The sequence below is a fragment of the Pseudonocardia sp. WMMC193 genome (assembly GCF_021728735.1).
In the GTDB taxonomy this organism is placed as follows: domain Bacteria; phylum Actinomycetota; class Actinomycetes; order Mycobacteriales; family Pseudonocardiaceae; genus Pseudonocardia; species Pseudonocardia oroxyli.
Genome location: NZ_JAKKDO010000003.1, coordinates 1 through 56,802, shown reverse-complemented (window position 1 = coordinate 56,802; position 56,802 = coordinate 1). Strand labels below are relative to the sequence as shown.

The 56,802-nt window shown below is 72.2% G+C and carries 52 protein-coding genes, 2 tRNA genes and 1 pseudogene (1 of these 55 only partly in view); 25 read left to right on the top strand and 30 right to left on the bottom strand.

All coding sequences use genetic code 11. From position 1 onward, the window contains the following. The 3 genes from L3X23_RS01555 to L3X23_RS01545 all read right to left on the bottom strand — a co-directional run. A protein-coding gene (locus L3X23_RS01555) for a class I SAM-dependent methyltransferase (RefSeq protein ID WP_237190185.1) crosses the window boundary here: on the bottom strand, positions 1-274 show its start. Its footprint begins 824 nt before the window's first position; the window shows 274 of its 1,098 coding nt (coding positions 1-274); the start codon lies at positions 272-274; the stop codon falls past the left edge of the window. Between the two features lie 729 nt (positions 275-1,003). Beyond that, the gene (locus L3X23_RS01550) at positions 1,004-1,630 is read right to left on the bottom strand and encodes a DUF305 domain-containing protein (protein WP_308116854.1); all 627 of its coding nucleotides are present in this window, start codon (positions 1,628-1,630) and stop codon (positions 1,004-1,006) included. 90 nt (positions 1,631-1,720) lie between these two features. Next, positions 1,721-2,287: a hypothetical protein gene (locus tag L3X23_RS01545; protein ID WP_237190183.1), complete on the bottom strand. Its 567-nt coding sequence runs from the start codon at positions 2,285-2,287 to the stop codon at positions 1,721-1,723. A gap of 197 nt (positions 2,288-2,484) precedes the next feature. Here L3X23_RS01545 and L3X23_RS01540 point away from each other — a divergent pair, with 197 nt between their 5' ends. From L3X23_RS01540 to L3X23_RS01520, 5 genes are all read left to right on the top strand, one after another. After that, positions 2,485-3,945, top strand: a complete 1,461-nt coding sequence (locus L3X23_RS01540) for an MFS transporter (RefSeq protein WP_237190182.1) — start codon at positions 2,485-2,487, stop codon at positions 3,943-3,945. Positions 3,946-4,043: 98 nt separating this feature from the next. After that, complete coding sequence (locus L3X23_RS01535; protein ID WP_308116853.1) at positions 4,044-4,325, top strand: metal-sensitive transcriptional regulator; 282 nt, start codon at positions 4,044-4,046, stop codon at positions 4,323-4,325. Between the two features lie 196 nt (positions 4,326-4,521). Continuing rightward, a complete protein-coding gene (locus tag L3X23_RS01530; protein ID WP_237190181.1) occupies positions 4,522-4,731 on the top strand; it encodes a heavy-metal-associated domain-containing protein in 210 nt (69 codons plus the stop codon). Positions 4,732-4,789: 58 nt separating this feature from the next. Then, positions 4,790-5,800, top strand: a complete 1,011-nt coding sequence (locus L3X23_RS01525; RefSeq protein WP_237190180.1) for a hypothetical protein — start codon at positions 4,790-4,792, stop codon at positions 5,798-5,800. Then, entirely contained in the window at positions 5,800-8,109 is a 2,310-nt protein-coding gene (locus L3X23_RS01520; protein WP_237190179.1) for a cation-translocating P-type ATPase, read from the top strand. Before L3X23_RS01525 ends, L3X23_RS01520 begins: the two co-directional genes overlap by 1 nt. 76 nt (positions 8,110-8,185) lie before the next feature. Here the strand turns inward: L3X23_RS01520 and L3X23_RS01515 are convergent, their stop codons facing one another. After that, positions 8,186-8,614, bottom strand: coding sequence for a hypothetical protein (locus tag L3X23_RS01515; RefSeq protein ID WP_237190178.1), 429 nt, complete (start codon positions 8,612-8,614; stop codon positions 8,186-8,188). A gap of 405 nt (positions 8,615-9,019) precedes the next feature. Between L3X23_RS01515 and L3X23_RS01510 the strand changes: the two genes are divergently transcribed. After that, positions 9,020-9,613: a TetR/AcrR family transcriptional regulator gene (locus L3X23_RS01510; protein WP_237190177.1), complete on the top strand. Its 594-nt coding sequence runs from the start codon at positions 9,020-9,022 to the stop codon at positions 9,611-9,613. A 61-nt stretch (positions 9,614-9,674) separates the two neighbouring features. On the opposite strand, the gene L3X23_RS01505 is transcribed toward L3X23_RS01510, so the two are convergent. The 5 genes from L3X23_RS01505 to L3X23_RS01485 all read right to left on the bottom strand — a co-directional run bounded on the left by L3X23_RS01505 (position 9,675) and on the right by L3X23_RS01485 (position 15,122). Then, positions 9,675-10,820 (bottom strand): hypothetical protein, encoded by a 1,146-nt coding sequence (locus tag L3X23_RS01505; RefSeq protein WP_237190176.1) that lies wholly within the window; start codon positions 10,818-10,820, stop codon positions 9,675-9,677. Between the two features lie 76 nt (positions 10,821-10,896). Continuing rightward, positions 10,897-11,703 carry a F510_1955 family glycosylhydrolase gene (locus L3X23_RS01500; protein WP_374204808.1) on the bottom strand — a complete coding sequence of 269 codons (807 nt, stop codon included), beginning with the start codon at positions 11,701-11,703 and terminating at the stop codon, positions 10,897-10,899. Between the two features lie 125 nt (positions 11,704-11,828). Further along, positions 11,829-13,313 (bottom strand): glycosyltransferase family 39 protein, encoded by a 1,485-nt coding sequence (locus L3X23_RS01495; RefSeq protein ID WP_237190174.1) that lies wholly within the window; start codon positions 13,311-13,313, stop codon positions 11,829-11,831. Between the two features lie 1,147 nt (positions 13,314-14,460). Further along, a complete protein-coding gene (locus L3X23_RS01490) occupies positions 14,461-14,724 on the bottom strand; it encodes a hypothetical protein (RefSeq protein WP_237190173.1) in 264 nt (87 codons plus the stop codon). Beyond that, positions 14,721-15,122: an ArsR/SmtB family transcription factor gene (locus L3X23_RS01485; protein ID WP_374204807.1), complete on the bottom strand. Its 402-nt coding sequence runs from the start codon at positions 15,120-15,122 to the stop codon at positions 14,721-14,723. The genes L3X23_RS01490 and L3X23_RS01485 overlap by 4 nt, the downstream gene beginning before the upstream one ends. Before the next feature lie 767 nt (positions 15,123-15,889). Between L3X23_RS01485 and L3X23_RS01480 the strand changes: the two genes are divergently transcribed. Further along, entirely contained in the window at positions 15,890-16,459 is a 570-nt protein-coding gene (locus tag L3X23_RS01480; RefSeq protein WP_237197904.1) for a cadmium resistance transporter, read from the top strand. A gap of 516 nt (positions 16,460-16,975) precedes the next feature. Here the strand turns inward: L3X23_RS01480 and L3X23_RS01475 are convergent. After that, positions 16,976-17,278 (bottom strand): low molecular weight phosphatase family protein, encoded by a 303-nt coding sequence (locus tag L3X23_RS01475; RefSeq protein WP_237190172.1) that lies wholly within the window; start codon positions 17,276-17,278, stop codon positions 16,976-16,978. 330 nt (positions 17,279-17,608) lie between these two features. On the opposite strand from L3X23_RS01475, the gene L3X23_RS01470 reads away from it, so the two are divergent. Both L3X23_RS01470 and L3X23_RS01465 read left to right on the top strand, forming a co-directional pair. Next, complete coding sequence (locus L3X23_RS01470) at positions 17,609-18,139, top strand: hypothetical protein (protein WP_237190171.1); 531 nt, start codon at positions 17,609-17,611, stop codon at positions 18,137-18,139. Positions 18,140-18,238: 99 nt separating this feature from the next. Continuing rightward, positions 18,239-18,673 carry a hypothetical protein gene (locus L3X23_RS01465; protein ID WP_237190170.1) on the top strand — a complete coding sequence of 145 codons (435 nt, stop codon included), beginning with the start codon at positions 18,239-18,241 and terminating at the stop codon, positions 18,671-18,673. Positions 18,674-18,707: 34 nt separating this feature from the next. On the opposite strand, the gene mobF is transcribed toward L3X23_RS01465, so the two are convergent. The 5 genes from mobF to L3X23_RS01440 form a co-directional block, all read right to left on the bottom strand. Then, a complete protein-coding gene (gene mobF, locus L3X23_RS01460) occupies positions 18,708-23,108 on the bottom strand; it encodes a MobF family relaxase (protein ID WP_237190169.1) in 4,401 nt (1,466 codons plus the stop codon). Positions 23,109-23,287: 179 nt separating this feature from the next. Further along, the gene (locus L3X23_RS01455) at positions 23,288-24,106 is read right to left on the bottom strand and encodes a hypothetical protein (RefSeq protein WP_237190168.1); all 819 of its coding nucleotides are present in this window, start codon (positions 24,104-24,106) and stop codon (positions 23,288-23,290) included. Then, positions 24,103-24,750 (bottom strand): hypothetical protein, encoded by a 648-nt coding sequence (locus L3X23_RS01450; RefSeq protein WP_237190167.1) that lies wholly within the window; start codon positions 24,748-24,750, stop codon positions 24,103-24,105. The genes L3X23_RS01455 and L3X23_RS01450 overlap by 4 nt, the downstream gene beginning before the upstream one ends. Continuing rightward, positions 24,747-25,163 carry a hypothetical protein gene (locus L3X23_RS01445; RefSeq protein WP_237190166.1) on the bottom strand — a complete coding sequence of 139 codons (417 nt, stop codon included), beginning with the start codon at positions 25,161-25,163 and terminating at the stop codon, positions 24,747-24,749. Before L3X23_RS01445 ends, L3X23_RS01450 begins: the two co-directional genes overlap by 4 nt. A 2-nt stretch (positions 25,164-25,165) precedes the next feature. Next, a complete protein-coding gene (locus L3X23_RS01440) occupies positions 25,166-25,621 on the bottom strand; it encodes a hypothetical protein (RefSeq protein ID WP_237190165.1) in 456 nt (151 codons plus the stop codon). Positions 25,622-25,755: 134 nt separating this feature from the next. Between L3X23_RS01440 and istA the strand changes: the two genes are divergently transcribed. After that, positions 25,756-27,336 (top strand): IS21 family transposase, encoded by a 1,581-nt coding sequence (istA, locus tag L3X23_RS01435; protein ID WP_237197903.1) that lies wholly within the window; start codon positions 25,756-25,758, stop codon positions 27,334-27,336. Further along, the gene (gene istB, locus L3X23_RS01430) at positions 27,333-28,136 is read left to right on the top strand and encodes an IS21-like element helper ATPase IstB (protein WP_237190164.1); all 804 of its coding nucleotides are present in this window, start codon (positions 27,333-27,335) and stop codon (positions 28,134-28,136) included. Before istA ends, istB begins: the two co-directional genes overlap by 4 nt. A gap of 73 nt (positions 28,137-28,209) precedes the next feature. Here istB and L3X23_RS01425 read toward each other — a convergent pair whose 3' ends face one another. From L3X23_RS01425 to L3X23_RS01400, 5 genes are all read right to left on the bottom strand, one after another. Beyond that, the gene (locus L3X23_RS01425; protein WP_237190163.1) at positions 28,210-29,631 is read right to left on the bottom strand and encodes a type IV secretory system conjugative DNA transfer family protein; all 1,422 of its coding nucleotides are present in this window, start codon (positions 29,629-29,631) and stop codon (positions 28,210-28,212) included. Between the two features lie 3 nt (positions 29,632-29,634). Continuing rightward, on the bottom strand, positions 29,635-30,138 hold the full coding sequence (locus tag L3X23_RS01420; RefSeq protein WP_237190162.1) for a hypothetical protein: 504 nt from the start codon (positions 30,136-30,138) through the stop codon (positions 29,635-29,637). Further along, positions 30,135-30,599, bottom strand: a complete 465-nt coding sequence (locus tag L3X23_RS35940; protein WP_308116852.1) for a WhiB family transcriptional regulator — start codon at positions 30,597-30,599, stop codon at positions 30,135-30,137. Before L3X23_RS35940 ends, L3X23_RS01420 begins: the two co-directional genes overlap by 4 nt. Before the next feature lie 116 nt (positions 30,600-30,715). Next, positions 30,716-30,937, bottom strand: a complete 222-nt coding sequence (locus L3X23_RS01405) for a hypothetical protein (protein WP_237190161.1) — start codon at positions 30,935-30,937, stop codon at positions 30,716-30,718. Between the two features lie 308 nt (positions 30,938-31,245). Beyond that, positions 31,246-31,458 (bottom strand): helix-turn-helix domain-containing protein, encoded by a 213-nt coding sequence (locus L3X23_RS01400; RefSeq protein ID WP_237190160.1) that lies wholly within the window; start codon positions 31,456-31,458, stop codon positions 31,246-31,248. Between the two features lie 202 nt (positions 31,459-31,660). Between L3X23_RS01400 and L3X23_RS01395 the strand changes: the two genes are divergently transcribed. After that, positions 31,661-33,016 (top strand): helix-turn-helix transcriptional regulator, encoded by a 1,356-nt coding sequence (locus L3X23_RS01395; RefSeq protein ID WP_237190159.1) that lies wholly within the window; start codon positions 31,661-31,663, stop codon positions 33,014-33,016. An 18-nt stretch (positions 33,017-33,034) separates the two neighbouring features. After that, positions 33,035-33,697: an HAD family hydrolase gene (locus L3X23_RS01390; RefSeq protein ID WP_237190158.1), complete on the top strand. Its 663-nt coding sequence runs from the start codon at positions 33,035-33,037 to the stop codon at positions 33,695-33,697. Between the two features lie 307 nt (positions 33,698-34,004). Here L3X23_RS01390 and L3X23_RS01385 read toward each other — a convergent pair whose 3' ends face one another. Beyond that, entirely contained in the window at positions 34,005-35,807 is a 1,803-nt protein-coding gene (locus L3X23_RS01385; RefSeq protein WP_237190157.1) for a tyrosine-type recombinase/integrase, read from the bottom strand. Positions 35,808-35,897: 90 nt separating this feature from the next. Next, a tRNA-Gly gene (locus L3X23_RS01380) sits at positions 35,898-35,971 on the bottom strand. A 97-nt stretch (positions 35,972-36,068) separates the two neighbouring features. Here L3X23_RS01380 and L3X23_RS01375 point away from each other — a divergent pair. Next, positions 36,069-36,145, top strand: a tRNA-Pro gene (locus tag L3X23_RS01375). Position 36,146: 1 nt separating this feature from the next. On the opposite strand, the gene L3X23_RS01370 is transcribed toward L3X23_RS01375, so the two are convergent. Beyond that, positions 36,147-38,621, bottom strand: coding sequence for a phosphoenolpyruvate synthase (locus L3X23_RS01370; protein WP_237190156.1), 2,475 nt, complete (start codon positions 38,619-38,621; stop codon positions 36,147-36,149). 122 nt (positions 38,622-38,743) lie between these two features. On the opposite strand from L3X23_RS01370, the gene L3X23_RS01365 reads away from it, so the two are divergent. From L3X23_RS01365 to L3X23_RS01350, 4 genes are read left to right on the top strand one after another with little or no spacing between them, the layout of a single operon-like run. Continuing rightward, entirely contained in the window at positions 38,744-39,112 is a 369-nt protein-coding gene (locus L3X23_RS01365; protein ID WP_218129982.1) for a hypothetical protein, read from the top strand. Then, complete coding sequence (locus tag L3X23_RS01360; protein ID WP_237190155.1) at positions 39,109-40,635, top strand: bifunctional diguanylate cyclase/phosphodiesterase; 1,527 nt, start codon at positions 39,109-39,111, stop codon at positions 40,633-40,635. Before L3X23_RS01365 ends, L3X23_RS01360 begins: the two co-directional genes overlap by 4 nt. Further along, the gene (locus L3X23_RS01355; protein WP_237190154.1) at positions 40,632-41,408 is read left to right on the top strand and encodes a class I SAM-dependent methyltransferase; all 777 of its coding nucleotides are present in this window, start codon (positions 40,632-40,634) and stop codon (positions 41,406-41,408) included. The genes L3X23_RS01360 and L3X23_RS01355 overlap by 4 nt, the downstream gene beginning before the upstream one ends. Positions 41,409-41,418: 10 nt before the next feature. Further along, positions 41,419-42,315 (top strand): intradiol ring-cleavage dioxygenase, encoded by an 897-nt coding sequence (locus L3X23_RS01350; protein WP_237190153.1) that lies wholly within the window; start codon positions 41,419-41,421, stop codon positions 42,313-42,315. Between the two features lie 3 nt (positions 42,316-42,318). Here L3X23_RS01350 and L3X23_RS01345 read toward each other — a convergent pair whose 3' ends face one another. Further along, positions 42,319-42,468 (bottom strand): hypothetical protein, encoded by a 150-nt coding sequence (locus L3X23_RS01345; protein ID WP_237190152.1) that lies wholly within the window; start codon positions 42,466-42,468, stop codon positions 42,319-42,321. A gap of 236 nt (positions 42,469-42,704) precedes the next feature. Beyond that, the gene (locus tag L3X23_RS01340; RefSeq protein WP_218129991.1) at positions 42,705-43,445 is read right to left on the bottom strand and encodes an HAD-IIA family hydrolase; all 741 of its coding nucleotides are present in this window, start codon (positions 43,443-43,445) and stop codon (positions 42,705-42,707) included. Between the two features lie 121 nt (positions 43,446-43,566). Here L3X23_RS01340 and L3X23_RS01335 point away from each other — a divergent pair, with 121 nt between their 5' ends. Continuing rightward, positions 43,567-44,352, top strand: coding sequence for a hypothetical protein (locus tag L3X23_RS01335; RefSeq protein WP_237190151.1), 786 nt, complete (start codon positions 43,567-43,569; stop codon positions 44,350-44,352). A gap of 113 nt (positions 44,353-44,465) precedes the next feature. Here the strand turns inward: L3X23_RS01335 and L3X23_RS01330 are convergent, their stop codons facing one another. From L3X23_RS01330 to L3X23_RS01320, 3 genes are all read right to left on the bottom strand, one after another. Further along, the gene (locus L3X23_RS01330) at positions 44,466-45,275 is read right to left on the bottom strand and encodes an Fpg/Nei family DNA glycosylase (protein ID WP_237190150.1); all 810 of its coding nucleotides are present in this window, start codon (positions 45,273-45,275) and stop codon (positions 44,466-44,468) included. A gap of 79 nt (positions 45,276-45,354) precedes the next feature. Further along, positions 45,355-46,164, bottom strand: a complete 810-nt coding sequence (locus L3X23_RS01325) for an Fpg/Nei family DNA glycosylase (RefSeq protein WP_237190149.1) — start codon at positions 46,162-46,164, stop codon at positions 45,355-45,357. Continuing rightward, positions 46,157-46,603, bottom strand: coding sequence for a ribose-5-phosphate isomerase (locus L3X23_RS01320; RefSeq protein ID WP_237190148.1), 447 nt, complete (start codon positions 46,601-46,603; stop codon positions 46,157-46,159). The genes L3X23_RS01325 and L3X23_RS01320 overlap by 8 nt, the downstream gene beginning before the upstream one ends. Before the next feature lie 17 nt (positions 46,604-46,620). On the opposite strand from L3X23_RS01320, the gene L3X23_RS01315 reads away from it, so the two are divergent. The 6 genes and pseudogenes from L3X23_RS01315 (at position 46,621) to L3X23_RS35935 (ending at position 54,972) form a co-directional block, all read left to right on the top strand. Next, complete coding sequence (locus L3X23_RS01315) at positions 46,621-47,286, top strand: DUF429 domain-containing protein (RefSeq protein WP_237190147.1); 666 nt, start codon at positions 46,621-46,623, stop codon at positions 47,284-47,286. 79 nt (positions 47,287-47,365) lie between these two features. Next, positions 47,366-48,013, top strand: coding sequence for a molybdenum cofactor guanylyltransferase (locus tag L3X23_RS01310; protein WP_237190146.1), 648 nt, complete (start codon positions 47,366-47,368; stop codon positions 48,011-48,013). A 5-nt stretch (positions 48,014-48,018) separates the two neighbouring features. After that, positions 48,019-48,588 (top strand): annotated as a pseudogene (locus L3X23_RS01305) (TenA family protein); the annotation flags it as partial. Between the two features lie 150 nt (positions 48,589-48,738). Continuing rightward, positions 48,739-51,294 carry a carboxylate--amine ligase/circularly permuted type 2 ATP-grasp protein gene (locus L3X23_RS01300; RefSeq protein ID WP_237190144.1) on the top strand — a complete coding sequence of 852 codons (2,556 nt, stop codon included), beginning with the start codon at positions 48,739-48,741 and terminating at the stop codon, positions 51,292-51,294. A 60-nt stretch (positions 51,295-51,354) separates the two neighbouring features. After that, entirely contained in the window at positions 51,355-53,121 is a 1,767-nt protein-coding gene (locus tag L3X23_RS01295) for an N-acetylglutaminylglutamine amidotransferase (RefSeq protein ID WP_093089040.1), read from the top strand. Continuing rightward, complete coding sequence (locus tag L3X23_RS35935) at positions 53,122-54,972, top strand: prolyl oligopeptidase family serine peptidase (protein WP_237190143.1); 1,851 nt, start codon at positions 53,122-53,124, stop codon at positions 54,970-54,972. A 13-nt stretch (positions 54,973-54,985) separates the two neighbouring features. Here the strand turns inward: L3X23_RS35935 and L3X23_RS01285 are convergent, their stop codons facing one another. Then, the gene (locus tag L3X23_RS01285) at positions 54,986-56,482 is read right to left on the bottom strand and encodes a serine/threonine-protein kinase (protein WP_237190142.1); all 1,497 of its coding nucleotides are present in this window, start codon (positions 56,480-56,482) and stop codon (positions 54,986-54,988) included. A 112-nt stretch (positions 56,483-56,594) separates the two neighbouring features. Next, on the bottom strand, positions 56,595-56,802 hold a 208-nt coding region (locus L3X23_RS01280), incomplete at its 5' end, for a transglycosylase family protein (protein ID WP_305080922.1).

The following is a 56,802-nucleotide window of genomic DNA, read 5'->3' as shown; positions in this document are numbered from 1 at the left end:
CGAGGTCGTCGAGGACCCCGTCGCGCTCGCCGCCTCCACCGACCGGCCGCAGGGCGTCGCGGAACAGGGTCATCGTCGGACTCGTGACAGCGCGGGTGTGCGCGGGGCTCCACCGCGCGGTGGCTGGGGGCGGCGTCCCGGGGGCGTCGGGATCCACATGGTGTCCCTGCCCGCCCGTGTCCTCGCGCAGCAGGACCAACGCGACCCGGTTCAGGACACGGGAGATCGGCGCGATCCGGCGCAAGGCCGCCTGCGCCTGCTCGCGGCGGGTCATCGCAGGCCGATCGCGGTGGAGCGACGGGCTCGATGGAACGGTGAAGCGGTGGGGTGCGCAAGGCGCATGGTGGCGGGTCTCCTCTGCGGGTACGGGAACAGGTCGGCACGGCCGCGTGGGCCGTGTCGATCACGTCCGGAGGACGCAGAGAGACGCGAGTCGCCGGGCATGGGAGGGCGGCGCCCGTGGCGCAGCGACCCGTCGCCGGACCCCGCTGTGCTGCGCGGCGACCATCCCGGGCACCACGCCGAGAACGGACAGTGGATGTTCTGAGGCCGCGGCGTCGGAGTTGAGCACCGCAGCCCGCTGCAGGAATGTGCCCTCGTCACACGGCATGTCCGACACGGCGGCCTCGGGCACGGTCCCACTGGCGGTACTCGACAGGCCGGTGACGCCGAAGGTCCGGGCCTGCGGGTCCGGCTCCTGACAACACGCGGTCGCGCCGTGAGCCGCCAGCAACGCCACCACCACGCCGATGACCAGCACCCAGCCACGGCGATGCTCGGGTCGGCCGACACCCGTGTGGGCCGGCAGACCGGCTGTGCGCATCATCCATCCCGTCCCGGATCCCGGCAGCGGCCCGAAGGAGCGTCGGCGCCTCGCGCCGTCCATCGGGACATATCGGCACGGCGTTACGGCGTCCAACGCCAGACACGGGTACCTGCCTCCTGACGGGGGCAGTCGGAGAGGTCCGGGGCGGCGGCGAGGCCCCCACCCCGGACCAGCCCGTCAGACGGTCGAGAGCAGGTTCTGCATCTCGGTGATCTCAGCCTGCTGCGCCTCGATGATCTTCTGGGCGAGAGCCTTCGCGTCCGGGTTCTGGCCGTCCGCGAGCTCTGTCTTCGCCATCTGGATGGCGCCGTTGTGGTGCTCGACCATCATCTGCAGGAACATGCGGTCAAAGCTCGTCCCGGTGGCCTGGCCGAGCTGCTGCATCTGCTGGTCGGTCATCATGCCGCCCATGCCCTCGGGCATCGGCATGGCGCCGGCACCGTGGCCCATGCCGCTGTGGTCCATCCCGCCGGCGCCGGCAGAAGCGGTCTCCGGCTCACCCCAGGCCGCGAGGAAACCCCGCAGCTGCTGGATCTCAGGTCCTTGTGCCTGCTGGATCCGCGTGGCGAGTTGCTTGACCTGGTCGTTGCCGGCCTGCTGGGCGGCCATCTCGGACATCCGAACAGCCTGGGTGTGGTGCGGGATCATGCCTTGGACGAACGCCGTGTCGGCGGCGTTGTGTGCGGCCGCCGTGACCGACGAGGTGGGCGCTGCGGTGGACGTGGCGGGTGCTTCGGTCGCGGCGCCGTTCGAGCCGCCACAGCCGGCGACGAGAACCACGGTGGTTGCGGCGGTGCCGAGCACGCCGAGGACAGACTTGCGCTTCATGATCGGGAGTACTCCTGTGTGCAGACGGGTGTGATCGGACCAGCGCTCTTCCGCGCTGGAGGCCGATCAGTTCCGCAGCACGCAGAGTTGCGCGAGCCTGACCGATGTCGAGGGCGGAGCCCGCGGGCCCGCCGTCGGCCGCGCACCGCTGAGCGGTGTGCCCCGCTTAGTCGCGCTGCCTACGAGGACCGCGAACAGCGCCGCGGCGGCCAGCACGAGTAGGCCTGTCAGTACCGCCAGGCACAGGTGGAGAAGGTCGTGCAGGGCCGAGTGCTGTCCGAAAGGTCCGACGCCGGCGGCATGCATGACCGGCGCTGCGAGGGCGATGACGAGCTCGCGAACCATCCCGAGGTCGGAGGAGGAGCCGGCGAGCTCGTCACCGGCGGGGGTGATGGCTGCGGCCGCGGCAGTACCTGCGGTACGTCCGTCGCCGGATGCGACGGCCGCCCGCGCTGTCAGTGACGGGGCGAGGGGGCGCTCGGTGGCCATGGAGTCACCGACGGACGGCGCCGCGTGCTGGGCGTGTCCGGTGTCGTCGTGGCAGGCGACGGTGGAGTGCATCGTCACGACGCCCACTACCAGCGACAGCATCAGCAGGAGCTGCTGAAAACCGCGTCGCCGGACCACGTTCACGGACGCCACGATAGCGACGGGTTCCGCCCTGCGCCTGCGGGCCCCTGTCGGGACGGACGAGCGGCGTGTCGCGGCCCGATCCGATGCGCGTCGGGTCCAACCCCTTGCCCAGATACCCCCGGGGGGTGTAGACCTGACTCTCCGTCAAGAATACCCCCTAGGGGTATCGATCGAATCGGGCTGATCAGGAGGTCGTGATGGTGGAGAGTTCGCGTCGGTGGTGGGCGTTGGGGCTCATCGCCCTGGCGCAGTTCATGGTGATCATGGATACGTCGATCATCGGTGTGGCGTTGCCGCAGATGCAGGCGGATCTCGGGTTCTCGCAGGCGGAGCTGTCGTGGGTGTTCAACGCCTACGTCGTGGCGTTCGGTGGTCTGCTGCTGCTCGGTGGGCGGCTGTCGGACCTGCTGGGTGCGCGGCGGGTGTTCGCCGCGGGCTGGGCGGTGCTGCTGGTCGGCTCAGTGGTGTCCGCGGTGGCCGGGCAGGCGTGGGTGGAGCTGGCTGGGCGGGCGGTGCAGGGTGTCGGTGCCGCCTTGATCGCGCCGGCGGCGTTGACGCTGCTGATGGTGCTGTTCGGGTCCTCGCCGCGGGAGCTGCCGAAGGCGTTGGCGCTGTACGGGGCGGCCGCGCCCGCCGGCGGCACGGCGGGGGTGTTCCTCGGTGGGGTGATCACGCAGTGGCTGTCGTGGCCGTTCGTGTTCTGGCTCTACGTGCCGATCGCGGTCGCGGTGCTCGTGGCCGTTCCGGCGCTGTTGCCCGCACCACCTGCCGGGCGGGGGCGGGTCGACGTGGTCGGGGCGCTCACGGTCACCGCAGGACTCGGGCTGGGCGTGTTCGGGGTGGTACGCGCCCCGGAGATCGGCTGGTCCAGCCCGGCGACGATCGGGTCGCTGGCCGGTGCCCTGGCCCTGCTGGCGGTCTTCGTGCTGGTGCAGGCGCGGAGCCGGACTCCGCTGATGCGCCTGGGGATCTTCCGGTCCCCGAACCTCGGCGCGGCCAACCTCGCGCAGCTGCTGCTGGGCGCGGCGTGGATCCCCATGTGGTTCTTCCTCAACCTGTACCTGCAGCAGGTGCTGGGGTTCCAGGCGTTCGCCTCCGGCGCGGCGCTGCTGCCGATGACGGTGGCCATCATGGTGCTGATGGTGGCGGTGGCGCCTCGACTGATGACCCGGTTCGGCGCCAGGCCCCTGGTCGTCGCCGGCCTGCTGGTCCTGAGCGTCGGCCTGGTGTGGTTGTCCTTCGCCCGACCCGACGGGTCCTTCGCCGTCGACGTGCTCGGTCCGTCGCTGCTCGCGGCCACCGGCATGGCGCTGGCGTTCATCCCCTCGCTGAGCACGGCGCTCTCGGCGGCCCGCCCCGAGGAGGGCGGTCTGGCCTCGGGCATCGTGAACACCTCCTACCAGGTCGGGTCCGCCCTCGGGCTGGCCGCGATGACCGCCCTGGCGGCCGGCTACGGCGCCACACAGCTGGCCGACCCGGTCGCCATGACCACCGGCTTCAGCGCAGCGTTCCTCGGGGCGGCCGGAGTCGCGCTGCTCGGCGCGGTCCTCGCTGCGGCGACCCTGCACACCTCACGCCCCGCAGCACAGGCTCAGTCCGATCCCGCCGCAGCCGCGGCAGGCGAAGGACGGGGCGACGAGCGGTCTCGAGCCGCCTGACCCTGACATGGGACTGGGTGACGGTCTCCGCGCGAACCGCTCGCGTACGGTACCCCCCTAGGGTATAGTGAGGGCGAGTCGGACCGGGAGGAGTCGCCGTGAACGGGTACGCGGACAACAAGGACAGCCACCTCAAGCGGATGCGTCGGATCGAGGGCCAGGTCCGGGGCATCACGAAGATGATCGAGTCGGACAAGTACTGCATCGACGTGCTCACCCAGGTCGCCGCGGTCAACAAGGCCCTGGAGGCCGTCGCGCTGAACCTGCTCGACGAGCACCTCAAACACTGCGTCACCGACGCGGTCGCCGAGGGCGGTGCGGTGGCCGACCAGAAGGTCGCCGAGGCCAGCGCGGCGATCGCCCGGCTCGTCAAGTCTTGAGTGAGGCGAACGCGTCGTCGGCGTCACCGTCGGTAGGGCTCAAGAGCACGACTCGACGGGGGCGGGCAGCCTCCGCACGGCAGCGACGGCTCGTCGACTGCCCCGGTTCGTGCTGCCCGCACCCGGCCCACACCACCTGAACCACACAAGACCGGGCCCACGACAGGTGGGCTCGCCCCAGAGAGGAACCACGAGGATGAGCACCAGCACCTACTCCGTGAACGGCATGACCTGCGCGCACTGCGTCGCGTCGGTCACCGAGGAGATCGGTGAGCTGCACGGCGTGCGCTCGGTCGCGGTCGACCTGCCCACCGGGGCGGTCACCGTCGACAGCGACACCCCCCTCGACCCGGCCGCCGTGCGCGCCGCGGTCGAGGAGGCCGGCTACCAGCTCGCGGCGTCGTAGCCGCACCACCTCCGACCCCCGGCCGTCGAGGCCGGGGGTCCACGGCAAGGGACGGATCATGAACACTCTTGCGAAGCTCTCCGCCTACGGCGCGGCGCTCGCCCTGCTCACGCTCGGGGCGTACGCGACCGGATCCGCTGTCGGTCCCCTCACCGGCCCCGCACCCGCCGCACCCGCGGCCAGGCACACGGGCCCGTCCGGCGGCGAGGCAGCCGGACATGGGGACACCCACAGCGGCGCCGTCCCGGAGACCGCAGACCAGCCCGCCGGGCTGGCATCGAGCAGGGGCGGCTACACCCTCACGCCCACCGCCTCGACGCCGACCGCCGGAACCACGAACGACTTCACCTTCCGCATCACCGGCCCCGACGGGGCCCCGGTCACCGCGTTCGACGAGGAGCACACCAAGCGGCTGCACCTGATCGTCGTGCGGCGCGACACCACCGCCTTCCAGCACCTGCACCCGACCATGGACCCCGACGGCACCTGGCGGACGAGCCTGCGGCTGCCTGCGGGAGGGGTCTACCGGGCCTTCGCCGACTTCACGCCCACCGGCGGTGCGTCGACCACCCTCGGGGTCGACCTGTCCGCGGCCGGCGCCTACGAGCCGGTCACCCACGAGACGAGCCGGGTCGCCCGGGTCGACGGCTACGAGGTCCGCCTCGACGGCGAGCTCGCCGCCGGGCACTCGTCCCCGCTCACGGTGACCGTCTCCAAGGACGGTCTCCCGGTGAGCGACCTGCAGCCCTACCTCGGCGCGTACGGGCACCTCGTCGCGCTGCGAGCCGCGGACCTCGCCTACCTCCACGTGCACCCCGACGGCAGTCCCGGGGACGGGCGCACCTCAGCCGGCCCGCAGGTCCGGTTCTTCGCCGAGGTGCCCTCGGCCGGGACCTACCGGCTGTTCCTGGACTTCCAGCACGCCGGGGTGGTCCGCACCGCCGAGTTCACCCTTCCCACCGGGCCCGCGACGACGGTGCCAGAACCGGTGCCGGCCGCGCCCGGGCCGGGTACCCCACACGACGACGACCACGGCGACGCCACCGGCAACGCGGGAGGGGGGCACTGATGTCCACGACCTCACCCGACGCCGCCGACACCGTGACCGAGGTCGAGCTCGCGATCAGCGGGATGACCTGCGCCTCGTGCGCGAACCGGATCGAGCGCAGGCTCAACAAGCTCGACGGGGTGAGCGCCACCGTCAACTACGCGACGGAGAAGGCCAAGGTCAGTGCTCCCGACGGGGTCGCCGCCGACGAGCTCGTCGCCACCGTCGAGGCCGCCGGCTACCATGTACGGCTACCCGAGCCGCCCGCTGCCCGATCCGGCGGCCCGTCGGGGTCGGACACGGGCGACGACTCGGGCCGGGAACCGGAGGAGCTGCGCGCCGCCCGGCAGCGGCTGTGGGTCTCGGTCGGGCTGTCCGTGCCCGTCGTCGTGCTCGCGATGGTCCCGGCGCTGCAATTCACCTACTGGCAGTGGATCTCCCTGACCCTGGCCGCGCCGGTGATCGTGTGGGCGGCGGCGCCCTTCCACCGGGCGGCGTGGGCGAACCTGCGCCACGGCGCCGCGACCATGGACACGCTGATCTCGCTGGGCACCCTCGCGGCGTTCGCGTGGTCGCTCTACGCGCTGCTGTTCGGCACCGCGGGCACCCCCGGGATGACGCACCCGTTCGAGCTGACGATCAGCCCCTCGGACGGGGCGGGGAACATCTACCTCGAGGTCGCCGCCGGGGTGACCACCTTCATCCTGGCCGGGCGGTACTTCGAGGCCCGCTCCAAGCGTCGCGCCGGCGCGGCCCTGCGTGCCCTGCTGGAACTCGGCGCTAAGGACGTCACCGTCCTGCGCGAGCAGGGCGGATCGACCCTCGAGGAGCGCATCCCGGTCGGTCAGCTCGCCGTCGGAGACCGGTTCGTGGTCCGCCCCGGGGAGAAGATCGCCACCGACGGGACCGTCGTCGAAGGCGGCTCCGCCGTCGACGCGTCGATGCTGACCGGGGAGTCCGTCCCGGTCGAGGTCGGCGTCGGCGACGAGGTCGTCGGGGCCACGGTCAACGCAGGCGGACGACTCGTCGTCGCGGCCCGCCGGATCGGGTCCGACACCCAGCTCGCGCAGATGGCGAGGCTCGTCGAGAACGCCCAGACCGGCAAGGCGCAGGTCCAGCGCCTGGCCGACCGGATCTCCGGAGTGTTCGTGCCGATCGTGATCGCCCTCGCCGCGGTCACCCTCGGGTTCTGGCTGGGCACCGGATCCGGTGCCGCGGCGGCGTTCACCGCCGCGGTCGCGGTGCTGATCATCGCCTGCCCGTGCGCGCTCGGGCTGGCCACCCCGACCGCGTTGCTGGTCGGGACCGGGCGCGGCGCGCAGCTGGGCATCCTGATCAAGGGCCCGGAGGTCCTCGAGTCGACCCGGCGGGTCGACACCGTGGTCCTGGACAAGACCGGCACCGTCACCACCGGCCGGATGAGCCTCGTCGGCCTGCACACGGCGGAAGGGGTCGACGAGCGGGAGGTGCTGCGGCTGGCCGGGTCCCTGGAGGACGCCTCCGAGCACCCGATCGCGGCCGCGGTCGCCGGCGCCGCCCGGGACCGGGTGGGTGCCCTGCCCGAGGTCGAGGACTTCGCCAACCACGAGGGCCTCGGCGTGCAGGGCGTCGTCGACGGGCACGCTGTGCTCGTCGGGCGACCGCGCCTGCTGCAGGAGTGGAGCCACCCCCTGACCGACGACCTCGCCGCGGCCGCCCGGGAGGAGGCCGCCCGCGGCCGCACCGCGATCGCGGTCGCCTGGGACGGCGAACCCCGTGCGGTGCTCGCGGTCGCCGACACGGTCAAGGACACCTCGGCCGAGGCGATCGCCCAGCTGAAGGGCCTCGGGCTCACCCCGCTCCTGCTCACCGGCGACAACCAGGCCGCGGCCGAGACCGTCGCCCGGGAGGTCGGCATCGACGTCGGACCGGACACGGTGATCGCCGAGGTCATGCCGCAGGACAAGCTCGCCGTGATCGAGGACCTGCAGGCCCGCGGCCGAGTCGTGGCGATGGTCGGCGACGGGGTCAACGACGCCGCCGCGCTCGCCCGCGCCGATCTCGGCCTCGCGATGGGCACCGGTACCGACGTGGCGATCGAGGCCGCCGACATCACCCTGGTCCGCGGGGACCTGCGCACCGCGGCCGACGCGATTAGCCTGTCCCGCCGCACCCTCGGCACGATCAAGGGCAACCTGTTCTGGGCGTTCGCCTACAACGTCGCCGCACTGCCCCTGGCGGCGCTCGGGCTGCTCAACCCAATGCTGGCAGGCGCGGCGATGGCGGTCAGCTCGGTGTTCGTCGTGGGCAACAGCCTGCGGCTGCGCACGTTCAGCCCGACGGCACGGTAGGCGCTCGACCGGGCCGGCTCGTCCCTTTATGGACGAGCCGGCACGGGCCCGCGGGCGGCTGGCTCGATCACCAGGGTCAGGCCTTCGAAGTCGGTCGGCGGAGCTCACCGCGGGGCTTCCAAACCCCCAAGATGGTGATCCCGACCAGCACCAGGGCACCGCCGCCGCCGTGGACCAACAGCGACGCCAGTTGAGCGTGCGCCTCGACCACAGGCGCCTGGCTCGCTCCCGATGCCAAGGCGCCGGCGTGGGCGGCCCCCAGGGCTGCGATGGGCCGGATCTGCAACAACAGCACGGCGGTCGCAGCCAAGGTCAGTACCAGCTTTGTGATCACCCAGTAGTGCCGCCACAGCCCCCACGGACTCACCAGCGACGACACCACCCCGGAGACCGTCGACGCGAGCGCCAGGGGGACGATCACGGCCTCGGTGAGCACGGTGGCCGCGATGAGCATGGCCGATCGGAACACGCCGTCGCCGAGCGCCGCGGCCACCGCGAGGGCCATGAACCCCGCGACCGCCCCGACCCACCCCACTGAACACAACACGTGAACAGTCAGCGCGGTGCGGCGGACGCCCCGTCCGGCACCCGCCCGCGCCGGCGGCGCCATCCTCAGCCCCACCCCGGCGGGCGCATCACTGCGCCGCGACCGGGTCGACGAGTGACATCCCGGGCGTCTGCCACCTGGTCAGCTGTCCCGCATGGCGACTCGGGCCGTGCTCACCACCCACACCGGTCACTATCACCAGCACGACCAGGAGTAGTAACACCGCGATGACCAGGACCAGCACCTTGACCCATCGGGGCACACCTGCGAAACCGGCCATCGACCTTCCATCCCTCGTGTGCGTGACAGTGTGTCTTGAAGGAGACAGTATGTCTAACTGGTGTCGCTCTGTATGGTAGTGGGGTGCCACAGCTGTGGACCGAGACGATCGACGCCCACAAGAAGGCGGTGCGCGAGGCGATCTTTGCCGCCGTCGCGGACACGATCGCCGAGGCGGGGCCGGCTGCGGTGACGATGTCCGGGGTGGCCGCCCGTGGCGGGATCAGCCGAGCCACCATCTACAAGTACTTCCCTGACGTCGAGGCGCTCCTGCTCGCCTGGCACGAGCAGATCGTCAGTGCTCACCTCGAGCACGTCGAACGGGCGCTGATGCCTATCCCGGACGACGCCGCAAGTGAGCTCGGCGCGCTCCGCTCGGCGCTTCAGGCCTATGCCCACCAGATCGCGCACGGCGCGCCGGGATTCGGCGGGGAGTTCGCTGCCCGCCTACACCGAACCGATCACGTGCAAGGCGCTGAACAGCGGCTCGTCGCGCTCCTCGCCGAGCACCTGCACCACGGCCAGAGCCTCGGTGCCGTGCGTGGCGACATGCCGCCCGCCGAGCTGGCGGCCTACTGCCTCTCCGCGATGAACGCGGCCCGCCGGCTCCCCGAACCGGCCGCCCTCGACCGGCTACTGGACGTGGTGGTCGGTGCGGTGCAACCGGCCCTCCGCTGACCATCGTCCTTCTCGGCGGCGGAGCCGAGCGGTGTCGACCCGCCGCCGGTGTAGCGACGAGTCAGCGGGCGAAGCTGACGTGGATGTGGTCGTAGTGCCCGCCGACCGCGTCGGTGGGGTCGTAGACCCCGCCGCCGCTGTACCGGCGACCCCAGCCGCCCTCGTCGGGCACCCCCGGGGTCCAAATACGGCCCTGCCAGATGATGTAGGAGACCTCGAGAGCGTCGGCGTTGGTGCGGAACCAGTCCGCTGCCCGCCAGCCGTTCGCCAGCTCGATGCCCTGCGCGCCCAGACCCGCGGTGCCGGGGAAGAAGTCACAGCCCTTGCCCAGAGGGTGGTCGCTGGTCGGGTTGGACGGGCGGGTCGCGTGGCACCCGGTGGACCGCATCAGCTCGCCGCGGCGCAGGCCACCGAAGGCGCGTTCGGCCTGGTCGAGGGCGTAGCGGGTCACCGGCGTGACACAGCCGTTGGTGGTGGGGTCGTCCTCGGTGCAGCCGTTGCTGTTCCCGGCGAACGGAGCGGCCGGATCGACGTCCTCGGACTCACCTCGACACGGGCCCGCTGCGCCGGAGCTCCCGGGCGAGGGTGAGGTGGCCGGCCGGGCGCGCGGAGCGGCGGCGGGGCTTTCGGCGACCTCGGCGAGGGCGTCGGCGGCGGTCTGTTCCCACTTGGCGTAGGCGAGCGGGAAGGCTGAGCGCTGCACGGTCTGAGCCGCCTGCCACAGCGGCATCTCGGTCCAACCGGGCACGGCGAGCAGCCGCTCGAAGAACCGCTCGGCTGCGTAGGTGGGGTCTCGCACCTGGGCCGGGCTGCCCCAGCCCTGAGAGGGCCGTTGCTGGAACAGCCCGAGTGAGTCGCGGTCGCCGTAGTCGAGGTTGCGCAGCCCCGACTCCTGCAGCGCCGTCGCCAGTCCCACCCAGAGCCCCCGCTCCGGGACCTCCATCGCACGGCCGGTCGAGACGATGGCCGCCGCATTCGTCAGCTGCTCGCCGGTCAGTCCGCTCGACCCGGATGCCTCGACCGGCATCCGCTCGGGGTTCGGCTCACAGCTCCCGACGCCGCGGGTGGGGACGCTCATCAGGAACGTCACCCCTACGAACGCGACGGCCCCGGCCGCACCCACAACCCCGAGGACGAGCAGGACCACGAGGAGCCGGCGCCCGAGGCGGCGGGCCGCGAGCTGAGCATGCTCGCGCCCGGTCAACACTCCCGCTCCCCCGTCCTCGTCTCCGACGGCCCCACCTCGGCGTGTCCGGTCGTGGTGTGGCGTGGGCCGGGGCGGATCACGGCATCACGGGCGCCAGCGTGGTCCAGCTGCGCCCGGCGTCTTCGGAGGAGACCACCGCCTCGGCGGTGGCGGCGAGGTAGCGGTCCGGGCCGACGACGGCCAGAGCGGTCGGTGTTGCTCCGAGCTCGCCGGTGACCTGCCACCCGCTGCGGTAGCGGCCCCACACCTGCCCGGTGGAGTCGACCCCGACGAGGTCCGGTTCACGGTCGCCGTGCAGGTCGGGCACCGTCTCCACTAAGACCAGCGGAGCGTCCATGGCCGGGATCGGCGGCATCAGGGCGAACGTGCGGGCCCCGTCACGGCTCTCGGCCAGGCCCTCGGTGGTGGTCGCCCACAGATGGTGCGGGTCGGCGGGGTCCACGGCGAGGTCGGCGAGGCTGCCGCGGGCGCCGGGCTGCCATGTCGCCCCGCCGTCCTGGCTGCGCCGCACCATCGCGGTGACCGAGTCCCACCCGTACACGACGGGCCCGGCGACGGTGATGGCGTGCAGGTCCGCCGCGCCCCGCAGGGACACCTCCGTCCAGCTCCGCCCGCCGTCGGTGCTGCGGACCAGCCCCAACGACGACCCGGACGCGGGCGGTCCCGCCGCGTCGTCGTGCGGACCCGGGTGGCCGGAGGCCAGGAACTCCGCCGGCCCGACGACGGCGAAACCCATCAGGTCGTGGCCGGTCTCGCCGACCCGGGCCGGGCCGTCAATCTCGAGGCGCAGCAGTCCGTGGTGGGTCGCCACATACACCAGTCCATCGTCCGGGTTGATACCCAGACCATGCACGTGGCCGGTCACCGCGTCCCCGGCCGGCATGGCCGCCGCAGAGCCGGCGCCGGACGGTGCGGGCTGTGCACAGGCTCCTGCTAAGACGGTGGTCAGGGCGACCGCGGCGACGAGCGCCACCATTGACGTCAGCCGGAGTGTCCGGGGAGCGGGCCTCACCGGACCTCGACCCCCTGCGCGGTCTCCGGTGGCGACTGGAGGTCCCAGATCGCGCATCCGTTCTGCTCGGTCGTGCGCAGCGGACGGGCGTTGTCGCTCAGCCAGTTCGCGAGCGGACCATCGCTCGGGACGAGCTGCCGGTCGCCCACGACCAGGAACCGGGCCCCAGCCGTACGCAGCGCTTCGACCTCGTCCGGGATGTGGTGATCCGCGGGCAGGCTCCAGCCCTTGCGGTCGGCCAGGAAGAACACCACTGGTTCCTGGTAGTTGTTGGCGACCGCGCCGTCGGTGGTGCGGCTAGTGGTGCTGACCACGACCAGGTCGTCGGGGGCCGAGACCGCGTCGAGCTCGGTCGCGCACACCCCGAAGACCCCAGCCTGGTCGGGCAGCGACTGGACGAACACGTTGACCGACTGCGCTCCGAGCAGCAGAACCGCCGCGCCCGCCACAGCCGACGTCACCGCGCCGCCGAGGCGGCGTCTGACCCAGCCCAGCACGGCCGCGGTCCCGACACCCGTGGCCACCGCGGCATAGGGCAGCGAGTAGACGTGGTACTGAATGCCCATGTCGGTGCTGGTGTAGCGGCCGGCGGCGAAGTAGTACACCGTCAAGGCGATCGCCCCCGCGGTCAGCAGCGGTAGCGGCGAGGCACCCGGCCGGGCCCTCTGATCGGCGGCGCGGCGGCGCCGCCACAGCCACACGACGCCCAGCACCGCCAGGGGCGGGCCGATCAGGCCGTAGATGAAGATCGCCTCGGAGCGGAGGTTGCCCAGGTAGAACTCCGGGCTCAGCCACATCGACAGGCTGCCCCACTTGCTGTCCCCGCCGGAGATCACGCCGAAGGTGTTGCCGTAGGTGGCATGCATATCGGCGGCATGACGCAGCCACAAAGCAGGCGCCACCAACGCGGCGAGCCCAGCCATATACAGCGAAGGCCTGCGCAGCCGCTCCCACGCCGTGAACAGCACCCACAGCCCGATCACCAGGCCGATGTGCAACGACGTCGGTTTCACCAGCGCCGCCACCGACGTCGCCGCGCCCGCCCACACCAGGAACCGGGGCCGGTCCTCCTGCAGCCAACGGCAGAAGCCGAGCAGCGCGAGCAGATAGAACGCCAGCACGGTCGCCTCGGGCATGAACGCCGTGCCCCACCGCATGAACGCCGGGGACAGGAAGAACGCCGCCAGCGCCCACCGCGCCGGTGTAGCGGGTAGCAGCCGTCGAGCCAGGCCCCAGAACGCCGCTGCCGCGACCAGCATGAACGCCAGCGAGAGGAGCCGGCCGAGGACGACGTGCTCACCGAAGACCAGATAGGTGGCCGCGGTCAGCCACGGCAACAGCTGAAACTCGGTCTCGACGTAGCCGGGCCCGGCTCCGCCCCAGTTGATCTGAGGGAAGAAGATGTTCATGCCGTTGGCGGCGAAGTTCCTAGCGATGGTGGCGGTGTCGCTCTGCCGCCAGATGTCGCCGGGATAGGTCATCGGAGCGAACGCTCGCACCACAGACAGCGCGACGACCACGGCGCCGATGGCCAACACCCACCACCGCAGCCGTGGCAGTGGGGCAGGAACGCGGAACTTTCGGGTGGCCTCGCCGTCAACAGACGGTCGCCACCCAGCACTCTGCTGGGAAAGCACAGCTCAACTCACTTCGCTGGAGCGCACTGACGCGCTGGGACGAGGCCTGACGAGGACCTCGGGAATGCCGGCGCACGAGGAGGCGCCGTGATGACGGGTCGTTCACCCGCCCCGAAGAAGCGAAGAGATTGAGCGGCCTACGTCCGCATCACGCACAACAAGTGGGTGGGCGAGCCCGGGAGCTCAACCGCCGAGGACCGCAGCAACACAGGAGCAGTAACCGTCGCGATGGGGACCGTCGCACCGTCGAGCGTGACCCCGGGCAGTCCGTCTTCCACTGCCCGCGGGGACGCCGGAGCGGTGACCGCCGTACGCACAGACTCAAGCACACACTGCTGAGGAACGAACCCGGCGTCGACAGGGCTCTGGCTCGTGCCCGTCCGTCGCTCGTCGGAAATCTGCAGCCCGACCGGCGTGGCGGTGGACGGTGTCGCTGAGCGCCCGAAATGGTCGATCTGCTCGATCCCGGCCGTGACAGGCCCAGGCTGCGCGATCACGGCGTCGTGGTCGTCGCGGCAGCAACACAGCGCCACGACACCGCCCACGACCAGCAACGCCGCGAACAAGACCAGTCCCCGGAAGGAACCCCGAGCACGCCCCAACACGACGGCCGTACGCCGATCGCGGTTAGACGAGGCCCCCAAACGGGGCGCCGCAGCTCGAGTCACGACACGGAAGCGTAACCGCCGGTGCTGTGAACACGCTGAAATAGGTGGCCCACGACGCCTCCGACCTCGCGTCTCCGAAGCCCCCTGCTGGAGGGGCACCGCTGCTGTTGATCCGGTGGTCCGCCGACCCGACCCACTGAGCCCACACGATCATCTCGCCGTAACCCCTCGCGCCGTCTTCGATGAGGACGCGAAGCGGCCAGCCCGATCAGGGAGTCGGCCGTGTGCGCCCAGGTCGGCTCAGCTGCGGTGCTCCGCCCGCTGGAGCGCCGGTCGCACGGCCTGAGCGCATACGCCACGTGCTGCCGGAGATTGATCGACCACTAGGCCTTGTTCGAACAGGTGTTCGAGTGTGGGATGGCAGGATGTCCACGAGAACGGCCGGGGTGATGTTCCGTGTAGGACCCTGTCAACCGGGCGGCGATGTCGTCGCGGATCAGGAGCCTGTCCGCGCCGACCTCGGCGAGCGAGTCTGCCGACAGAGCGTTGATCTTCTCGCCGGGTTGAGTGCCGGCGGACTGGACCTCGAGCCGGTCGCCGGCGGGCCGCGCGGCGATCCGGCTCGCCGCCGCAACCGCAGGCGTCACTCACCGCGCACCCCCGACGTGCCGGCCTTGAGGTCGGCCTCGGCGCGGGCGTCGGCGCCGAAGTTCGGGCACAACGCTACCGCCGACCCGGTCGCGGCCAGCAGCGTCTGCGCCGCCGCCAGTAGGTCCAGCAGCTCCGGGCGGGTCAACGAGTAGAACATCTGCCGACCCTGCGGCCGGCCGGTCACCAGGCCACAGTCCCGTAGGCACGCCAGGTGCGCCGACACCGTCGACTGCGCCAACCCCAACCGTTCGGTCAGATCGACCACCCGAGCCTCACCCGCGGCTAGGCGCTGCACGATCGCCAACCGGGTCGTGTCCGAGAGGCTGTGGAACAGCGCCGCCGCCGGCACCAACTCCCGGCGCGGCGGCGCCGGCAACTCGCCTGACATCGTCATGCAGCGATGATAGCGGATCCAGCCAATGCGTAACCAGGACCGTGCACGATCCACCCATCGCGAGGCGGATTGAGCCACTGGGCATTCATCGTCGCATAGCGATACCAACAGTGAAGCGATGATGGGCCCGGCGGCCGTGCCGATCAACCGGGTGGCGACGGCACCGGTGAACAGCCCGCGACGGGAGCGTTGCAGCGGTTCTACGAGACACCGGCGTTGTTGCGCGTGGGGGGGCATGTCGGCGCCGGGTGCCCGCGTGCTGGAGGTCGGCTGCCGCGCCGGAGTACGGCACCGAGCCGATCCTTCGACGGTTCATCGACGGGATCGACGGGATCGACCCTCGACCCGCAGATGGTCGCCCGCGCCGGGCGGCGGCTGGCCGACTACGGGATCGGGTGCGGTTGGCCGCCGATGAAATGACCGACCTGCGGGCGGCCGGCAACGAGCTGTGGCATCTGCTCATGGTGCTAGCATCTGGACGTAACGCTAGCATCGTCATGTGGCGATACTAGAGTTGATCGCGCAACCCGTGCGATCCGCACCGCCCGAACAGCTGCGTCACCCCAGCGTCCCTCCCCCGGCTCGCCATGGCCCCACCGCTGACACCGCGCGGGGTCATGTCGGCCCATGTGCTGGCGAGAACGGCGCAGCGCCGAGGGCCTTGTGGCGGGTGGCCAACCCTCAGCCGGCTGACCGATATGCCGGTGATCGACCAGAAGGCAGTCGTGGAACTCTTCACCTTGACCTTGCAGGCCATCGGCCTGTTCATGGTCACCAACATCGATGATGTCATCGTGCTGTCGCTGTTCTACGCGAGAGGTGCCGGCACCCCGGGCACGACCGCGAGAATCCTCGGTGGCCAGTACCTCGGTTTCGGCGCGATCCTGGCCGCGGCGGTGATCGTCGCCCTCGGCGCGCGCAGCTTCCTGCCCGAGGAGGTCATCCCGTACTTCGGGCTCATCCCCCTGATTCTCGGCCTGCTCGCGGCGTGGCGAGCCTGGCGAGCTCGGCGCGACGACGATGACGATGACGACGAGGGCAAGGTGCGCGGCAAGGCGCTCAGCGTGGCGACCATCGCCGCGGTCACCTTCGCCAACGGCGGTGACAACATCGGGGTGTACGTGCCCGTTTTCGCCACCATCGGCACCGCCGGCATCATCGCCTACTCGATCGTGTTCCTCGCCTTGGTGGCCGTGTTGGTTGTCGCAGCGCGCTTCGTCGCTACCCGCAAGCCGATCGCCGAGGTGCTGGAGCGTTGGGAGCACGTGCTGTTCCCGATTGTTCTGATTGGTCTGGGCATCGTCATTCTGGTCGAGGGTGGCGCCTTCGGCCTGTAGCGTCGGCGCGGACCGGAATCATGTTCCCGCTCGCGTCGCAGTCGGCGGATGAGTCGGACGGTCAGGACGAAGTCCTCCATCGGGTTGTGGTGCGCGTGCCGCGCCCACCGCGGCGGGGCACCGGGTTTGACAACTGGGCCCCCGCCGGCCGCGCAGGCCGCGCTCCTAGAAGTCCAAGAGCACGCTGAGCAGATCGTTGATCATGCGGCGTGGTCCTGGCCGAGCACGGGTTTGCCCGTTTGCGACACCCCGAACCCGGCACGGCCGGTCGGCGCCGCTGCGGGTTCGGGGTGTCGCGCAGGTGCTCGACGACTGCGCGGACGTCGACCCGGTCCGCCCGGTCCCAGGCGTTGATGTCGGGCGGCCCACGGCGTTTAGCGTGCCGCTGATCCGCCCGGCCCCTGCGTTCAGTTCGGAACCGGCCAGGACGCGCCATCAGGGTTGCAGATGTCGGCATCCTCGGAGTGGTGCTCGTGGTTGGGGCGAGCCGGACGAGGCTGACCTGGTGAAAGCTTGTCAACGCGGGCGGCGATGTCGTCCCGGATCAGGCGCATGCGTTCCATACCCTCGATACCGCGCTCGGGAGGGCTCGTCGGTGTCCCAGTTGCGAAGCTCGACCCCGTCGGGGACCTCGACCTGAGCTTCGCGTCCAAGAGTGACGACGAGGTCGACTCGACGGAGCAGCTCGGGGTCGATCGGCTTGGGCGTCTCGCCGGACATGTCCGCGTCGACCTCGGCGAGAGTCTCGGCGGAGAGGGCGTTGATCTTCTCGCCGGGGTCGGTCCCAGCGGAGCGCACCTCGATCCGGTCCGGCGGCATGACGCATGAGACCAGCGGCCATCTGGGACTTGCCACCGTTGCGGACGCAGACGAACAGCACAGACGGCTTCGGGGCGATCACGAGGCGCCGGTCGGGGAGGTGAGCTCGGCGAGCAGCTCGCGGACGCGCCGGTCGATGTCGTCGCGGATGGGTCGGGACCCGCCACCACGGCATCTGGCGCGAGACCGTCTTCCAGGTGCGTCGCCGCGCCTTCGGCCCAGCTGAGCGCTTCGCCGGGCGGCCTGCAACGCTGGTGCGCGCACGGCTGACGAACGGATCCTGGAGCGCACGTGGTGGATTGGGGCAACGTCCCGAGTTGGATCTCAGCGGTGATCGCGTTCCTTGCGCTCGTCAGCGCGGGATGCGCCGCCTACTTCGCGTATCACCAACTGGTTCTTGCTCGGACGCTCCGCGAGGAGAAAGCGCGGCCGTTCGTCGTCGTCGACGTCGTGCCCGCTCAGCACCCATTCACCGAGTTGATCATCAAGAACGTCGGTGAGACGCTGGCCCGTGACGTGAAGGTCGTCTTCGACCCACCGTTGGTGACCACCCTCGACGACGAGAACATGACCATCGGAGGCTCACACGCCCTGCAGAGCGGCATCCCCAGCCTCCCCCCGGGGCGTGAGTACCGGATGCTCTTCGAACACATGCCGGACCGCTACGCCCGCGAGGATCTGCCTCGCCGCTACGAGGTCACCATCAACGCGTCTGGCCGACGCGGACCAGAGGAACCCCTTGTCCAGGTCCTCGACCTGGACGTCTTCTACGGCTACCAGAAGCTCGAACAGTACGGAGTGCACCACATCGCCAAGTCTCTCCGCGCCTGGGCGAAGAAGGACGGAGTCAAGAACTTCTAGTCGGTGCTCGAGTTCACGCCCGATTTGACATGCAACTGTCGAAGAACGCCCCGGACGATTGTGGGCTGAATCGTCGGCACCGAGTGAGACTATTACGGCATGGGGACGGTGACGGATCGCGACATCGCGCGGATACCGGCGGGGAATCTGCGGGTGTCGCGGGATGCGTTTGGTCAGCTCTGGCGCGAGGTGGAGGCACACGCGGCGGCGGAGACCGCTCGCGGCGCCTCGACGCCCCGGACCGCAGGACTGGTGCTGACGTGCCGTTGGCTGGCCTGTTCGACGACGGACGTGAACGGGCGCCGCCTTCTGGCGGTCCGACCGGTCGGGCGGGGCTCCCCACTGGCGTACGCGGAGCTCATCGAGGCCGAGTATGTGGCTGCGGAGACCGCGATCGTGCGTAGCCCGGGCAGCGGGCGGTTCGCGGCGAAGCCGGGGTACGTCGAGTCGGTGTGCGCGGTGCTGCGTTGGGCGTGGCGACGCAATGGCCCGCGTCCAGAGGTCGACCCGACGCCGGCGGGTGCCACGAGCTGACTACTCGCGGCACCCGCTGATCGATGGGGCTGGGTCAGAAGTCGGCGTCGTCCGTCACCGACTCGTCGCTTCTGCTGTCCTCAACCTCGGCTGTGTAGTCGTAGTCCTGGGTCCGCCAGCGATGCAGCTCGTCGGCGCGCTGAGCGGCCGCCTCGGCCTCGTCGAGCGCCTGCCGAGCGGTGATCTCGGCGAGCGCCCGTCGGGCCACGTCGAGCGCATCGGCGGTTTCCGACGCTGTGGGTACGCGGACCACGTCCTCGTCGACCGGAGCCGGCTCGCCCGCCGCGATCTCTCGCACGTCCGGCTCGATCCCGGCATCCGCCGCGTTGTCGCGGTGGTCGTCGGCGCCCAGGTGGTTCTGGTCGTCGCGGTAGAGGTCGTGCTCGGCGATCTCGCGGTGAGGGTCGTCCTCGGCGCGTGCGGCGGCGTCAGCGGCGAGCCATTCCTCGGCGGTGACCTGCGGTTCTGGTTCGAGGTCGTTGGCGTGCCGCAGCGCGAGCTCGGCCTTGGCGCGCTCGCCCCGGGCCCGGGTCTCTGCGGTGTGCACAAGCCATTCCGATCGCGCGTCCTCGAGGTCCTCCAGCGCGGTGGCCTGCTGGTCGAGCAGGCAGGCGAGCGCGTCGGCGTCGCGCGCTTCGCCAGCGAGCCGGAACTGCTCTGCGGGGTCGTGTGCCGCGGTCGCCTCGGCGCTGCGCAACGCGGCGGTCTGGCGTTGGTGCGCGGCGGCCTGGCGGGTCCCGGCGAGCTCGTTGGCGACGTAGCGCGGGCCCCATGCCTCCTCCCTGTTCGCGGACCGGACCCGGACGTGGAGCTGGCCATTGGACAGCTCCTGCTCCTCGCGGTCGATCTCGGGCCGGCCGAGCGTGCGCCAGGCGGCTCGGTAGGCGGCGAAGGCCTCGGTTTGGCCGGGCGCCGGGGCGGGGCCGAGGACGTCGGTGTCGCTCTCGTGCCCGCTCAGTTCACGGTAGCCCGCGACGGTGCCGACCTGGTCCTGCCACGTGCGCAGCTCGGCCTCGTCGAGCGGGGGCGGCCCGAAGGTCTCGATCGCCCACGCGGGCGGCGCTTCGGCGGCGTTCGCCCCGAGCTCCGCGGTGCGCTCGTCCGCGGCGACGGCGAGCCGGTCAAGGTAGGCCTGCCAGTGCGGGTCCGCGACCTGCGGGATCCAGTCCGCCCAGCTGTCGCCGCGGGGGTCGAAGCGGTCGTGTTCGGTGATGCGGGCGTGTACGACGTTGGTGACGTTGCGCGCTCCGGCCAGGGGCCGGTCGGCGATCGCGTCGTGCAGGACCTGGCAGGCATCGCGCCCGGCGAGCTCGGCACGGCGCAGTACTCGGGTCAGGGAGGCTGCGCCGTCCTCGGCCGCGATCCGGGTCCGTTCGGAGATCGAGAGGGTTCCGTCGGCGGCAAGCTCGTCGAGCCAGGTCGCGGTCCGCTCCGTCGCCGCCAACTGGGCGGCGTCGGTGAGCAGCTCGGCCGGTGTTCGTACCGCCTCGGCCTCGGCGGCCGACTGGGCGGCGGTAGCCAGGGCGGAGCGGGCCCCGCTGATCTCGTCCGGGTCCAAGAGCCCGGCCAGAGCGGCAATGGGGTCGCGGTGGACGGTCTGGTCCTCGCGCCCATGCGCGGTGTCCTCGACGGCGCTGACCGTGACGACGTGGGCGGTGTTGGCGTCGCGGCCACGAGACATCCCGACGTACAGGGCCGCCGGTCCGGTGCGGGTGGTCACCACGGTGTGTGCGGTGTCGACCGTGGTGCCTTGGGCTGCGTGCACAGTGGTGGCGTAGCCGAGCGCGAGGTGGTGAGAGACGTACTCAGGGGGCAGCACCATTCGGACACCGCCAGCGCCGTCCGCGTCATCGCGGGTCGTCGTAGTGGCGACCTCAAGAGAGCCGTTCGGGCGGATGGCGGTGATCTCATAGGTCTCACGGTTGATCGGGCCGCGGCGGTTCCCGTCGTGTCCGGCCAGGTGCCAGTCGTTGCGTCGGGCCTGGACCAGGTCCCCGACGCCGGCGGTCGTGCCGTCCAGCCCCAGCACCACCCCGTCCTCCTGGACCCGGCCGAGGCGGACGAGCTCGGCGCGCAGCTCCGCGGACAGCCGCGCGGCCTGATCGTTGGTGTCGACTAGCAGCAGCGACCGGCGACCGGCAAGGGTGTCGGCGAGCCAGGCCCGGGCGGCGGACTGCTCGGCCTGGGTGGCGGTGCCGGAGTCGAGGAGTCGGCCGTGGCGGTGGTAGTCGCGCAGCACGGTCTCGTCCCCGGCGCGCAGCCGCAGTGACGCCTCCCGCTCCCAGCTCTCGGTGAATCGGCGGGCGTCGGTGAGCTCGTAGCGCGGGCCGGACTTCGCGAGCAGGTCCATGCCGCCGCCGGCGCCGACGGCGGCGAGCTGGCGGTGATCCCCGACCAGCAACAGCTTCGCCCCCGCAGCATCCCCATAACGGTGGATCGCGGCCAGTGCATTCGTGTCGGTCATCGCGGACTCGTCGACGACGACCAGGTCCCCGGCGTGCAGCCGCCACAACCCGTCCTGCGGCACGGCTTGCCCCTCGGCGACCGGAGCGGCGAGTCGGTCCTGCGTGGCCAGCCAGCGAGCCACGTTACGAGCCTGCAGGCCCTCACCGGCGAGAACGTTGGTCGCGACCTGAGAGGTGGCGAGCCCGAACACCCGTCGCGGCGGCGCGTCGACCAAGTCAGGGGCGAGGTCGGGGTCGGTCCAGGCGCGGGCGAGCGCCCCGACGACGAAGGACTTGCCGGTCCCGGCCGGGCCGACCAGCGTCTCCATCCGCGCCCCGGAGGTGAGGACTCCACGGATCGCGGCGCCTTGGTCGGCGCCGAGAGAGATGCCCTGCTCGGCCAGCTCGGTGAGGAAGCGGTTGGCGATGTGCAACGGGAGCGCGGTGCCGCCGCTCTGGGTGGCGGCGGCGGTGAGGAGCTGCTCGATCTTCACGTGGTCCGGTGTGGCGTAGAGGCGGGCGCCTGGCTGCTGGTAGACCGACTCGCCGTTGGCCAATCGCAGCGCGGCCGGCAGGGCGTCCTCGCCGGGGCGGGCGGCGTCCATCGGCGTGGCGAAGGTCAGCGCCCGGTCGGTGAGACCGTCGAGCAGCTCGGCGACCCCAGCGCCGTCGGCGAGCCCGAGATGATCGGGCAGCGCGGCGTTGATCGCGGCAGCCAGGTCCGCGCGGGTCCAGGTCGACTTCCGCGCCTGCACATCGGCCAGCGCGGTCTCCATCACCGCGGTCGGTGACCACGCCTGCGCTGCTGGGGCCGCGGGTCCGCTGTGACGGGCCGCGAGCGCCGCGTCGGCGACCCCGGCGAGCCCACCTGCGACCTCGGCTCGGATGCGTGCATCGATGCGGTCCAGCAACTGTGTCCGCGTCTCTCCGTCGTGCGTCTTGGCCTTGCGGGTAGCCAGCGTGGCGGCCTGGTTGATTCGCTCGCGCTCGTAGCTCGTCGGGGCGCGCCCGTGCCGGGCCTCGAATGCAGACGCCAGCTCGGCGGCCTTCGCGGTGAGCTTGTGGCGCCGCGTCGAGATCAGCGCCATCGCCTCGGCCGGCACGCCGACGACCTCGCGGGCCTTCCCATCCGGGCGGGTCGCCAGCACCATGCCCAGGGCCGAAGTGATCCGTTCCTCAGTGGTGCGCTCGGCGACCGCGGCTCCGGCGGCGCGCCACCGGTGCAGGCTGCGACCGTCGAGGGTCCGCCACGCGCCGTCGGGGCCCTCGACGCGGTTGAGGATCGTGTTGTGGATGTGCAGCTGCGGGTCCCGCTCGCGGGAGTCGTGCTGGAAGAACGACGCCACAGTCCAGTCGTGCGCGTCCGCGTGGCGGCCCGCCGCGCCGCCGTGATGGCCGATGCGGGTGTAACCGGCCTTGTCCTGCAGATAGGTCAGGCCGGCGTTGTTGCCGGCCCAGATCGCGTCCTCGACCGCCTCACGGAACCGGCCCCACGCCGCAGCGGTCTCCTCGTCCCCTGCTGTGCGGGCGGCGACCTCCTTGGCCTCGAACGCGGTGTGCAGCAGTGTCACCGACTTCTGAACGCTGAACGTGGCGTCGTAGAACGCGACGTTCCGCCGGGCTTTCTTGCCCGCCTCGACCCGGAGCTCAGCGCGGCGTTCAGGGCTGGCATCCGGCTCCCGTTCAATCGCCTCGTCGTACAGCTGATCCTCGGACTTGTACGCCCGGCCCGTGTGCCCCAGCGTCGGCACCTCAGCCCACCGCCGCGGGTCGGAGAACCCGTCCGCGCGCGGGTCGAGGAACCGTTCGTAGACCGCGCGCATGTCTCCGGCGTCGACCAGTCCGCGCAGGCCGAGTTTCTCGGCGCCGGCACCCCACCAGCGTCCCGGCGGCTCGCCGTCAGCGACGGCGCCGGTGTAGTAGTTCTCCCGCCCGGTCGCGACCTCCTTGAGCAGGTACTCCGGGCTGTAGCCGTTGCTGATCCTCAGCACGAAGCACGCACCATCCTCATCACTCGGACCGACATCTCAAGATCAACTGGCCCCGGGTCGGCCGAAGGCCGGACCGCACCCGAGGATCGTGATGCAATGGTGTGAGTCATTTGATCTTGGTCGTTGAGTAGTTCGTTCGGAGTAGTTGCTGTGGCTGCGGTCGTGGTTCTCGGTTGTGGTCATGGTGTGGTCTTCTGGCTGGTGTCGGAGTAGGTGGCGTCGGTCGTGCTGGTGATGAGATGCAGGGCGATGGGTGCGGTCTCGGGGCTGTTGTCGTCGTCGCGGAGCGACTTGAGCGCGGCGGAGGCGGTGCCGCGCGAGACCGCGGCGGCGTCCTGGAGCTCGGAGACGGTTGGCCAGGTGCGGTGGCGCTCGAAGTGCGCGCGGGCAAGGTCTCGGGCTTTCTCCCGGGCGGGCGCCGGAGCAGCTGCGGACGACTGCTCCGGGGACGGCGCGGTCGCACGTTCATCGGTGGCCCTTGGCGGATTGTCGGCCTGTCGCGGCCCGGCGGCAGCCGGGCCGATAGCGTGCGCACTGACGGGCTGGCTGAACGCCGTTGATGGCGCAGGCTGAACAGGGTCGGCTGAACGCTGTACACCGTCGTTCGCTGTACGGCCGCCGTCGGCGAGCAGGTACAGCAGATGCGCGACGACCGCGGCGGCGACCGCGGGCCAGGCCCCGATCCCGAACCGCAGCCACGCCGGAGCGGCGAGCGCGCCCGCGTCGCCGGCGAGGAACGCGGCCTGGGCGAGCCCAGACATCCCCGCGGCGACCACCACGACGGTCCAGGCGTAGCGGGCCGCCGACCCGTGCAGCCGCGCGGTCGCCGTGTAGGCCACGAGCGCGAGACCGTCGGTGATCAGCGGGTAGAGCCACGCGAGGGGCTCCGGTACCCGGGAGGCGACCGCGACCTCGTAGAGGCCGTGTGCGGTCGCGATTGCCGCGCCGACCGCCACAGCGAGGCCGGGCAGCCACACCGCCGACCGCTTCCAGCTCATCGCGCACCTCCACGCAGCGCCTCGCCGATGCGGTCGGTCCGCGGCGGCTCGGGTGCGGACTCCTCGCGGGCGTCCGCCCACCACCGCCCGATCTGGTCGAGTTCGGCCTCGGACGGGACGGTCGGGGCGCCGGTGACCTGGTCGGGCCAGCCTGGGCGGGTCTGGTGGTTCTCGCGCGAGCACACCCCGGCCGTCGCCTTGATCCGCCGGACCACTCCGGGGCGTTGGCGGTCGTGCCAGTCCCCCGCCAGCGCCACCGACGCCGCCGGGCCTTGGTAGGCGGCGGCCCAGGCGTGCATCAGCCAGAGCAGCTCCTCGACCACGTGCGGGTGCCAGCACCAGCAGTCCGGGAACGACTCGACCGCGTCCGGGTAGCGTAGGTAGACGACGGCGAGCCAGCCCGCGAGCTCGTCGAGCAGGCGCCCGGTCACCTCGGGATCGGTCGGGGCCATCAGCCAGGACGGCGCTGGAGTCGGCGGCTTGCGCGCGCTGAGGGCGGCGACGGTCTCCCCCAGCTCGGCGAGCAGACCCGACAGTGCGTCCACCCGCGCCGGAAGCGGGGCCACCTGGCGGCGCAGCGCATCGACGTCCCGGGCGAGGCCGGCCATGGCGGCGTCGGGCTCGGTGGGATTGGGCGGGATCATGCCGACCACCAGTCTTCGGCCCGCTCGGCCCACTCCAGCGCCTCTCGATCGCCGCGCGAGGCGTAGCCGGGGCTGTGCTCGCGATCGACCTCGGCGGTGACCTGCGCCCACCCGGCGGCATTGACGGCGGCCCGGGCTCGGGCGTCGGCGGGGGTCTCGCCCTGCTCGTAGTCGACCCACTCGTAGTCGCGGCGGATCTCCGCGACGTCACCGGAGTCGAGGCCCCAACGGTGCACCGAGTAGCCGAGGCGGGCGCTGGTCTCGTCGAGATAGTCGCGGACCATGGTCTCGGCGACGTCGCGGGAACGGCCGGTCTGCTCGGCCAGCAGTTCGACGGCCTCGCCGCGAGTCAGCGGCACCAGGTCCTGGTCGGGCTCGGGCAAGTCCGCCGAGGAGACGGCGTTGTCGGACATGACTACTCCTCCCTCACGGGGGTCGCGACGATCTCGCCGTCGATGACCAGCACGTCGCCCGGTAGCGCGGGTGAGGCGGGTCGGGTGAACTGCGGGCCCGGCCATCCGGGCACCCACCGCCGCAGGACCCAGCGGGCTGCGGGGACCTTGTCGGCGGTGCGGACGACCCGGCCCGCGAGCTGTGGCCGGCGGCGGGACAGACGGGTCCATCGCACGTCACGGCGCCGCCACGCCATCTGCGCCCACCCGACCACCGGCGGCATCCCGCGGCGGATCACCAGCACCTTCCCTGCGGGCAGGTTCGCGATCTGCGCCGGAGACAACACCGAGGTCTTTCGGGTGCCGCGGGCGACGGTGTTGCCGCGCGGGTCCAGGGTGTCGGCGGGCTCGTCCCGCTCGCCGGTGAGGGTGGACCAGAACTGGAGGTCGTCGCGGTCTCGGGTGCCGCCGAAAACCATCACCTGACAGCGGCCAGTCCAAGCTCCCCATAGGCGGCCATTTACCGCCCCGGTGATGGCCGGCGTTCTCCCCGCTGACGGCCAGATATCTCCCCGGTGATCCACAGCAGATGACCGGCGGCGAGGGTCTGCCGGTGAAGCGGAGCGAGGAGATCGTGGAGATTCTCGAGGCCTACGACCTCACGGGCAGTTACCGTGCGGCGGCCGAGCTGGCGGGGTGTGACCACCACACCGTGGCCCGATACGTGGCGCTGCGCGCGACCGGGGAGCCGGTGGTGGCCCGCGAGCACCGGGCCCGACCGATCGACGCCTACCTGGCCAAGATCGAGGAGCTGGTGGCCCGCTCCAACGGGCGGGTGCGCGCCGACATCGTGCATGAGCGCATCGTCGCGATGGGCTTCACCGGAGGGGAGCGCACCACCCGTCGCGCGGTGGCCGAGACGAAGGCGCGGCTGCGCGCCGGGCAGCGGCGGGTGCTGCGGCCGTGGGTGCCCGAGCCGGGTCTGTGGTTGCAGTGGGACTGGGCGGAGGGCCCACGGATCGGCGGGCGCCGGACGAACCTGTGGTGCGCGTGGCTGGCCTGGTCGAGGTTCCGGGTCGTGCTCGCGGTCTGGGACCGCACCCTGCCCACGATCGTGGCCTGCCTGGACACCACCCTGCGTCGTTTGGGTGGGGTGCCGACCTACGCGCTGACCGACAACGAGCGCACCGTCTCGGTCGACCACGTCGCCGGAGTGCCGGTGCGCAATCCGGAGATCGTTCATGTCGCCCGCCACTACGGGATGACCATCCGCACCTGCGTGCCGGCCGACCCGCAGACCAAGGGCGGCAGCGAGGCGACGGTGCGGATCTCCAAGGCCGACCTCGTCCCCACCGAGGTCAACCTCGCCGACGAGTACCGCGTGTTCGGCCAGCTCGAAGCCGCCTGCCGAGGATGGTGCGAGAAGGTCAACACCCGCCCGCACCGCGAGACGAGGCGGCCGCCGGTGGAGATGCTCGCCGAGGAACGCCTGCGCCTGCACCCCTTGCCTTCCACTCCGTTCACGGTCGCGTTCGGCACCACCCGTCGGGTGAACTGGGACGCCACCGTCTCGGTCGAGGGCGTGCGCTACTCGGTGCCCCACGAGCTGGTCGACACGCGGGTCTGGGTCCGCTTCCACGGCGACGACCTCATCGTCACTGCCGTCGGGCAGGACGGGCCGGTCCAGGTCGCACGGCACGGACGGTCGACCCCGGGCAGCCCGGTCATCGACGACGCGCACTACCCGCCGCGCACCGCCGCGGCGAACGCGCACGGCGAGCGGACACCGCGGGCCACCAGCGCTGCGGAGGCGGCGTTCCTCGCGCTCGGGCCGGGCGCTGCGGCCTGGCTGGTCGAGGCGGCCGCGGCCGGGGCCCGCGGGGTCCGGCGGAAGATGACCGAGGCCGTCGCGCTGGCCAAGCTGCACCCGCCCGGGCAGGTCGACCAGGCCCTGGGCACCGCGGCGATCGCGGGACGGTTCGCCGAGAACGACCTGTTGCGCATCCTCGCCCACCAAGCCGGGGAGACCGTCGCCAAGCCCGCCACGCAGGCGAGTGAGACCCACAGCCTCCAGCCGGGCACCGCCGCCTGGTCCGGCTTCGGCCTAACTCCTGGCCCCGAACCAGATCCTGACCCCGGCACTGAGTCCGGCACTGGGTCCGCTGGGCCGCAACCGACTGGAGAGCCCGCATGAGCGCTACCACGACACCGAGCTCGGCGGGCGTTGCCGGCTCGGCCGGTGATCCGCTGGCCGAGGCGGTCGAGCTCACCCGCCGGCTCAAGCTCCCGCACATCCGCCGCCACCTGCTCGAGCTCATCCCGACCGCGCGAGCCCAGCGCTGGGACCACGCCGAGCTGGTCCGAGTGCTGCTCGCCGAGGAGGCCGCCGGCCGGGACGCGACGAACCTGCGGACCCGCCGCGCCCGCGCCGGGTTCCCCGCCGGGAAGACCCTGCAGGACTGGGACGCCTCGGCCTCGACGATCCCGCGCCCGACCCAGGACGCGCTCACCAGCCTGGAATGGGTCGGCCGCCGGGAGAACCTCTGCGTCTGCGGCCCGTCCGGGACGGGGAAGAGCCACTTCTGCGAAGCGCTCGGGCAGGCCGCGGTCGAGGCCGGGATGACCGTCGCCTGGTTCACCATCGAAGACCTCGGCGCGTTCGTCCGCCGCCACCGCGCCGACGACTCGATCACCCGCGCGCTGGCCCGGCTGATCCGCACCGACCTGATAATCGTCGACGACATCGGGCTGCTGCCCGTCTCACCGGATGCCGCGGAGGGCTTCTATCGGCTCGTCGACGCCGCCTACGAGCGGCGCTCGCTGGCCGTCTCCAGCAACCTGCACCCCTCAGGGTTCGACGAGATCATGCCGAAGACCCTCGCCACCGCCACGGTCGACCGGCTGCTCCACCACGCCCACATCGTCGTCACCCAGGGCGACAGCTACCGCCTCGCCCAGGCCACCTCTGGCAAGGGGGTGAGCCCGTTGACCTGACCCGGGCACGACCCCAGGCGGGGAAATATCTGGCCGCCGTCGGGGAGAACCAACTGGCCACCAGTGGGGAGAACTACTGGCCGCCAACGGGGAGAACGAGCTGGCCGTTGACAATCACCGCGCCGGCGTTGTTCAGGATCGTCGCCGCCCCGTGCGCGCCATAGCGGGCGAGCAGCTGCGCGCGGGACTGGACGACCACGAGGATCGACACCCCACGCCCGCCCATGTCCGCGGTCCACGACTCCAACGGCACAGGACAGATCAACGCGGCCTCGTCAAGCGCGAGCCGCAACCCCGGGTCGAGACGCCCGCTCGGCTTGGTGGCCGCGATCCGGCGGGCCTCGCGGGCGATGAAGCCGGTCAACGCGCACACCAGCGGCGCCGTCGGGGACTCCTCCCCGCCGAGTAGGAACACCGTCCCCCGCACCATCAGCAGGTCACCGACGTCGAGCGGGCGCGCCCCCTCGGGCCCGAGAGCGGCCGCTGCCCTCGCTGGTGCGGAGGTGAGCCAGCCGAGCGCGGGCATGATCGTCGAGGTGATCGAGGTTCGGGTGCGGTCGTTGGTGGTCACGAACTGCTCGAACGACACCCCGAACCCCGGCTCCGGCGACCGGCGCAGCAGCGCGGTCACCTCCTTGCGCGCGGTCTCGGGGTCGGCGGTCCAGTCCATGACCTCGCGCATCGACCTGTGCCCCAACGCCGCGGCGTGCAGCAGCGCCTCCAACACTCGGCGGCCCTGCAGCTCCCAGTACTCCCGATCCCCACCACTGGACGACGACACGGCCGAGAGCAAGTCCGCCGCACGCTCCGCTGCGGCGACGGGGTCCTGGCAGCCGGTCAGCGGGTCGAAGGTGACCGTCGAGACGACCTCACCGAGACCGGCCGGGTTGAACACCAGGACCGGGCCCTTGCGCTCCCGGTACGGGGTGCACAGTTCGAGGAGGTCCAGGCGGGTGCTGGTGGCCAGGACGGCGCCGGGGGCGTCGATGATCTGCCCTGCCAGCCAGCCGGACTTCCCCGACCGCGGCCCGCCAACGGAGACGACGACGTCCTCGTTGGACGACCACACCCACTGCCCACCCGAGCGGCACAACCGCACCGCCACCTCGGGGACCGGGAGGGTCATCAGCTCCCACCGCGACAGCACCTCCAAGGACGGGCGCACCGTTGGGGCGCGGCGCAGCATCGCCGCAGACCCGCCGAAGCGGACAATGTCCATCGTCGAGGCGACCCCGGACTTGCGACGGGACCGAGCGCCCCACCGGGAGACGACCGATGCCGACCGCGTCCACCGGTACCGAAGGAGGACCAGCAGACCGAGGGCGGGCACGAGCAGTAGCGGCCACGGCAGCGCTTTGATGATCGTGAACGCCGGCAGCAGTGCGAGCAGCCCGAGGCCGAGGGCGATTCCTCGAGCCCGCCGGGCCCAGGCCAGCACCGCGGCGGCGATCAGGCCGAGCAGGAGGAGCGGAGTCGGGCTCAGCAACACATCCATGAGTCAGTCCTCCCAACCCGTGCGCTCGCGCCATGCCCGCACGTCGGGTAGATGCCGCGCGCAGTCGTCGGCGTGGCCGGACTCGTTGTCGACCGGTTGCGACTCGAACGGCCCGCGATCGCTCACCAGCTCGCCGCACGAACCGCAACGCCACGAAGTCGAGGGCACGTGAAACAGCTCGCGCGGTCGCTCCGGCTCGCGCCGCTCGACCACCAGGGCGAACGCCACCTCGCCAACCGGGTCACCGTCATCCGGCAACCCGAGCGCGGCGCCGACCTCGTCCCACGAGCGGCCCGCCGCTCGCGACGCCTCGACGGCGTCGACCAGCACGCGGCGGGCGGCGTCGCGAACCACCGCCGCGGCCCGTACACCGGGCAGCGGGTCGACCAGCCGTCGCCGGGTCAGCATCTGATAGCCCTCGATCGGCTCGATGACCACCTGGCCCTCGAACTGCTCGACCGCGACCTCCTCCATCAGCGTCTGAAACCGACGCGCGATCGCGCTCATCGGACACCTCCGCAGGACAGACCGGCAGCCCAGCGGTCGACCGTCCGACGCGACACCCCGAACTCGACCGCGACCCGCGGACGCGGGATCCCGTCGGCGAGTGCCCGGCGACCGGCGGCGATCACCTCACCCCGCTCGCGCGGCGGCAGGTCCCTCGCTCCGACCGGCACGACGATCGTCGGCCGCATCCCGTCCGGACGCTGGATGCGCCGGCCGCGGCGAAGCTCGGCGCGCTCGTGCTCGTCGAGACCGCCCGCCACCCCGTGTGGGAGGGACACGATCGCCCAGTCCAGGCACTGCGCCCGCACCGGGCAGCCCGAACAGATCACCTTCGCTCGCGCCACCTCCCCCTCACGCACCGGGCCCGCCTCCGCGACGGGGAAGAACACCTCCGTGTCCACGTCGCGGCACCGTGCACTTGCCGGCCGGGCCTGCCCTTCGTCTGCGTCTCGCCCTACCATCGGAACTTCTCCTGCCGTCTGCTGATGTGCGGTGAGAACGGCCCGGCGGCTGTGTCCCGCCAAGAACCCGTCGCCGGGCCGACCCACCCCTGAGTTGTTGTTCGTCGTCCTGGCCGTCATCCACCGGCTCCCGCCTCGTCCGGTTCGCGATCCGTCAGGGCAGGTGTTGCTGCGTCATCGACGACGTCGAGGAACGTGCCGATCGCAGCCGGCAGGCCTTGGCCGACCGGAGTCGCGATGAACAGCACCAAGGCCAAGAGCGCGAACGCGATCGCACCTCCCGCCGACCGTGACCTCGCGCAAATGAAGGCGCCGACGATCGCCACGAAGATGAGCACTCCGACTGCCTGCACGGCTCACCCATCCGTCGCGACGGGGAACGACCCGGACCTGCATCGCGGCTCGGCCACCGCTCGCCTGCGCCAGCACGCCGCCTGACGTCGAGCTTCCTGCTCAGCGACAAGAGCTGCCCGCCACACCGGGCGGAGGTCGGCAACCTCGAATAGCTGTGACCACACCCGGGCTTCCGACTCGAACAGCGACGCCAGGCGCTCTGCGCGGTTCTCCGCGGACCGATCAGCCAGGAGGCCCGCGCGCAGGCGCCCGATCCGCTCGACGGCCATATCGATCTGCTTGAGGCCGCCGTTCATCGCGGCTGGGCCGGAATCAACGGATGGACTGCGGGCCGTTCCGCCGCGGACGACTCAGCGGCAGCGACGAGCGCGTCGATGACCTTGGCCGGAACGATGTAGCGACCGCGAATACGCACGGCCGGAAGCTCGCCGTCCCGGATGGCGCGGTAGACCGTCATCCGCGACATCCGGAACATCTCGGCCACCGCCTTGACGTCGTAGAACAACGGTGTTCCCGTGGACTGCTGTAGAGCCATAACTGCTCCTCCAGTTCCTGGTGAGTACGCCCCCATGGAACCGAGGAAAGGCCAGCTCAAGGAGGTCTCCCAGCTAGTCCGCAACTAGTCCACAACCTGGTCCGTCCTGGCCAAATAGTCGGAGCTTCCCGCTACTCTCAAGACCGAGATCCAGTGAAGCTGAGGGGGCGAGATGACGAGCAGGAACCAGGCGAGCCAGCTTCGTCAGCTACGCGAACAACGCGGCTGGACCCAGCAGGACGTCGCCGAGCAGATCGCCCGCCTCGCCTGGCTCCGCCGCCGCAAGCAAGTGGGCGTCAACGGCGACATGGTCGCCAAGTGGGAGCGCGGGGTGAAGACGCCCAGCCGCCCCTACCGGGAGCTGCTCGCGCTGCTGTTCGGCGTGCGCGCCAGCGAGCTCGACTCACCGGTGGAGGTCGTCCCGCAACCGACGTCGGGAGAGAGCGACCACCTCGCCGACCTGACCGTGATGGCCGATCTGTTCGGGCAGCTCGGCCCAGCCGGGATCGTGCTGCAGCCGAAGCTGTTCGAAGTCTGGAAGGAAGAACTCATGCGCCGCCGGGTGCTACTTAAGCTCGCCACGTTGGCCCCCGCCGCCGGGATCGCACTTCCGGCGTCATCGGGTGGACTGCGAGCGACGCCTGATCTCGTCGCAGGCTTCGATGACCTGGCCACGCGCTACCAGACCCTCTACCACTCCGCCGCGCCGAACGTTCTGATGGCACCTGTCGTAGCTCATCTGGGAACCATCCGCGACACTCTGACTGCGAGCGCCACGCCCGGCCTCCGCCGCAAGCTGCTCGCGAACCGTGCACGAGTGGCCACCCTCGCCGGCCGCATCGCCTTCTTCGACCTGCACGACCCGATGCGAGCCCGCGGCTTCTACAACCTCGCACTCGAGTCAGCCCGCGAAGCCGGCGACCACCTGCAAGCGGCCTCGGCCCTCGGCCACACCGCATTCATCCCGGCCGCGGAGCTCAGTTACCGTGCCGCGCTCGACTACCTCCGCGGAGCCGCCACGCACATCGCCCAGCAGCCACACGGTCCGGTCTCCTCGTGGCTCGCCGCGGTCGAGTCCGAGATGCACACGAACGCTGGCGCCGAAGGCGCCGCCATGGCGGCAATCGACCGCGCCCGCGCAGCGATGTCCGCCCCCGGGCTGTCGGCGGAGTTGCCCTGGTTCGACTTCTACGACAGCACCAGGCTCGACGGCTTCGCCGGATACGTTCAGCTCCGTGCCGGCCGCTCGACAGACTCACTCCGCACCCTCGAAGGTGCCCTCGGCCGCCTGCCACCCGAAGCCGTCAAACAGCGGGCGGTGTTCCTCTGCGATCTCGCCACGGCACACCTGCACAACGGCGACCTGGACCAGGCCTGTCGAACCGCCGCAGACGCAGCCGATCACCTCCACCGAGCCGGCTACGCCACGGGCTCCGACCGTCTGCGAGAGTTCCGGGCAGCCGTTCAACCCTGGAACGCCTCACCTGCCGTTCGTGCACTGGACGACCAGCTCACGATGATCGCCTGACCGGAAGGACCCTCGCTCGTGCCCATCCGCGCCGTCTGGTTCGACGTCGGCGAGACCCTGATCGACGAGTCCCGCGAGTACGGGACCTGGGCAGACTGGCTCAGCGTCCCCCGACACACCTTCTCCTCCGTGTTCGGAGCCGTCATCGCCCGCGGCCAGGACTACCGTCAGGTCTTCCAGCACTTCCGCCCCGGCTTCGACCTCGACAAGGAACGACAAGCCCGCCTCGACACCGGACTGGGCGAGTACCTCAACGCCCAAGACCTCTACCCCGACGCCCGCCCATGCCTGCAACAGCTTCGGGACGCCGGGTACTTCGTCGGCATCGCCGGGAACCAGACCCTGCGAGCCGGCACCTTCATCCGCGAGCTGAACCTGCCCGCTGATCTCATCGCCACATCCGACGACTGGGGCGTGAACAAGCCGTCGGAGGCGTTCTTCGACAAACTCATCGCCGTCTCCGGTCACCGACCGGAAGAGATCGCCTACGTCGGGGACCGCCTCGACAACGACATCGCGCCCGCCGTGCGGCGCGGCATCAATGGAGTATGGGTCCGTCGCGGCCCTTGGGGCTTCGTTCTCGAACCGGGCGGCACGGCCCCCACAACGTTCGACGACGCACCGCCCACCCTCACGGTCGACCATCTGTCGGATCTTCCTGCGCAGCTCGCAGAGCTCTGATGTGCCATCCTGCACCAAGACGACCCGGGCCTGAGGGTCGTCCCCGCACTTCGCCGACGACCCTCCAAGGTGGCCTGCCGCACCACTGGAGTGATGCTCCCAGAGCGAACGGCGTTCATCGACGAGTCGTTCAATGAGCACCCCACCGAAGCTTCTATGTGCTCACCGCGTCCCGGTTCGACGCAGGAGGCCTGGAGCGTGGCAATCTGACTCTCGACGAACCCAAGCCCGACGAGGCGTACGTACCTCATCGGAGCCTTGATCAGCTACGCGGGTCGCTGCCCGGAGCGTAGCCCGGACAGTGCGGCTACATCGTCCAGGGCGACGTGACGAAGGTCAGCAGCGGTTCGGACTCGCCGGGCACCTTGACGTCCATCTCGTAGTCGCGGATGTTCGTGTCGTCGCCGCCGGCCCGGCGGACTGCGGCCGCAAGGATGCGGTGAAGGGCGACCGGGTCCGTCGGGTCAGCAGCGGTCGAGAACTTCGCGACCTCGCTCCCCCGGTGCCGGACGATCAGCGTGAGCAACCTGATCGCCGGTGGAGCAGAAGGGGCGGCTGGCACCGACGGCTCGGCTGCTGGCACAACGGACGCCAGCTCCTCTGCCGGCCCAACAATACGGAGCTGGCCGCGGCCCTCTCGCGCCAGCATGCCCCACTCGGTCAACAGGACAAGAGACCGCTTTGCCGTCGGGAGCGAGACTCCGTGCTGCTCGACAAGATCTGGAGCGGAGGGAGCCGAGTCACCCGCAATGAGGCGCCCATCCGCGACGTCTCGAGCCACGGCCGCGGCGACGCGCTGGTACGGGTACCGGGGCGAGGCCCTGATCCACTCGGCGTCGTCCATCTCCGCCGGGCGCTGCGGCATCCCCGCACCGAGCCCCTTGGCCGCCCGCTGGTCGGCCTCCGAGACCCACGCGGTGTACGCCTTGAGCGTCGTCGTCCCGCCTCCGCCGTGCCCGAGCCTGCCGGCCACGGTCCGCGGGTCCACGCCGCCGGCGATCAGCTCGGTTGCTGAGTAGTGGCGGAGCTTGTGGATCGTCGTCTCGATGCCAAGGCGGGCGACCATGCGGTCGTAGCGCTGGGTCACGCTGTCCGGGGTCAGAAACGTCGAGCCGTCCGGCGCCGCCGAGAACAGGTAGGCGTCCGACCGGTACTCGGCGCCCACGGCGGTTGCGCGAGCCCTACAGCGCGCCAGGTGGTCTCGCAGCACCGCGACCGTCTCGGCGTCGAGCGCGATCCGACGCTGCTGGTGCGTCTTCAGGTCCGCCTCGGTCCAGCCGGCCCCGGGTTCGCGCCTGATCGCTCGGCGAAGCCAGATGGTCTCTCGACCTTCGTCGAGGTCCACAGCCGAGACCCGGATGCCACAGAACTCGCCGCGGCGCGCGCCCGTCGTCATGGCCGTCCAGACCAGCGTTCCCCAGTCAGGGTCTCGCCACGACTCGTTCACGATCCGCGCCGCCTCGGCGGCCGTGGGCGGCTGCGGGTTCGGCCTCGGCGGCGGAGGAGGCTCGGCCTGCGCCATCGGGTTCACGGCCAACCACCGCCACCGGACGGCACGCTTGTAGGCGCCGGACAGGATGAAGTGGATGTGCCGCACGGTCGTCGGTGCGAGGGGCCTGCACTGGTGGGGGGTGCAGCGGTCATTGCAGTCGTGCGGCTCGGCAGAGTGGTGATCGACCCTCCGTCGACCTGCGCAACGGGAGCGGCACCGCAACAGCTCTCCGTAGAACGAGTCGAGCGTCTCGGGGTCGAGCTGGCTGACCCGCAGGTGTCCGAGCACGGGCTTGATGTGGTTGCGGACGTGCGTCCGGTAGAGGTCGAGCGTCGTCGGCGAGCCGGAGAACTGGTCGAGGTAGCGCTCCAGCAGCTGGTCGATGGTCGCCTTCGTCCGGGGGTTGCGCTTGGCGGACACCTCGGCGAGCAGCCGGGTCTTCACGTCCTCGGCCTCGCGCCACGCCTTCGGACCCGCAGGGACCGACTCGCGGAGGTAGTGCCGACGGCCCGTGACGGGGTCGATCCCCGCGTACACGGACACACGCAACGAGCCGTTCGCCCGGGTCTCGATGGACCCCCGAGCACGGTTGTCACCAGCGCCGGAACGTCGTGGCATGGGGGCAGGATAAGCGAGGTTCGCACCCCGCGTGATCCCCCGAGATTGGCCTGACCCAGCTGGCTGGAGCTAAGAACCGCTGGTCAGAGGTGGAGCGGGCGACGGGAATCGAACCCGCGTAGCTAGTTTGGAAGACTAGGGCTCTACCATTGAGCTACGCCCGCATGCCCCTGGATCGCTCCGAGGGCCTCGCCAGGATAGCGGATCATCCGGCGGGCTCCGGCAGGCTCCCCGCCGTCTCCCGTCTAGACTTCGGCGGCACGGGGTGTGGCGCAGGTTGGTAGCGCGCTCGGTTTGGGGCCGAGAGGCCGTGGGTTCGAATCCCGCCACCCCGACCAGTCAGTAGGCACGGTCGCTCGGGCCGTGGTCGAGGATCTCGATGTAGCCCGCGGAGCCGTGCACGCGGATGCGGGCGCCGTCGGGGATGCGGGTGGTGGCGCCCTCCACCCCGACGACGGCGGGGAGGCCGTACTCGCGGGCCACGACGGCGCCGTGGGTCATCAGGCCGCCGACCTCGGTGACGAGCCCGGCGACGGTGACGAAGGCCGGGGACCAGCTGGGGTCGGTGTAGGCGGTGACGAGGACGTCGCCCGCCTCGAGGTCCGCCGTGGCCAGGTCGAGGACCACCCGGGCGCGGCCCTCCGCGGTGCCCGCCGAGACCGGGAGGCCGACCAGGGCGCCGGGTGGGACGTCCCGGCCGCGGTAGCTGCCGGAGAGCGTCTCGCCCTCGGAGGTGAGCACGCGCGGCGGGGTGAGGGCCTGGTGTGCACGGAAGGCGGCCCGCCGCTCCTCCAGCAGTGCGGGCGAGACCCGACCCGTGCGCACCACCTCGGCGAACTCGTCCAGCCGGAGCAGGAACAGGTCCGCGCGGTCGGCGAGGACCCCCGCGGCCACCTGCCGGTCCGCCTCGGCCAGTAGCGCCTCCTTGTAGAGCAGGTACCGGCTGACCATGCCGAACTTCGGGTACTCGCGGTACCCGATGAAGGTCCGGAGCCGGGCGATCGCCGCCGCGGTCCGTGCGGCCTTCGCCTCGCCGTCGGGCAGCGCGCGCAGGCGCGTGAGCAGGTCCTCCTCCATCGCCCGCGCCTGCGCCAGGCCCTCCTCGACGCGTCGGCCGCGCTCCCCCGGCGCCATCGTGTCGACGTTGCCGAGGATCAGGGGCAGCAACGCCGTGGGCTGCTCGCGCCACCGCGGCCGGGCGATGTCGATCTCGCCGACGCAGCGGGCGCCGTAGGCGTCGAGGTAGTCCTCGATCGCCCGCCGGGCCGTCGCGCCGCCCTCGAGCGCGGGCAGCCGGTCGAGGAAGTCCTCCCGGGCGGTGCGCAGGAACTCCACTATCTGGGGGAAGGGGCGGACGGCGTCGGCGACGTCGAGCAGGGCGAGACCCATCTCGGAGGTGACGTTGTGCGGCGCCGACCGGGTGAGGACGTCCGCCGCCCCGGTCTCCCCGAGCCACTCCCGCATGTGCTCGTCCAGCCAGGTGGCGGCGTCCATGCCGGACAGGAAGGCCCGGGCGCTGCGGGGGTCGTGGAGCACGCGGCGGAGCTCGGCGAAGTCGGCCTCGACGAACTCGACGAGCGCGGTGCCGGTCAACCCCGCCAGGCCCTTCGCGGTCGCCGCGAGCGAGGCCCGGGTGCCCGCGATCAGCTCCTGCACCAGCGCGGGGTCGGCGGCGATCGGCGGTGGCCCGCCGCCCAGCACCGGGGGCACCGCGGCGCCGTCCTCCTCGTCCAGCGGGATGAACCCCCTGTCCAGGACGGTCTCCAGCGCGTCACGCATCAGCGGGTCCGAGGTACCCATGACGCTCAGGAACGCGCGCCGCAGGGCGGGTGAACGCAGCCGCGGGGTGGCGTCCGCGAACAGCCTGCTGCCCGCCTCCGCCATGGGCATCGGCGTGGTCCGCTGCCAGACGGAGAGCCCGAGCGGCGTCATCGCGTCGGTCATCATCTGCTGGTGCCCGACGGAGAGGTACACGTGCGGGCCGCCGTCGTTCGGCGGGACGGGGAACAGGGTCGTGATCGGACGGCTCTGCACCACGGAGAACGCGCCGTCCCCCGCCAGACACCACTCGATGTCCTGTGGGCTGCCGAAGTGCGCCTCGATCCGCCTGCCCAGCTCCTCCAGCTCCCGCACCTGTGCCTCGGACAGGGTGTCGCCCGAGCCGGACACCGCGCCGGCCCGCACCGCGTAGACGTCCGGGTCGACCCGGCCGGACACCAGGGCCTCACCCAGCCCGTGGACGGCCTCGATCCGGGTGACGGTGCGGTTGGACGTCAGCGGGTCGGCGGTGAACAGCACGCCGGACACCTCGGCGGCCACCATCTCCTGCACGACCACCGCCATGGCGACCCGGCCCTCGTGGATGCCGCGCTCGGCGCGGTAGGCCACGGCACGGTCGGTGAACAGCGAGGCCCAGCAGGTGCGGACGCGCTCCACGACCTCCCCCGGCGGGACGTCGAGGAAGGTGTCCTGCTGGCCCGCGAACGAGGCGTCCGGCAGGTCCTCGGCAGTGGCGCTGGACCGGACGGCGTACCCGCCCGTCCCGAGCGCCCCGGTGATCTCGGCGGCGAGGTCCGCGGGGACGGGTGTCCCCTCGATCGCCGCTCGCAGCGCGGCAGCGGACCCGGGGAGCCCCTCGACCAGGGCGGCGAAGCCCGGCACCGCGTCGACGAAGCGGCGGTAGTCCTGCACGGGCACGACCACGCCCGGCGGGACGCGCACCCCGGTGATCCGGGCCAGCTCCCCCAGGTTCGCGCCCTTGCCCCCGGCGACGGCACCCGCCGACCGGTCCACCTCGTCGAATCCCAGCACCATGCGATCCCCCGATCCGCGCAGCTCACCGCTCCGGCGGGAGATCTTGCGCCCCCACCGGGGGCTTGCCGCAAGTCCCCCGCGGCGCTATACGTTGAGAGTGGCCGGGACGCTAGGGTGTCGCGGTGGACGAGCATGACGACGCGCCGGACTCCATGGCGTTCGTCGTCGAGGCGGACGGGCTGGTCCGGCTGAGCTGGCGCCAGGGCGTCGCGATCTCCGGCGAGCTGGCCGAGCGGGCGATGCGCCGGGTGGACGAGCTCAACGGCGACACCGAACACCCGCTGCTCGTGGTGATGCGCGGGACCGGGTCGCTCAGCCGGGAGGCCCGCATGGTGTTCGCCCGCCGCTGCACGGCCAGCCGGATCGCGCTGCTCGGCAGCTCCGCGGTCGACCGGGTGCTGGCGAACTTCGCCCTGGGCGTGCGCAGCCAGCCCGTCCCCACCCGCTTCTTCACCGACGAGGACCTCGCCCTGGGGTGGTTGCGGGGATGACCGACCCGGCCGACGCCCGGCTCGACCAGCTCGTGGACCTGGTCGTCGAGCTGGCGTCCGGGCGCCTCGACCGGCGGATGCCGGTGTCCGACGCCGGGGACCGGATCGACGCCGTCGTCATGGGGCTCAACATGATGGCCGAGGAGCTCGCCGCCCTCAACGAGGATCTCGAGGCGCGGGTCGCGGAGCGCACCCAGCAGCTCCACACCGCGCGGCAGGAGCTCGAACGGGTCGCGCTCTACGACCCGCTGACCGGGCTGGCGAACCGCTCCCTGCTGGGCGACCGGATCGAGCGGGCCATGGCGCACGCCGAGCTCGGCGCCGCGCCGCCCGCCGTGCTGGTCCTCGACCTGGACGGCTTCAAGGCGGTCAACGACACGTTCGGCCACGCCGTCGGCGACCTGCTGCTGGTCGAGGTCGCAGAGCTGCTGCGGCAGGTCGTGCACGAGACGGACACCGTCGCGCGGCTGGGGGGCGACGAGTTCGCCGTGGTTGTGCTCGACGGCGAGGTCGAGCCGGTGATGGAGGTGGCGGACCGCATCCTCGCGGCGCTGGCCCACCCGGTGCACGCGGGCGGGCACGCCTGCTGGGTCGGGGCGAGCATCGGGGTCTGCTTCGCCACCCGCGGACAGCGCGCCGACACCCTGCTGCGGGATGCCGACACCGCGATGTACGCGGCCAAGGCCGAGGCGCCGGGGACCGTGCAGATCTACGAGCCCGCGATGCACGCCGCGGCGCTCGCCCGGCTCCGGCTGGCCGAGGACCTGCGCGGCGCGCTCGCCGAGAACCGGCTGGAGGTGCACTACCAGCCGATCGTCGAGCTGGCCGGGCGCGGGCTGGCCGGCGTGGAGGCGCTCGCGCGCTGGAACCACCCGGTCCGCGGGCCGCTGCCGCCCGAGGACTTCGTGGCGGTGGCGGAGGCGACCGGCCTGGTCGTCACGCTGGACACCTGGGTGCTCGACGCGGCCGTGGCCCAGCTGGCGCGGTGGCGGGCGACCGTGCTCGGGGACCGGCCGTTCGGGCTGCACGTGAACATCTCACCCGTCGGGTTCCGGTCGCCGCGCTTCGCCGACACGGTCGCGGCCTGCCTGGCCCGCCACGGGGTGCCTGCGCGGGACGTGCTGCTCGAGGTCACCGAGACGCAGATGATGGGCGAGGACGCGCAGACGCTGCAGACGATGGAGTCGCTGCGCGCCGCCGGTGTCGGGGTGGCCATCGACGACTTCGGCACGGGGTGTTCGTCCCTGACCTACGTGCGCAGGCTGTTCGTGGACCTCATCAAGATCGACCGCTCGTTGATCACCGGCCTGGACTCCGACGCGGGCACGCACCGGGTGGCGGCGGCGCTGCTCGCCGTCGTCGACGCGTTCGGGCTGGCCGCGGTGGCCGAGGGGGTCGAGACCGAGGCCCAGGCCACCGCCCTGGAGAAGCTCGGCTGCCGGTACGGGCAGGGCTGGCTGTGGGGAAGACCGCTCCCCGCGGCCGAAACGGAGCAGCTGCTGCGGACGACCGTCCACCGGTGAACGTCCGTCGGGCCCGGCTCCTCCTCCACGTCATCCGGCTCAGCCTGCGCGCCCCCCGGGACCGCTCGACCCGCTGGGAGCGCTACTGGGCCGAGACGGACGAGGTCCTGTGGGACGCGCAGGACCCCGCCGAGGCCGCGCACTACGCCGCGCTGCTGGCCCGGCACGCCGATCCCGCGCTGCCGGTCGTCGACCTCGGCTGCGGCAGCGGCCTGGTGACCCGGGCGCTGGGCGACCGCGTGGTGGGGGTGGACATCGCGCCCGCCGCGGTGGCGCGGGCCGGGGCCGGGGACTTCCGGGTCGGCGACATCACCGACCCGGCGCTGGGCCGGGCGCTGCACGCCGAGCTGGGCGACTGCACCGTGTTCCTGCGCGGCGTGCTGCACATCCTCGACCCGGCCGCCCGACGCCGGGTGGCCGAGACCGCGGCCGCGCTCGTCGGGCGCCGGGGGTCGGTCCTGATCGCCGAGACGGACTTCCCGGGCCCGCTGCTCGGCTACCTCGAGAGCCTGGGTGCGGGCCCCCACGGCATCCCCCGGCCGCTGGCCAGGGCCCTGGAGACCGGGATCCCGCGGCCGCGGCCCTTCGGCGACGCCGAGCTCGCCGACGCGTTCCCGCCCAGCCGCTGGGAGCGGGTCGTCGTGGACCACTCGGCCACCATCGCGGCGGTGCCGATGCGGGCGGCGGGCGTGCGGGAGCAGATCCCCGGGCACCTCGCGGTGCTCCGGCCGGTCACAGGCGCCGCACAGCAGACCCACAGCCCGACTCCCTAGCGTTCGTCCCATGCCGAACGAGATGTCGCACTCCCCGGCCTACCGGGGCCGCCGCCTCCCCCGACCCGACGAGGAGGTCGTCGACCAGGGGCTCGCGTTCGACATGGGCACGCTGCTCGGGCGCAGGCGGATGCTGCGCGTGCTGGGTGTCGGGGCGGCCACCCTGGGTCTGGCGGCCTGCGGGGCGGGCACCACGACGTCGAGCGCCGCGACGGCCACCACGAGCGCGGGCGAGATCCCCGACGAGACCGCGGGCCCCTATCCCGGGGACGGCTCCAACGGGCCGAACGCGCTGGCCGAGAGCGGGATCGTCCGCAGCGACATCCGCTCCAGCATCGGCACCGGGTCGGCGACGGCCGAGGGCGTTCCGATGACCCTGGAGCTGACGGTCGCCGACCTGGCGAACGGAGGCTCGGCCTTCGCGGGTGTGGCCGTGTACGTGTGGCACTGCGACCGGGAGGGTCGCTACTCGCTCTACTCCGAGGGCGTCGAGAACGAGAACTACCTGCGCGGTGTGCAGATCGCGGACGCCGACGGCACGGTGCGCTTCACGAGCGTCTTCCCGGCCTGCTACCCGGGCCGGTGGCCGCACGTGCACCTCGAGGTCTACCCGGACGGGGCGAGCATCACCGACTCCGCGAACGCCGTCGCGACCTCGCAGGTCGCGCTGCCGCGGGACGTCTGCGAGGCGGTCTACGCACAGTCCGGCTACGCGTCCTCGGTGCCGAACCTCGCGGAGCTGAGCCTCGACACCGACGGTGTCTTCGGCGACGACGGCGGCGCGTCCCAGCTGGCGACCGTCACCGGCGACCCGACGGGCGGCTACGCCGTCTCGTTGCCGGTCCGGATCGACACCCGGACCACCCCGTCGGCCGGCGGTGGGGCTCCGGGCGGACCACGTCGCTGAGGATCAGGCGGCGTTCGGCTCGTCCCAGACCCACTGGGAGACCATCGGGCTCGGGCAGTCCGGGCACTCGACGGCGAAACCCGCCGTCTCCTCGCCGGACATCTCGGCATAGGAACCGCATTCCGGGCAGCTCCACCACACGGTGTCACTCATGACGTCCGAGGGTAATCACATGTGTGTGATTCGCAAGTCCGGAGCATGATGAAATGGTCCGAACGCGCCGTAACACGGCGTGAGAGCCCGGCGAGTCTCCCCCCGAGGCGCCGAGTACCCGAACGGGTGACCGGGCGGACACGGGGCGCCCCTCCCGCGGCCGGGAGACACCCCTCCCTCACCGGCCGCCGGTCCACGCCGGCGTGCCCGCCGGCGTGGACCACCTGGGCCGACCGCTACACGTCGTCGACCAGCTCGGCGATGGACGAGACCACCCGGTTCGGCCGGTACGGGTACCTGTCCACCCGGTCGGCACGCATGATCCCGCTGAGCACCAGCACCGTGCGCATGCCCGCCTCCAGGCCCGCGACGACGTCGGTGTCCATCCGGTCCCCGATCATCACCGTGGTCTCGGAGTGGGCGCCGAGACGGTTGAGCGCGGCGCGCATCATCAGCGGGTTCGGCTTGCCCACGAAGTAGGGGTCCACCCCGGTGGCCCGGGTGATCAGCGCGGCGACCGAGCCGGTCGCGGGCAGCGACCCCTCGTTCGACGGCCCGGTGGCGTCCGGGTTGGTGGCGACGAACCGGGCGCCCGCCTCGACCAGCCGGATCGCCGTCGTCACCGCCTCGAAGCTGTAGGTGCGGGTCTCCCCCAGCACCACGTAGTCCGGCGCGGAGTCGGTGAGCACGTACCCGATCTCGTGCAGGGCCGTGGTCAGGCCCGCCTCGCCCACCACGTAGGCCGAGCCGCCGGGGCGCTGCTGGTCGAGGAAGGTCGCGGTGGCCAGCGCGGAGGTCCAGATCGACTCCACCGGGACGTCGATGCCGGTGTTGCGCAGCCGGAACTGCAGGTCGCGCGGGGTGTAGATCGAGTTGTTGGTGAGGACCAGGAAGGGAGTCTCGGTCTCGCGCAGACGCTTCACGAACTCGTCGGCGCCGGGGATGATGTTCCCCTCGTGGACGAGCACGCCGTCCATGTCGGTCATCCAGGCCTCGACGGGCTTGCTCTCGGACACCCTGGCAGGGTAGCCCCGGGAACGGACGCGGGCTTTCGTCCGTTATCTCCGTAGACGATTCGGAGTACAGGGAGAGAGACCCGTGGACCTCGTGACCATTCTGATCCTGCTCGCCGTGGTGGGTGGTGTCATCTGGCTGGTCCGCAACCGTGGCGCGGGCCAGGCCGCACAGCTGGAGGACGCCAAGTCCGACGCGCGCCGCTGGCTCGAGCGCCTCGGCGGCCAGGTGCTGAACCTGATCGGCACGAACGAGGCCGCGAAGCAGGCGCTCGCCGACGCGTCCGAGCGCTACAACGCCGCGGGCTCGCAGATGGAGCAGGCGAAGACCCCGGCGCAGGCCCGCGGCGTGACCGAGACCGCCTACGAGGGCCTCTACTACGTCCGGGCCGCGCGGCTGGCCATGGACATGGACCCCGGCCCCGAGCTGCCGCCGCTGCCCGGTCAGCAGCGCGCGGGCGCGGTCACCGAGGAGCGGAACGTCGACGTCGAGGGCCAGAGCTACAGCGCCTCGCCGAACCCCTCGGACCGCAACTCGCACTACTACCCGGGCGGGAACGTCGCGGGGCGGCCGGTCCCGGCGGGCTGGTACTCCGAGCCGTGGTGGAAGCCGGCGCTGGTGGCGGGCGCCTGGGGTGTCGGGTCGGCGCTGCTGTTCAGCGCGATGTTCTCCGGCATGGCAGGCAGCGCCTACGCGGGCGGCTACGAGCAGGGCCTGGCGGACGCGCAGGCCGAGGACATGGGCGGCGGTGACATGGGGGCCGACGGCGGCGACATGGGCGGCGACGGCGGTGGCGACTTCGGTGGCGGGGACTTCGGCGGAGGCGACTTCGGCGGGGGCGGAGATTTCGGCGGAGGGTTCGACTTCTGATCATCGGGGGTTTGCGAATCCGATGATCGGGTAATCCATGCTCGGAGCAGACCTCGGCCGGCACGACCGGCCATGCGACACAGACCGGCCCGGAGCGCTCAGTCCCGGGCCGGTCAGTGCTTTCCGGGGTCGTCCGCCGCCTGGCACCGGGGGCACCAGAAGAGGTTGCGGCCCTGGTGGGTCGTGCGGGCGATCGGGGTGCCGCACACCAGACAGGGGCGCCCGGCGCGGCGGTAGGTGTAGACCGCGCCAGCGCAGGCGCTGTTCCCGTCGTCGCCCCCGGGCACGCAGGTCGTCTCGATCCGGCCCGCCCGCTCCCCCGCCCGCAGCATGTCGGTCAGGTCGGCCCACAGGGCGTCGAACCGCTCGCGGCCGAGGTCACGGCCCGCCCGCTGCGGGTCGAGGCCGCACCGGAACAGGGTCTCGGCCCGGAAGACGTTCCCCAGCCCGGCGATCACGCTCTGGTCCATCAACAGCGACGCCAGCGGCGCGCGGGAGCGCGAGATCCGGCGCCAGGCCTCCTCCGGGTCCGCGTCGGCGCGCAGCGGGTCGGGGCCGAGGCGGGCGCGGATGGCCTTCACCTCGACGTCGGTGAGCACCGCGCAGGCCGAGGGTCCACGCAGGTCGGCGTAGTGGGTCTCGCCGACCATCCGCATCCGGACCTGGCCCCGCGGCTCCGGCAGGGGGAGCCGCCGGTTGGGGAACCGACCCCACAGACCCAGGTGGACGTGCACGACGAGATCCGGGCCGTAGTGCTGGAACAGGTGCTTGCCGTGCGCCTCGACGGCGGCGAGCACCCGGCCGTCGACCAGCTCGGCGTCCGTGGCGAAGCGGCCCTGGGGGCTGCTCACCGCGACCGGCGCCCCCGCGAACCGGCGGCGCTGCAGGCGGGCCATGCGGTGCACGGTGTGGCCTTCGGGCATCCCCCGAGCCTGCCCGCACCCCGCCGATCCCGCGCGTCGACCCGTGAGCGGCGATGGTCGCCAGGGCGACCATCGCCGCTCACGAGGGTTGGCAGGTGGGGCACCAGAACAGGTTGCGGGCCTGGTGGGTCACGGTCAGCACGGTGGTGCCGCAGACGTGGCAGGGCAGCCCGGCCCGGCGGTAGACGTACACCTCGCCGCCGTGGCGGTCCTTCCGCGGGGCGAGCCCCTTGCGCCGGGGGTCGTCCTCCGGTCGCACCGTGTCGATCCGGCCCTTCCGCACGCCGTCCTTCATCAGGGCGACGAGGTCCGCGGCCATCGCGTCCCACGTGCCCCGGTCCAGCGCCCGGCCGGAGGTCTGCGGGTCCAGGCGGTGGCGGAACAGCAGCTCGGCGCGGTACACGTTCCCGACGCCGCTGATCACCTTCTGGTCCATCAGCAGCGTGGCGAGCGGGCTCGAGCTCCTCGCGAGCCGGGCGTACACCCGGTCCGGGTCGAAGTCCCGGCGCAGCGGGTCGGGGCCGAGACGCTCCCGGATGGCCTTCACCTCGGCGCGGGTGAGCAGCTCGCACGCCGTGGGGCCGCGCAGGTCCGCGAAGTGGGTCTCCCCGACCAGCCGCATCCGCAGCTGTCCGCGAGGCTCCGGCGCGGGCAGCTCGCCCTCGTCGAACGTGCCGTAGAGACCCAGGTGGACGTGCACCACGAGGTCCGCGGCGAAGGTGTGGAACAGGTGCTTGCCGTGGGCCTCGGCGCGGGTGAGCACCTGGCCGTCGAGCAGGGCGGCGGAGTCGGCGAAGCGGCCCTGCGGACTGGTGACCCGCACGGGCCTGCGCGCGAAGAGCTTCTGGTGCCTGCGGGCGAGCCGGTGGAGGGTGTGGCCCTCAGGCACGTTCGTACGCGGACACCTGGTCGATGCGCCGCTGGTGGCGCTCGCCGTGGCTGAACGGGGTGGCGAGGAAGGCCTCGACGATCGCGAAGGCCTCCGCCTCGGTGTGCTGGCGGGCGCCGATCCCGACGACCTGCGCGTCGTTGTGCTCGCGGCTCAGCTTCGCGGTGTCGACGTTCCACGCCAGGGCGGCGCGGATCCCCTTCACCTTGTTCGCGGCGATCTGCTCGCCGTTGCCCGACCCGCCGATGACGACGCCGAGGCTGCCCGGGTCGTTCACCACCTTCCGCGCGGTGTCGATGCAGAAGGCGGGGTAGTCGTCCTCCGGGTCGTAGGTGAGGGCGCCGACGTCCACGACGTCGTATCCCTTGCCGCCCAGGTGCTTCACCAGGGCCGCCTTGAGCTCGAAACCGGCGTGGTCACTGCCGAGGTAGACGCGCACGACGAGAATCCTGCCTCATGAGGGTCGCCGGTGTGGACGGGGTGCCCGGAGGGTGGGTCGTGGTCCGGCTCGCACCCGTCCGGTGGGACGTCGTGGTCTCGGCCGCCGAGGTCGTCGCGCTGACGGCGGGCTGCGACGCGGTGGCGGTCGACATCCCGCTCGCGGTGCCGGTGTCCGGGTGGCGACCGTGCGACGGGCTGGCCGCGGCCCGGCTGGGCCGGGCCCGGTCGTCGATCTTCCCGGCGCCCCCGCTGCCGGTGCTGCAGGCCGCCTCGCACGCCGAGGCCGTCGCGGTGGCGCGGCGGCTCACCGGCAAGGGCATCAGCATCCAGACCTGGAACATCCGGCGGCAGATCCTGGACTGGCTGTCCGTCGACCTGCCGCCGACGGTCGTGGAGGCCTCGCCCGAGCTGGCGTTCCGCGGGCTGCTCCCCGGTGATTTCGCCTCGAAGAAGACGGCCCGCGGGGTCGGCAGACGGCTCGCCGCGCTGGGCACCTGGGTGTCGCCGTCGGTGTTCACCGACCTCCCCGCAGGCGCCCGGCTCGACGACTGCCTCGACGCCCTGGCCTGCGCCTGGACCGCCGAGCGGGTCGCGGCGGGCGAGGTGGAGATGCTGGGCGGGGAGCTGGGCGCGGACGGGCGGGTGATGCGGATCGCGGCTCCGGTGGTGGGTGGCGGCTGACGCTTGGGCGTCCCAAGCGTCGCTGAGCGGTGCTTGGGCGTCCCGAGCGTCAGGGCCGGGCCGGGCAGGAGCCTGCGGCATGCTGGCAGCCGTGCGGCGGGGCGACGACAGGGGGAACCGGGTGCGGGCGGCGGGGATCGTGCTGGCGGGTGGACGCTCGTCCCGGATGGGCCGGTCGAAGGCGTGGTTGGACTGGCGCGGCACGCCCCTGCTGGCGCACGTCGTCGCGACCGTCGGCGGCGTCGTCGGGCCGGTGGTCGTGGTGGGGGCGCCGGGGCAGGACCTGCCGGCGACCGGCGCCGAGACCGTCGCCGACCCCGTCGCGGGGCGCGGGCCGCTGCAGGGCATCGCGACCGGGCTCGCCGCGGTGGCGGGCCGGGCGGACGCCGCGTTCGTCGCGTCGGTGGACCTCCCGCTGCTGCACCCGGCCTACGTCCGGCGGGTGCTGGACCTGCTCGGGGACCACGACGTGCTGCTCCCGGTGGCGCACGGCCACCACCAGCCCCTCGCCGCGGCGTACCGGGTGGGGCTCGCCGCGACCGTCGCCGACCTGCTCACCGCGGGCCGCAGCCGACCGCCCGACCTGTTCGCGACCGTCGACGTCCGCCGGGTGGAGGCCGCGGAGCTGCTGGCGGATCCCGCGCTGGCCGCGGCCGATCCCGCGCTGCGGTCACTGGTCAACGTCAACACCCCCGACGAGTACGCGACGGTCGTCGGCGAGACTTGATCCCCGTGTCGTTCTCCGAAGAGCTCCGCAGGACCCACGCCGAGACCTGGGCCGCCGCCGTCGGGCACCGGTTCGTCGACGAGCTGTGGGCGGGCACGGTGGACCGGACGGTCCTCGCCCGCTACCTCGTGCAGGACTTCCAGTTCTGCGACGCGTTCCTCGCCCTGATGGGCGCGGCCGTCGCGACCTGCGACGATCCCGCCGCGCGGGTGGTCCACGCCCGCCAGGTCGGGCTGGTCGCGGGCGACGAGCACGAGTTCTTCCTGTCCTCGTTCCGCACGCTCGGCGTCTCGGCCGAAACCGAGGCCACGGCCGGGCTCGCCGCCCCGACCCGCGGGTTCGTCGAGCTGATGGACACCGCGCGCGCGGACGCGAGCTACGCCGAGATCCTCGCCGTGCTGCTGGTGGCCGAGTGGCTCTACCTCGACTGGGCGGCGCGCGACGCGCCGACGCCCGCCGACCCGATCGCCGCGGAGTGGATCGACCTGCACCGGGGCCCCGCGTTCGCGGCGTGGGTGGACTTCCTGCGGGCCGAGTTCGACCGGGCCGCCGCGCACTCGTCGCACGTCGTCCGGGTGAGCAGGCGGTTCGGCGAGGCGGTGGATCTGGAGCTGGCGTTCTTCGAGGCGGCCTACGGCTGAGGGGGCGCCGGGGTGGGTACAAGCGGGTGTGGCGGCCGTCTGGGGGCTATGCGCCCGTAACAATTCGCACCTAGCGTCACTCGCATGAGTGCCGCCGGGAGACCCCTTCTCGGGGTCGAGGAGGAGTTCCACGTCGTGGATCTCACGACCCGGCGCGCCGCGCCGGAGGTCGACGTCCTGCTCCCCGAGCTCGACGGGGCGGAGTTCGCGCGGGAGCTGCAGCGTTCGCTGGTCGAGACCAACACCCCGGTCTGCGAGACCCTCGACGAGCTGGGCGGACACCTCCGCAGGCTCCGCGCCAGGCTGGAGTCGGTGGCGAGCCCGCGCGGGCTCGGGATCGTCGCGGCGGGCACCGTCCCGCTCGTCGACCTGACCGGGGACGACATCTCCGCGGGCGCCCGCTACGAGAAGATGCAGCACGAGTACCAGATGCTGGTGCGCGAGCAGCACATCTGCGGGGCGCAGGTGCACGTGGACGTGCCGGACCGGGACACCGCGGTGCAGGTCGTGCGGCGGGTGGCGCCGTATCTGAGCATCCTGCTCGCGATCTCCGCGAGCTCCCCGTACTGGCGCGGGCACGACACGGGCTACGCCAGCTACCGCAGCATGGTGTGGTCGCGTTGGCCCACGGCGGGGCCGCCGGCGATGGTCGAGACGGGCGCCGAGTACGACGCGATGGTGGCTCAGCTGATCGCCAGCGGCACCATCTCCGACCCGGGGATGCTCTACTTCGACATCCGGCCCAGCGCGCACGTGCCGACCGTCGAGCTGCGGGTGTGCGACGCGTGCACCGAGGTGGACGACGTCGTGCTCATCGCCGGGCTGTTCCGTGCCCTGGTCTGCCGGGCGCGCGAGGAGATCGACGCGGGGCAGCCGCTGCCCGCGGTCAGCCAGGAGCTGCTGCGGGCCGCGGCCTGGCGGGCCGCCCGGTCCGGGCTGGAGGGCGACCTCGTCGACCTGGCGGGGCCCACGCTCGTCAGCCCGCCGCTGCTCGTCGGGCAGCTGGTGCAGAGCCTGCGCCCGCAGCTGGAGGAGCTCGGCGACTGGGAGCAGGTCCTGGAGCTGTCCCAGGGCACGCTGCTGCGCGGGTCCGGGGCGGCCCGGCAGCGGCGGATGTACGGGCGGCGCGGCGAGCTGGTGGACGTCGTCGACGCCCTGATCGAGAACACCCAGGGCAGGCTGCTGGCGATCGACCCGCCGGTCGAGGCGCCGCTGGCCCAGGCCCTGCTGCAGGACTACCACCCCGCCACCTTCGACGAGGCCGTCTCCGACGGCGGCACCGTGCTGCCCGCCTACGGCTGGATGTTCCGGGCGCTCGACCGGCTCGGGCCGCGCGGCCTGGTCGCGGCCGAGGCCGCGCTGGCGACCGAGCAGCGCGCCCGCGGCGTCACCTTCGGGGACGACGGTCGGCTGTTCCCGCTGGACCTGGTCCCGCGGATCATCACGGCGGACGACTGGCAGACGCTGGAACCCGGCCTCGGCCAGCGCGTCCAGGCCCTCGAGCACTTCCTGCGGGACGCCTACGGCGACCGCCGGATCGTCCGGGACGGGATCGTGCCGGCCGCCGTGCTCGACAACGCACCCGGCAGGCACCGCAACGGCGAGATCGTGCCCGCGGACGTCGTCCGGATCGCGGTGGCCGGGATCGACCTGGTCCGAGACGCCCCGGACCACTGGCTCGTCCTGGAGGACAACCTGCGGGTGCCCTCGGGCATCGGGTACTCGATCATGTCCCGGCGGCTCGTGCGGTCGGTGATGAGCGATCTCGAGCCGCCCACCGGCGTCGTCGGGTTGGAGGACGTGCCCGGGCGGCTGCGGGCCGCGCTGCTCTCCGCCACCGAGACCGGCACCCCGGGGCACGACGAGGTGGCGCTGCTCTCGTCCGGCCCGTCGGACTCCGCGTTCTTCGAACACGAGCTGCTCGCCACGCAGATGGGGGTCCCGGTGGTCACCCCGCGGGACCTGCAGGTCACCGACGAGGGCGTCTACCTGGTGTCGGTCGGCAGCAAGCGGCGGCTCTCCGCGCTCTACCGTCGGATGGACGAGAAGGACCTCATGTCCTCGCGCGGCGCGGACATGCGCCCGATCGGACGGGCCCTGGCCGCCGCCGTCGCCAAGGGGCGGGTCGCGCTGCTCAACGCCCTGGGCAACGGGCTCGCGGACGACAAGCTGGTCTACGCCTACGTCCCGGACATGATCCGCTTCTACCTCGGCGAGGAGCCGCTGCTCGACTCGGTGCCGACCTACCCGTGCGTCGACGACGCGCGGCGCGCCGAGGTGCTCGACCGGCTGGACGAGCTCGTCCTCAAGCCGGTCGACGGCTACGGCGGCAGCGGGATCGTGATCGGCCCGCACGCCGAGCGCTCCGAGCTCACCGAGGTGGAGAAGCAGATCCGCGCCGAGCCCGCGCGGTGGGTGGCGCAGGACATGGTGCAGCTCTCCACGCACCCGACCTTCTCGGGGCGCCGGTTGGAGCCGCGCGCGGTCGACCTGCGCGCGTTCGTCTTCCAGAGCCAGTACGGCGGCAACGCGCACCTCGACGTGGTGCCCGCCACCCTGTCCCGGGTCGCGCCGGCAGGCTCACTGATCGTCAACTCGTCGCGGGGCGGCGGGGCGAAGGACACCTGGATCTTGCGCTGAGGTCGTGCGCGGCGAGTGGTGCTCTGGCACCACTCGCCGCGCACGGGTAGGGAGTGGCACATGTGCGGTATCGCGGGCGAGATGCGGTTCGACGGGGAGGCGGCGGATCCGGCGGTGGTCGCGCGGATCACCAAGGCCCTCGAACGGCGGGGGCCGGACGGGACCGGGGTGCACGCCGCGGGGCCGGTCGCGCTGGGGCACCGCAGGCTGAAGATCATCGACCTGTCGGAGCGCGGGGCGCAGCCGATGGTCGACTCGGCGCTCGGCCTGGCCGTGGTGTTCAACGGTTGCATCTACAACTACCGCGAGCTGCGCACCGAGCTGGAGGCCGCGGGGCACACGTTCTTCTCGAACTCGGACACCGAGACCGTGCTCAAGGCCTACGCGCACTGGGGCGCGGCCTGTGTGGAGCACTTCAAGGGGATGTTCGCGTTCGCGGTGTCCGAGCGGGACACCGGGCGGCTCGTCCTGGGCCGCGACCGGCTGGGGATCAAGCCGCTGTACTACTCCCCCGGCCCGCGCCGGATCCGGTTCGCCTCCTCGCTGCCGGCGCTGCTGGCGGCGGGCGAGGTCGACACGTCCATCGACCCGGTCGCGCTGCACCACTACATGACCTTCCACTCGGTGGTGCCGGCGCCGCGGACGATCCTGAACGGCGTCCGGAAGCTGCCGCCCGCCACCGTGCGGACCTACGAGGCGAACGGCACGTTCTCCGACCACGTCTACTGGACCCCCGTCCACGAGCGACGGCTGTCCGTGCCGGACTGGACCGAGGCCGTGCTCGAGGGGCTGCGCGCCGCCGTCCGGCGCCGGATGGTCGCGGACGTGCCGGTCGGGGTGCTACTCAGCGGCGGCCTCGACTCGTCCCTGATCGTCGCGCTGCTGGCGCAGGAGGGGCAGCGGGACCTCAAGACCTTCTCCGTGGGCTTCCACGCCGCCGGCGGGGAGAAGGGCGACGAGTTCGAGTACAGCGACATCGTCGCCAAGGAGTTCGGGACCGACCACCAGCAGATCCTGGTCGACCCCGCCCGGATGCTCCCCGCCGTCGACGACACGATCACGGCGATGTCCGAGCCCATGGTCAGCCACGACTGTGTGGCGTTCTACCTGCTCAGCGAGGAGGTCGCCAAGTCGGTGACGGTCGTGCAGAGCGGGCAGGGCGCCGACGAGGTGTTCGCCGGCTACGACTGGTACCCGCCGCTGGCCGCCACACCGCGGGACCAGGCCGTGGAGGCCTACCAGGCCGTGTTCACCGACCGGCCGCACAGCGACCTGGCCTCCATCCTCGAACCCGAGTGGCTGCTCGACCACGATCCCAGCCGCGCGTTCATCACCTCACATTTCGCGCAGCCGGGGGCGGAGCGCACACTGGATGCGGCACTGAGGCTGGACAGCACGATCATGCTCGTGGACGATCCGGTCAAGCGCGTCGACAACATGACCATGGCCTGGGGGCTCGAGGCACGGGTCCCGTTCCTGGACCACGAGCTCGTGGAGCTGGCGGCGGCGTGCCCACCAGAACTGAAACTCAGCGAAGGCGGCAAGGGGGTCCTGAAGAAGGCGGCCCGCGGCGTCGTCCCGGACGCGGTCATCGACCGGCCGAAGGGATACTTCCCGGTACCGGCCATCCGGCACCTGGAGGGGCCGTTCCTCGAACGGGTGCGTGCCGCCGTCACCGATCCCGTGGCCAAGGCCCGGGGGCTGGTCCGCAGCGACTGGCTGGAGCGGATGCTGGCGGATCCGAACACGCAGCGCACCAACCTGGGTTCGAACGCGTTGTGGCAGGTAGCACTGCTGGAGATGTGGTTGCAGGAGAGGGGGATATGAGTGGAGAGCTTCACCGAACGGCGGCGCGCCCAACTGGCCGGTGACCTCGGCGATCAGCTGATCGTCCCCTCCTACCGGTCCCCGCTGCCGTCCCCCGACGGCACGCTGCTGGCCTGGATCTCCGACCGGGACGGGCGGCCGCGGGCGTGGGTGGCGCCGTTCGGCGAGGAGCCCGCCGCGCCGTTGGACACCGAGGTGGACCCGACCGTGGCCTGCGACGTCGTGGCCCTCTCGTGGTCGCCGGACGGCGCGTGGCTGGCCGTGCAGATCGCCCCCGGCGGCGGGGAGCGGACGCGGGTCCTGCTGCTGTCGCCGAACGGGGTGGAGCGCCGCGAGATCGCCGCCGGGTCGCTCGCGGTCACCCTCGGTGCGTGGTCGCCGAGCGGACGCCAGGTCGGCGTCACGATCTACGGCCCGGACGGGGACGGCACGGCCTGCCTCGTCGACGTCCGGGACGGGTCCTCGACGGTCCTCGCCTCCGGGCCCGCCGCCGTGGTGTGCGCGGTGAGCCGGGACGGACGGATCGTCGTGGTGCGGACCGGGCGGCGCGGCCGCCGCGGCCTGGAGCTGATCGACCTGTGGACCGGGCGTCGGGTGGAGCTGCTGCCCGGCCACGACGCCACCGTCGCGGACGCGCGGTTCGGCGTCACCGGGTCCGTCCTCTACCTGCACACCGACGCCGGTCGGGACCGCCCCGCGCTGCTCGCCTGCACCGTGTCCGACGACGACGTCTCCCTGGCCTGGGAGGTCGCCGCCCGCGGCGGAGACGATCTGGACGCCTACGCGCTCGACCCCGCGGGCGCCCGCGCCGTGCTGTCCTGGAACGTCGACGGACGCAGCGAGCTGGAGCTCGTCGACCTGCGGGACGGGCTCTCCTCCCCGGTCTCCGACCAGCCCGGGGACGTCGTGACCGGGCTGGCGTTCACCCGGGACGGGCACACGCTGCTCGTCGCGTCGGAGGGCCCCACGATGCCGCCGGGCATCACGCGGATCGCGCTGGACGTGCCCCTGGCCGAGCCGGTCGCGGTGCTCCCCGGCGAGATCGAGGTGGTCGAGGACTTCGTCGAACCCACGCTGCACGAGTTCCGCGGCGAGGACGGGCTCGGGCTGACCGGCTGGCTGTTCCGGCCCCACACCGCCTACGGCGCGGCGCCCACGCTGATCTGGCTGCACGGCGGGCCGGAGGCGCAGGAACGGCCGGTGTTCCACCCGCTGTTCCAGGCGCTGGTCGCGGCCGGGGTGCAGGTCTTCGCGCCGAACGTCCGCGGCTCGGCCGGGTTCGGCCGCGCGTTCTCCCAGGCGGACGACCTGGACCAGCGGTTCACCGCCATCACCGACGTGCGGGCGGCCGTCACGTTCCTGCGCACGTCCGGGCTCGCGGACCCGGACCGGATCGGGGTGTCCGGGCGGTCCTACGGCGGGTACCTCACGCTCGTCGCACTGGCCTGGTTCCCGTCGCTGTTCGCGGTGGGTGTGGACGTGTGCGGGATGAGCGACCTCGAGACCTTCTACGCCGAGACCGAGCCGTGGATCGCGTCGTCGGCGACCACGAAGTACGGGGACCCGGTGGCGGACCGCGAGCTGCTGCGCTCGCTGTCGCCGATCCACGCCGTCGACGAGATCCGGGCCCCGCTGATGGTGGTGCACGGGCGCTACGACACGAACGTCCCGCTGGGCGAGGCGCTGCGCATGGTCGCGGCCCTGGAGCAGCGCGGCGCCACCCCCCGGCTGCTGCTCTTCGACGACGAGGGCCACGAGACCCACGCCGTCGCCCACCGGGCGCAGTTCGTCCGCGAGGTGGTGGGGTGGGTCACCGCGCACCTGCAGGAACCGGCCTCCCAGACGGCGTGAGGCGGCGGTCCGCTCAGGCCCGCGAGAAGGACTGGATCAGGTCGTCCTGCACGGTGAACGTGTAGGGCTCGCTGCTGGTGGAGCCGTCCGCCCTGGTGAAGACGATGGTGGCCGAGACCTGGCCGTTCCCCGAGCTGCGGGCGTTCTGCACCTGCACGTCCCGGATGCCCGCGTAGAAGTTCCGGAAGCCGGAGATCCCGCCCGAGGCCGCCTGCGCCTGCGGGCTGAGCCGTACGAACGCGGCGTCCGGGTCCTCGGGCAGCAGCCCGTAGTAGTCCTGCACGAAGGCCACCGCGCCGTCGCTCGCGGGGGTCGTCGTCGGGGTCGTGGTGGTGGGGCGGGGCGTCGTGGTCGTCGGCGCGGCGGTGGTGGTGCGCGGCGCGGCCGTGGTGGTCGGCCCCGCCGCGACCGGCGGCGGGTCCTCCTGCTGCCCGGTGTTCGCGCGCAGCGCACCGATCAGGACGCCGGCGCCCACCACCAGCACGGCCAGCACGCCGACGAGGATCGGGACCCACCGGCGGCGGGTCGGGGGCGTGCTCGGCGGGGGCGCGGCGGGCAGGTCGGTGAGGGTGCGCGGACCCTCCGGCGGCGGCGGGGACGCTACTGCGGCGACCTGCGTGACCGGCGCCGTCGCCACCATCCCGGCCGCGGACCCGCCCGCCGCGATCGCGGACAGGGCGTCCCTGGCCTGCGACGCGGTGGGCCGGTCGCCGGGCTCGTTGGCCATCAGGCGCATGAGCAGGGCGGTCAGCGCGCCCGCGTGCTCCGGCGGGCGGATGCGGCCGGTCGCGACCTTGTGGAGCAGGGCGTAGGCGTTGTCGTCCAGTCCGAACGGCGGCTCGCCCTCGACCGCGGCGTAGAGCGTGGCGCCGAGCGCGAACACGTCCGACGCGCTGGTCGGCTCCTGGCCGCGCGCCACCTCGGGGGCGAGGAAGGCCGGGGTGCCCGCGATCATGCCGGTGCGGGTGAGCTGCACGTCGTCCACGGCGCGGGAGACGCCGAAGTCGGTGATCTTGGCGCGGCCGTCCTCGGCGATCAGGACGTTCCCGGGCTTGATGTCGCGGTGCACCACCCCGGCCGCGTGCGCCGCGGCCAGCCCGTCCGCGATCTGCACGCCGACGGCCGCGGCGTCCTTCGGCGTCATCGGGCCCTTCTCCCCCAGGACCACCGCGAACGAGCGGCTGGGGAGGTACTCCATGACGAGCCAGGGCCGCTCGTCGTGCACCACGACGTCGAACATGCTGATGACGTGCGGGTGCTGCAGACGCGCCCCGATCCGGCCCTCGCGCAGCAGCCGCTGGCGGGACTCCTCGGCGGCGTCGTTCCCGTGGCCCATCGGGGCGCCCGCGACGATCAGCTCCTTGATCGCGACGGTGCGGTTGAGCAGCTCGTCCGTCCCGCGCCACACCGCGCCCATCGCCCCGGCGCCGATGCGCTCCTCCAGGCGGTAGCGGTTCCCGATGCGCGCGCCCCCCTCGGACGACGGCGCGGGGGGCTCGGGCGGGGTCATGACCCCCAAGGGTAGGCGGGGCTCGGCGGGGCGCTGCTCCCAGGTGCGGGGGTCATCGTGGGACTCATCGCGGGGGTGCTCGCGAGGGTCTGTTCGGGGGTCGTCGCGGGGGTCATCGCGGGAGTCCGAGCTTGCGGGCGCAGGCGGGCCAGCTGCCGTAGCCGCCGCGCTGGTCGCGGACCTTCGTGGCGACCGCGATCTGCTGTTCCCTGGTCGCGGCGTCGGCGCGCGGGGCGTGCGCGGTGCCGCCGAAGTCCTCCCAGGTCGCCTGGCTGAACTGCAGGCCACCACTTATCTGGACATCTCCTACGCCACGACGG

What these genes read in the sequence shown, in the direction of transcription:
- L3X23_RS01530 (WP_237190181.1), top strand. Translation starts at nt 4,522, where the DNA reads ATGAGCACCAGCACCTACTCCGTGAACGGCATGACCTGCGCGCACTGC.
- L3X23_RS01525 (WP_237190180.1), top strand. Translation starts at nt 4,790, where the DNA reads ATGAACACTCTTGCGAAGCTCTCCGCCTACGGCGCGGCGCTCGCCCTG.
- L3X23_RS01485 (WP_374204807.1), bottom strand. Translation starts at nt 15,122, where the DNA reads ATGACGATGTCAGGCGAGTTGCCGGCGCCGCCGCGCCGGGAGTTGGTG.
- L3X23_RS01540 (WP_237190182.1), top strand. Translation starts at nt 2,485, where the DNA reads ATGGTGGAGAGTTCGCGTCGGTGGTGGGCGTTGGGGCTCATCGCCCTG.
- L3X23_RS01450 (WP_237190167.1), bottom strand. Translation starts at nt 24,750, where the DNA reads ATGATCCCGCCCAATCCCACCGAGCCCGACGCCGCCATGGCCGGCCTC.
- L3X23_RS01455 (WP_237190168.1), bottom strand. Translation starts at nt 24,106, where the DNA reads ATGAGCTGGAAGCGGTCGGCGGTGTGGCTGCCCGGCCTCGCTGTGGCG.
- L3X23_RS01480 (WP_237197904.1), top strand. Translation starts at nt 15,890, where the DNA reads ATGGTCACCAACATCGATGATGTCATCGTGCTGTCGCTGTTCTACGCG.
- L3X23_RS01500 (WP_374204808.1), bottom strand. Translation starts at nt 11,703, where the DNA reads ATGCCGGCCGGGGACGCGGTGACCGGCCACGTGCATGGTCTGGGTATC.
- L3X23_RS01315 (WP_237190147.1), top strand. Translation starts at nt 46,621, where the DNA reads ATGAGGGTCGCCGGTGTGGACGGGGTGCCCGGAGGGTGGGTCGTGGTC.
- L3X23_RS01330 (WP_237190150.1), bottom strand. Translation starts at nt 45,275, where the DNA reads ATGCCCGAAGGCCACACCGTGCACCGCATGGCCCGCCTGCAGCGCCGC.
- L3X23_RS01445 (WP_237190166.1), bottom strand. Translation starts at nt 25,163, where the DNA reads ATGTCCGACAACGCCGTCTCCTCGGCGGACTTGCCCGAGCCCGACCAG.
- L3X23_RS01310 (WP_237190146.1), top strand. Translation starts at nt 47,366, where the DNA reads ATGCTGGCAGCCGTGCGGCGGGGCGACGACAGGGGGAACCGGGTGCGG.
- L3X23_RS01360 (WP_237190155.1), top strand. Translation starts at nt 39,109, where the DNA reads ATGACCGACCCGGCCGACGCCCGGCTCGACCAGCTCGTGGACCTGGTC.
- L3X23_RS01520 (WP_237190179.1), top strand. Translation starts at nt 5,800, where the DNA reads ATGTCCACGACCTCACCCGACGCCGCCGACACCGTGACCGAGGTCGAG.
- L3X23_RS01385 (WP_237190157.1), bottom strand. Translation starts at nt 35,807, where the DNA reads ATGCCACGACGTTCCGGCGCTGGTGACAACCGTGCTCGGGGGTCCATC.
- istB (WP_237190164.1), top strand. Translation starts at nt 27,333, where the DNA reads ATGAGCGCTACCACGACACCGAGCTCGGCGGGCGTTGCCGGCTCGGCC.
- L3X23_RS01440 (WP_237190165.1), bottom strand. Translation starts at nt 25,621, where the DNA reads ATGGTTTTCGGCGGCACCCGAGACCGCGACGACCTCCAGTTCTGGTCC.
- L3X23_RS01350 (WP_237190153.1), top strand. Translation starts at nt 41,419, where the DNA reads ATGCCGAACGAGATGTCGCACTCCCCGGCCTACCGGGGCCGCCGCCTC.
- L3X23_RS01420 (WP_237190162.1), bottom strand. Translation starts at nt 30,138, where the DNA reads ATGAGCGCGATCGCGCGTCGGTTTCAGACGCTGATGGAGGAGGTCGCG.
- L3X23_RS01425 (WP_237190163.1), bottom strand. Translation starts at nt 29,631, where the DNA reads ATGGATGTGTTGCTGAGCCCGACTCCGCTCCTCCTGCTCGGCCTGATC.
- L3X23_RS01370 (WP_237190156.1), bottom strand. Translation starts at nt 38,621, where the DNA reads ATGGTGCTGGGATTCGACGAGGTGGACCGGTCGGCGGGTGCCGTCGCC.
- L3X23_RS01395 (WP_237190159.1), top strand. Translation starts at nt 31,661, where the DNA reads ATGACGAGCAGGAACCAGGCGAGCCAGCTTCGTCAGCTACGCGAACAA.
- L3X23_RS35940 (WP_308116852.1), bottom strand. Translation starts at nt 30,599, where the DNA reads ATGGTAGGGCGAGACGCAGACGAAGGGCAGGCCCGGCCGGCAAGTGCA.
- L3X23_RS01285 (WP_237190142.1), bottom strand. Translation starts at nt 56,482, where the DNA reads ATGACCCCGCCCGAGCCCCCCGCGCCGTCGTCCGAGGGGGGCGCGCGC.
- L3X23_RS01495 (WP_237190174.1), bottom strand. Translation starts at nt 13,313, where the DNA reads ATGACCTATCCCGGCGACATCTGGCGGCAGAGCGACACCGCCACCATC.
- L3X23_RS01475 (WP_237190172.1), bottom strand. Translation starts at nt 17,278, where the DNA reads ATGCCGCCGGACCGGATCGAGGTGCGCTCCGCTGGGACCGACCCCGGC.
- L3X23_RS01300 (WP_237190144.1), top strand. Translation starts at nt 48,739, where the DNA reads ATGAGTGCCGCCGGGAGACCCCTTCTCGGGGTCGAGGAGGAGTTCCAC.
- L3X23_RS01340 (WP_218129991.1), bottom strand. Translation starts at nt 43,445, where the DNA reads ATGGACGGCGTGCTCGTCCACGAGGGGAACATCATCCCCGGCGCCGAC.
- L3X23_RS01295 (WP_093089040.1), top strand. Translation starts at nt 51,355, where the DNA reads ATGTGCGGTATCGCGGGCGAGATGCGGTTCGACGGGGAGGCGGCGGAT.
- L3X23_RS01515 (WP_237190178.1), bottom strand. Translation starts at nt 8,614, where the DNA reads ATGGCCCTCGCGGTGGCCGCGGCGCTCGGCGACGGCGTGTTCCGATCG.
- L3X23_RS01465 (WP_237190170.1), top strand. Translation starts at nt 18,239, where the DNA reads ATGGGGACGGTGACGGATCGCGACATCGCGCGGATACCGGCGGGGAAT.
- L3X23_RS01345 (WP_237190152.1), bottom strand. Translation starts at nt 42,468, where the DNA reads ATGAGTGACACCGTGTGGTGGAGCTGCCCGGAATGCGGTTCCTATGCC.